At 62.4% G+C, this 48,257-nt stretch carries 41 protein-coding genes and 2 pseudogenes (1 of these 43 running past the window's edge); 18 read left to right on the top strand and 25 right to left on the bottom strand.

Going from position 1 to position 48,257, the window contains the following annotated elements; translation table 11 throughout:
• The 9 genes and pseudogenes from CHU94_RS02510 to CHU94_RS02475 form a co-directional block, all read right to left on the bottom strand.
• Nucleotides 1-1,490, bottom strand: a 1,490-nt coding sequence (locus CHU94_RS02510; RefSeq protein WP_094476421.1) for a methyl-accepting chemotaxis protein, incomplete at its 3' end; no start/stop codon positions are given.
• 52 nt (nt 1,491-1,542) lie between these two features.
• On the bottom strand, nt 1,543-2,817 hold the full coding sequence (locus CHU94_RS02505) for an FIST N-terminal domain-containing protein (protein WP_094476419.1): 1,275 nt from the start codon (nt 2,815-2,817) through the stop codon (nt 1,543-1,545).
• Nucleotides 2,818-2,845: 28 nt separating this feature from the next.
• Nucleotides 2,846-3,520, bottom strand: coding sequence for a PhaM family polyhydroxyalkanoate granule multifunctional regulatory protein (locus tag CHU94_RS02500; RefSeq protein WP_094476443.1), 675 nt, complete (start codon nt 3,518-3,520; stop codon nt 2,846-2,848).
• Nucleotides 3,521-3,596: 76 nt separating this feature from the next.
• Nucleotides 3,597-5,000 carry a PepSY domain-containing protein gene (locus CHU94_RS02495; protein ID WP_094476417.1) on the bottom strand — a complete coding sequence of 468 codons (1,404 nt, stop codon included), beginning with the start codon at nt 4,998-5,000 and terminating at the stop codon, nt 3,597-3,599.
• 113 nt (nt 5,001-5,113) lie between these two features.
• The gene (locus CHU94_RS02490; protein WP_094476415.1) at nt 5,114-5,515 is read right to left on the bottom strand and encodes a DUF2946 domain-containing protein; all 402 of its coding nucleotides are present in this window, start codon (nt 5,513-5,515) and stop codon (nt 5,114-5,116) included.
• Nucleotides 5,516-5,529: 14 nt separating this feature from the next.
• The gene (locus tag CHU94_RS19420; protein WP_255033767.1) at nt 5,530-5,943 is read right to left on the bottom strand and encodes a copper uptake system-associated protein; all 414 of its coding nucleotides are present in this window, start codon (nt 5,941-5,943) and stop codon (nt 5,530-5,532) included.
• Between the two features lie 69 nt (nt 5,944-6,012).
• Nucleotides 6,013-6,438: pseudogene (locus CHU94_RS19415) on the bottom strand (copper chaperone PCu(A)C); the annotation flags it as partial.
• 18 nt (nt 6,439-6,456) lie between these two features.
• Entirely contained in the window at nt 6,457-7,002 is a 546-nt protein-coding gene (locus tag CHU94_RS02480) for a YcnI family protein (RefSeq protein ID WP_217901281.1), read from the bottom strand.
• A 152-nt stretch (nt 7,003-7,154) separates the two neighbouring features.
• Nucleotides 7,155-7,523, bottom strand: coding sequence for a DUF2946 family protein (locus tag CHU94_RS02475; RefSeq protein ID WP_094476409.1), 369 nt, complete (start codon nt 7,521-7,523; stop codon nt 7,155-7,157).
• 128 nt (nt 7,524-7,651) lie between these two features.
• Here CHU94_RS02475 and CHU94_RS02470 point away from each other — a divergent pair, with 128 nt between their 5' ends.
• Both CHU94_RS02470 and CHU94_RS02465 read left to right on the top strand, forming a co-directional pair.
• Nucleotides 7,652-8,011 carry a TraR/DksA C4-type zinc finger protein gene (locus CHU94_RS02470; RefSeq protein WP_094476407.1) on the top strand — a complete coding sequence of 120 codons (360 nt, stop codon included), beginning with the start codon at nt 7,652-7,654 and terminating at the stop codon, nt 8,009-8,011.
• 59 nt (nt 8,012-8,070) lie between these two features.
• Nucleotides 8,071-8,676: a MarC family protein gene (locus tag CHU94_RS02465; RefSeq protein ID WP_094476441.1), complete on the top strand. Its 606-nt coding sequence runs from the start codon at nt 8,071-8,073 to the stop codon at nt 8,674-8,676.
• Here the strand turns inward: CHU94_RS02465 and fghA are convergent.
• The 3 genes from fghA to CHU94_RS02450 all read right to left on the bottom strand — a co-directional run bounded on the left by fghA (nt 8,673) and on the right by CHU94_RS02450 (nt 11,855).
• Nucleotides 8,673-9,539 carry an S-formylglutathione hydrolase gene (gene fghA, locus CHU94_RS02460; RefSeq protein ID WP_094476405.1) on the bottom strand — a complete coding sequence of 289 codons (867 nt, stop codon included), beginning with the start codon at nt 9,537-9,539 and terminating at the stop codon, nt 8,673-8,675. The two genes, CHU94_RS02465 and fghA, sit on opposite strands and share 4 nt — an antisense overlap.
• Nucleotides 9,540-9,600: 61 nt before the next feature.
• The gene (locus CHU94_RS02455; protein ID WP_094476403.1) at nt 9,601-10,719 is read right to left on the bottom strand and encodes an S-(hydroxymethyl)glutathione dehydrogenase/class III alcohol dehydrogenase; all 1,119 of its coding nucleotides are present in this window, start codon (nt 10,717-10,719) and stop codon (nt 9,601-9,603) included.
• The gene (locus tag CHU94_RS02450; RefSeq protein ID WP_094476401.1) at nt 10,716-11,855 is read right to left on the bottom strand and encodes a fumarylacetoacetate hydrolase family protein; all 1,140 of its coding nucleotides are present in this window, start codon (nt 11,853-11,855) and stop codon (nt 10,716-10,718) included. Before CHU94_RS02450 ends, CHU94_RS02455 begins: the two co-directional genes overlap by 4 nt.
• 79 nt (nt 11,856-11,934) lie before the next feature.
• On the opposite strand from CHU94_RS02450, the gene CHU94_RS02445 reads away from it, so the two are divergent.
• From CHU94_RS02445 to purU, 3 genes are all read left to right on the top strand, one after another.
• Nucleotides 11,935-13,131: a DUF3108 domain-containing protein gene (locus CHU94_RS02445; RefSeq protein ID WP_141211363.1), complete on the top strand. Its 1,197-nt coding sequence runs from the start codon at nt 11,935-11,937 to the stop codon at nt 13,129-13,131.
• A 66-nt stretch (nt 13,132-13,197) separates the two neighbouring features.
• Nucleotides 13,198-13,500 carry a DUF3567 domain-containing protein gene (locus tag CHU94_RS02440; RefSeq protein ID WP_094476397.1) on the top strand — a complete coding sequence of 101 codons (303 nt, stop codon included), beginning with the start codon at nt 13,198-13,200 and terminating at the stop codon, nt 13,498-13,500.
• A 101-nt stretch (nt 13,501-13,601) separates the two neighbouring features.
• Nucleotides 13,602-14,450: a formyltetrahydrofolate deformylase gene (gene purU, locus CHU94_RS02435; protein WP_094476395.1), complete on the top strand. Its 849-nt coding sequence runs from the start codon at nt 13,602-13,604 to the stop codon at nt 14,448-14,450.
• A 30-nt stretch (nt 14,451-14,480) separates the two neighbouring features.
• Here the strand turns inward: purU and CHU94_RS02430 are convergent, their stop codons facing one another.
• The 3 genes from CHU94_RS02430 to CHU94_RS02420 form a co-directional block, all read right to left on the bottom strand.
• Entirely contained in the window at nt 14,481-16,178 is a 1,698-nt protein-coding gene (locus tag CHU94_RS02430; RefSeq protein WP_255033758.1) for a methyl-accepting chemotaxis protein, read from the bottom strand.
• 37 nt (nt 16,179-16,215) lie between these two features.
• On the bottom strand, nt 16,216-17,076 hold the full coding sequence (gene asd / locus CHU94_RS02425) for an archaetidylserine decarboxylase (protein WP_094476393.1): 861 nt from the start codon (nt 17,074-17,076) through the stop codon (nt 16,216-16,218).
• Nucleotides 17,077-17,332: 256 nt separating this feature from the next.
• Nucleotides 17,333-17,911 carry a polymer-forming cytoskeletal protein gene (locus tag CHU94_RS02420; RefSeq protein WP_094476437.1) on the bottom strand — a complete coding sequence of 193 codons (579 nt, stop codon included), beginning with the start codon at nt 17,909-17,911 and terminating at the stop codon, nt 17,333-17,335.
• Between the two features lie 150 nt (nt 17,912-18,061).
• Here CHU94_RS02420 and CHU94_RS02415 point away from each other — a divergent pair, with 150 nt between their 5' ends.
• Together CHU94_RS02415 and CHU94_RS02410 are read left to right on the top strand one after the other, a co-directional pair.
• Nucleotides 18,062-18,934, top strand: a complete 873-nt coding sequence (locus CHU94_RS02415; RefSeq protein ID WP_094476391.1) for a LysR substrate-binding domain-containing protein — start codon at nt 18,062-18,064, stop codon at nt 18,932-18,934.
• A gap of 71 nt (nt 18,935-19,005) precedes the next feature.
• A complete protein-coding gene (locus CHU94_RS02410) occupies nt 19,006-20,508 on the top strand; it encodes an FAD-linked oxidase C-terminal domain-containing protein (RefSeq protein ID WP_094476389.1) in 1,503 nt (500 codons plus the stop codon).
• Nucleotides 20,509-20,520: 12 nt separating this feature from the next.
• Here CHU94_RS02410 and CHU94_RS02405 read toward each other — a convergent pair whose 3' ends face one another.
• Complete coding sequence (locus CHU94_RS02405; RefSeq protein ID WP_176451901.1) at nt 20,521-20,928, bottom strand: hypothetical protein; 408 nt, start codon at nt 20,926-20,928, stop codon at nt 20,521-20,523.
• Between the two features lie 210 nt (nt 20,929-21,138).
• On the opposite strand from CHU94_RS02405, the gene CHU94_RS02400 reads away from it, so the two are divergent.
• Nucleotides 21,139-21,435: a Bor family protein gene (locus tag CHU94_RS02400; RefSeq protein WP_303396083.1), complete on the top strand. Its 297-nt coding sequence runs from the start codon at nt 21,139-21,141 to the stop codon at nt 21,433-21,435.
• Between the two features lie 63 nt (nt 21,436-21,498).
• Here CHU94_RS02400 and CHU94_RS02395 read toward each other — a convergent pair.
• From CHU94_RS02395 to CHU94_RS02385, 3 genes and pseudogenes are all read right to left on the bottom strand, one after another.
• Nucleotides 21,499-23,310, bottom strand: a pseudogene (locus CHU94_RS02395) (carboxyl transferase domain-containing protein); the annotation flags it as partial.
• Between the two features lie 86 nt (nt 23,311-23,396).
• Nucleotides 23,397-24,056 (bottom strand): ProQ/FINO family protein, encoded by a 660-nt coding sequence (locus CHU94_RS02390; RefSeq protein ID WP_094476385.1) that lies wholly within the window; start codon nt 24,054-24,056, stop codon nt 23,397-23,399.
• 33 nt (nt 24,057-24,089) lie between these two features.
• Nucleotides 24,090-24,947 carry a phytanoyl-CoA dioxygenase family protein gene (locus CHU94_RS02385; RefSeq protein WP_094476383.1) on the bottom strand — a complete coding sequence of 286 codons (858 nt, stop codon included), beginning with the start codon at nt 24,945-24,947 and terminating at the stop codon, nt 24,090-24,092.
• A gap of 102 nt (nt 24,948-25,049) precedes the next feature.
• On the opposite strand from CHU94_RS02385, the gene CHU94_RS02380 reads away from it, so the two are divergent.
• Nucleotides 25,050-26,057 carry an asparaginase gene (locus CHU94_RS02380; RefSeq protein ID WP_094476381.1) on the top strand — a complete coding sequence of 336 codons (1,008 nt, stop codon included), beginning with the start codon at nt 25,050-25,052 and terminating at the stop codon, nt 26,055-26,057.
• Nucleotides 26,054-26,968 (top strand): arginase, encoded by a 915-nt coding sequence (rocF, locus tag CHU94_RS02375; protein WP_094476379.1) that lies wholly within the window; start codon nt 26,054-26,056, stop codon nt 26,966-26,968. The genes CHU94_RS02380 and rocF overlap by 4 nt, the downstream gene beginning before the upstream one ends.
• Before the next feature lie 12 nt (nt 26,969-26,980).
• Here the strand turns inward: rocF and CHU94_RS19635 are convergent, their stop codons facing one another.
• Complete coding sequence (locus tag CHU94_RS19635) at nt 26,981-29,389, bottom strand: Cache 3/Cache 2 fusion domain-containing protein (protein ID WP_094476377.1); 2,409 nt, start codon at nt 29,387-29,389, stop codon at nt 26,981-26,983.
• 89 nt (nt 29,390-29,478) lie between these two features.
• Complete coding sequence (locus CHU94_RS19630) at nt 29,479-30,894, bottom strand: methyl-accepting chemotaxis protein (protein ID WP_303396082.1); 1,416 nt, start codon at nt 30,892-30,894, stop codon at nt 29,479-29,481.
• A 236-nt stretch (nt 30,895-31,130) separates the two neighbouring features.
• On the opposite strand from CHU94_RS19630, the gene CHU94_RS02360 reads away from it, so the two are divergent.
• Nucleotides 31,131-33,323, top strand: coding sequence for a bifunctional diguanylate cyclase/phosphodiesterase (locus CHU94_RS02360; RefSeq protein ID WP_141211361.1), 2,193 nt, complete (start codon nt 31,131-31,133; stop codon nt 33,321-33,323).
• Between the two features lie 19 nt (nt 33,324-33,342).
• Here CHU94_RS02360 and CHU94_RS02355 read toward each other — a convergent pair whose 3' ends face one another.
• Both CHU94_RS02355 and CHU94_RS02350 read right to left on the bottom strand, forming a co-directional pair.
• Nucleotides 33,343-36,390 carry an L-glutamate gamma-semialdehyde dehydrogenase gene (locus tag CHU94_RS02355; protein WP_094476372.1) on the bottom strand — a complete coding sequence of 1,016 codons (3,048 nt, stop codon included), beginning with the start codon at nt 36,388-36,390 and terminating at the stop codon, nt 33,343-33,345.
• Nucleotides 36,391-36,542: 152 nt separating this feature from the next.
• A complete protein-coding gene (locus CHU94_RS02350) occupies nt 36,543-37,673 on the bottom strand; it encodes an OmpA family protein (RefSeq protein ID WP_094476370.1) in 1,131 nt (376 codons plus the stop codon).
• 219 nt (nt 37,674-37,892) lie between these two features.
• Between CHU94_RS02350 and CHU94_RS02345 the strand changes: the two genes are divergently transcribed.
• The 4 genes from CHU94_RS02345 to CHU94_RS02330 all read left to right on the top strand — a co-directional run bounded on the left by CHU94_RS02345 (nt 37,893) and on the right by CHU94_RS02330 (nt 44,200).
• Nucleotides 37,893-40,457 carry an EAL domain-containing protein gene (locus CHU94_RS02345; RefSeq protein ID WP_094476368.1) on the top strand — a complete coding sequence of 855 codons (2,565 nt, stop codon included), beginning with the start codon at nt 37,893-37,895 and terminating at the stop codon, nt 40,455-40,457.
• Between the two features lie 132 nt (nt 40,458-40,589).
• Nucleotides 40,590-42,551 carry a methyl-accepting chemotaxis protein gene (locus CHU94_RS19175; protein ID WP_094476366.1) on the top strand — a complete coding sequence of 654 codons (1,962 nt, stop codon included), beginning with the start codon at nt 40,590-40,592 and terminating at the stop codon, nt 42,549-42,551.
• Nucleotides 42,552-42,561: 10 nt separating this feature from the next.
• A complete protein-coding gene (locus tag CHU94_RS02335) occupies nt 42,562-43,032 on the top strand; it encodes an Lrp/AsnC ligand binding domain-containing protein (RefSeq protein ID WP_094476364.1) in 471 nt (156 codons plus the stop codon).
• 40 nt (nt 43,033-43,072) lie between these two features.
• Complete coding sequence (locus CHU94_RS02330) at nt 43,073-44,200, top strand: ABC transporter substrate-binding protein (RefSeq protein ID WP_094476362.1); 1,128 nt, start codon at nt 43,073-43,075, stop codon at nt 44,198-44,200.
• Here the strand turns inward: CHU94_RS02330 and CHU94_RS02325 are convergent.
• On the bottom strand, nt 44,197-44,895 hold the full coding sequence (locus CHU94_RS02325; protein ID WP_094476360.1) for a YggS family pyridoxal phosphate-dependent enzyme: 699 nt from the start codon (nt 44,893-44,895) through the stop codon (nt 44,197-44,199). The two genes, CHU94_RS02330 and CHU94_RS02325, sit on opposite strands and share 4 nt — an antisense overlap.
• Nucleotides 44,896-44,949: 54 nt before the next feature.
• Here CHU94_RS02325 and CHU94_RS02320 point away from each other — a divergent pair, with 54 nt between their 5' ends.
• Genes CHU94_RS02320 through CHU94_RS02310 form a run of 3 tightly spaced genes read left to right on the top strand, consistent with a single transcriptional unit; the run spans nt 44,950 to nt 48,138 of the window.
• Nucleotides 44,950-45,993, top strand: a complete 1,044-nt coding sequence (locus CHU94_RS02320; protein ID WP_094476358.1) for a type IV pilus twitching motility protein PilT — start codon at nt 44,950-44,952, stop codon at nt 45,991-45,993.
• Nucleotides 45,994-46,016: 23 nt separating this feature from the next.
• Nucleotides 46,017-47,153, top strand: a complete 1,137-nt coding sequence (locus CHU94_RS02315) for a PilT/PilU family type 4a pilus ATPase (RefSeq protein ID WP_094476356.1) — start codon at nt 46,017-46,019, stop codon at nt 47,151-47,153.
• 58 nt (nt 47,154-47,211) lie between these two features.
• Nucleotides 47,212-48,138 carry an NAD(P)-dependent oxidoreductase gene (locus tag CHU94_RS02310; protein ID WP_094476354.1) on the top strand — a complete coding sequence of 309 codons (927 nt, stop codon included), beginning with the start codon at nt 47,212-47,214 and terminating at the stop codon, nt 48,136-48,138.
• Between the two features lie 28 nt (nt 48,139-48,166).
• Here CHU94_RS02310 and CHU94_RS02305 read toward each other — a convergent pair whose 3' ends face one another.
• Nucleotides 48,167-48,257 carry the final stretch of a BON domain-containing protein gene (locus CHU94_RS02305; protein ID WP_094476352.1) on the bottom strand. 545 nt of this gene lie beyond the right edge of the window, so 91 of the gene's 636 nt are visible here — the last part of the coding sequence; the start codon falls outside the window, past its right edge; it ends in the stop codon at nt 48,167-48,169.

The raw sequence follows: 48,257 nt of genomic DNA, 5'->3' as shown, positions 1-48,257 counted from the left end.
CTCTTGAGGCTGCTGGCCGCCGCTGCCATTTGTTCCACCAAAGCAGCGTTTTGTTGCGTGACCTGGTCCATCTGCGTGATGGCTTCGCCCACCTGGTTCACACCCGCGCTTTGCTCGTTGCTGGCCGCGCTGATCTCGCCCATGATGTCGGTCACCCGGCGGATGCTGCTCACCACTTCGGTCATGGTGGTGCCTGCTCTGTCGACCAGGGCTGTGCCCTGCTCGACCCGCTCCACGCTGGCGTTGATGAGGGTTTTGATTTCCTTGGCGGCTTCGGCTGAGCGGCCTGCCAGGGATCGGACTTCCGAGGCCACCACCGCAAAGCCGCGGCCTTGTTCTCCGGCCCGTGCGGCTTCCACTGCGGCATTCAAGGCCAGGATGTTGGTCTGGAAGGCGATGCCGTCGATGACGCTGATGATGTCGCTGATCTTGCGGGAGGCGTCGTTGATTTCTTTCATCGTCTCCACCACCTGGCCCACGACTTCTCCGCCTTGCACGGCGACGGTGGAGGCGTTCATGGCCAGTTGGTTGGCCTGGGAGGCGTTGTCGGCGTTTTGTTTCACGGCCGAGTTGAGTTCTTCCATGCTGGCGGCGGTTTCTTCCAAGGCGCTGGCCTGGCTTTCTGTGCGCGCACTCAGGTCGTTGTTGCCTTGCGCAATTTCGGCACTCGCGTTGGAGACCGACTCCGAGCCGCGACGCACTTTGGACACGACAGCCACCAGGCTGTCCTGCATGGCCTTCATGGCTTGCAGCAGTTGGCCGATTTCATCGCGGCTGTTGCTCTGCACCTGCACTGTCAGGTTGCCTTGGGCCACATGGCCCGCCACATCCAGTGCTTCGGCCAGGGGCTTGGTGATAGATCGGGTGATGTAGGTGGCCGCAACCACCGCCAATAACACGGCGATCACCACCGCAACAACCATCAGGTTACGCCCAGTCACATACGCCTCTGCGGAGGCTTTTGCCGCTGCCACTGAACCGTCATGATTCAGGAGTACCAGCTTGTTCAAGATTTGGGCAGAGCGCTCGAAGTTTTTCTTGGATTCCCCCTCCAGTATCTGCCGGGCGCCCTCGGCATCAAGGCGGCGCGAAACGTCCAAGACCTCTTTGTGCAGCTTGAGATAGGCTTCGCGCGCAACTACAAATTCTTTGTACAGCGCCCGCTCTTCATCGGAGCTAATCAGCTTTTCGTACTTGTCTCTGCTCTGCTTGATCCGCGCTTGGATAGCCTCCAAATCTTTTTCGATGGTGGCCATGTAAGTCTCATCGGTACTCAACACATGCCGCATCTCAGTCGCCCGAAAGTCCGATATGGCGGTGCTGAGCAGATTGACCTCTTCCACGCTGGGCAGCCAGTTCTGGTCCACATCGGCCGCGCTGGCCCGCATTGCCGCCATTTGCACCAAGGCAGCCGACACCACGACCACCATGAGGGCCACCAACAGTCCAAATCCGGCATACAGCCGGGTCGCGATTTTTAAATTGCCCATTCGATGCTCCTCATCTATTTCCGCGCCCGACGATATCCGAAAACTACGTGGCTTAAGGGCTGGTAAACACAGTCAGTACCCCGGTATATCCGAAGAGCTGGTTGCGCGCAATCTCGCCCCCAGCAAAAAACCCCACCAGCGGCACATCGCCCAAAGCCCGGCGCACGATATGCATTTCGGCACTAGGCCCACCAAAGTGGGGCCCGCCTCGGCCCGAGCAGCTCACATAGACCGCACCGGCAATGCGGCGCGCCGGGTGGGGCGCCGCTTCGGCCTCGCTTTGCTGCAGGGCAAAGGCGGTTTCCGTGGTTAGCTCTTGGGGCTCCAGCTCTTCGCGCACCTCGGCACAGATGCGAACCAGGTCGGCCTGGGCGGCCTCGCGGTTGCGCTGGCAAAAGGCCATGTGCGCACCGGTCTGCACCTGCGCGGCGATGGCAATGCCACGGCGCCCCGGGTCCAGGCCAATGATGTGGCGTACCGTGACGTCGCTGCCCAGATTGCCGGTTTGGCGCACCAGCGCACTGTCACCTGAGTTGCTGGTCGCCGGAGTTTGCACCAGACCCACCAGCGTGGCGCGTACCGTCTCCAGCGCTTCCTGCGGTTGCTCCAGGCTGATGCCCAGATCACGCAGCATCACGTCCAGCGCGGGCTCGCCATCGAGCGTGATGACCACGTTGTGCTCGGCCTGGGTCACCGCACGCGCCTTGGACACCGGCTTGCAACCCTGCGTGACGCGCGACACCAGCCCCACCCCCTCGCCAAAGGCCACGCCGCTCAAGCCCCCACGCAGCACACCGCTGGCGGCACCAAAGCCACTCAGGTTGCCATCGGCCGCTACGGCGAACTGCACGCTTTGCGTGCGGCTGCTGGAGAGGCCACCAAACAGATAGCCGGTGTCGGTACGCGCCGCCATTTCGTCAATCAGCTCGACCAGATCGGGCGTTTCGCCGTCAGCATGCACCAACGCCGTGTGCGCCTCAAACCCCAGACCCAATGGCGCAATGCCCGAGAACACGCGGTACTCGTGGCTGGGCAATTCCAGCAACATCACGGCCAGCGCGGGTTCGTCAAAGTACTCCACATTTTTGGCCGCGATGCCCACGCCCACGGTGCCTGACCAGTCGGTCACCAGCGGCAGCTCGCCACTGAGCATGTCCAAAATATCTTGGGCATGTGGGGCGTAATGGTCAGTGATGTAAATCAGCCCCAAGGTCGGAGCATTGGCGTAACCATGCAGCGCCATCTGCGCGCGCAGCTGCGCCAACACCAGCCCCGTGGCCATGTGCCACTGCGGGTGCGTCGCGTGCGCGTGTGGAAACAGCTTCATGCACCCGGCCCCAGCGGTGTTGCCGCGCTCAGCGGCTCGTCTTCTTGGCGGCAGTCTTGCGTACGGCAGGACGCTTGGTCGCCGCCTTCTTGCCTGCGGCTTTGGCCGACTTGATGGCTTCCTTGGCCAGGCCAGTGGCCATGTTTTTGGTCACATCCACCGCCGTTTTTGCAGTAGCTTCTTTCATGGCCGTGGCTGCAATATTCTGGAACTGCTGGGTCAGCGATCCCCACAGCTGGAGCGGGTCCACCAGCCCCGGTACACCGGCGGCCTTCGCTGCGCCTTTGGCGTCGCCCTTGCTGGCGCTGCTGGCCACATCGGACAACGTTTTGGCCGTGCTGGCGGCTTTTTCGGTCACGCTCTGCACACCGGAGGCAATCGAATCCGCCGCCTTGAGTTTGAGCGCATTGGTCACATCGCCCAGGTTGAAGTTCATGCCCTTGAGTGTGGCCAGGGTCATCTTCTGCACCTCCAGCGCCTGGATGGTGGCACCCAAGGCGCGGGAGTTTTGCTCCAGCCAGAAGTGCACGTTTTTGAGCTCTTCGATGCGCTTGTCCAGCTCTTCCACATTCAGCGTGGGGGCAACCCAGTTGGCCAGATTGGGCATTTGCGGGATGTTCTGGCTGGCGCCTTTGGCCAGGTTTTGCAAAAAATCAAAACCGGGTACGAACTTGCCGAAGCCGGAGGTGTCGTTGTCGCTCATGAGGTGCTCCACCGGCCTGCTGCCGAGGCCGTGGAGCGCAGCTTACCCCAATGCGCGGGGGCTGACGAGACTCCGCTCAGGAGAGTGCGGTTTTGAGCACTGGAATGCGCGACAGCAGCAACCAATCCAGCAGAAGAACTGCGATCAACACGCCGCCGGCCAACGGAAACGCCAGCCCTGTGAGCAACATAACGATCGCCCCGCCCTTCCAGAGCGGTGCTTGGGCGGGCACGCTGGGCGCAGCCAATCGGCCGCTGCCCTGTGGGCGTCGCACCCACCACATGACCATGCCGCTGACACACAGAAGCACGATCGCCAGGCAGAACACCACATTGGCCAGGGCGCTCAGCAGACCCATATCCCCTTGGTGCAAAGCAATACCCACCGCCATGGCCTTGGCCACTAGCGAGTAATCGGCAAACGCTGCTTCCGCCAAAATCCGCCCGGTATAGCGGTCCACATGCACCGTGCGGTCTTGCGTGGGATTACTCAGATCCCCGCTCATGGAATCGGCCGACAGGGTGTAGACGCCCTTGGCATCCTGCGGCACTTGGATGTGGTACTGCCCGCGGTAGCCCAGGCGCTGGGCCAGCGCGTTCAGGCCATCCAGGTTGACCGGTTCACCGACGCGCACACCGGGGGTACCTGCGGCAGAGCCAGACTCCGGCAAGGGGGTTTGCTCCAGGCCCCACGGCACTTCGTGCAGGCCTGCCGTGTTCAAGCTGGCATGGGTTTGGGACGACAGCGGCACCGCATCCCACTTGCTGGCAGGAAAGGTGCTCCAGGGCTGCACAAACTTGGCGCCCCAGAAACCCGTCCACGACATGCCGGTGAGCAGAAACAGCAAGAGCACCACACTCATCCAAAAGCCCAGGCTGCTGTGCAAGGACTTCCACCACTTGCGTCCGCTAGCCCGCCAATCCGGCCAGAGGACTGCTGCCCGACGGTCGGCGCCCCGTGGCCAAAACAGGTACACGCCGGTCACGATCATCACGATTGCCAAGCCTGCAGCCACCTCGATGAAACGTTCTGCGCCCTCACCCAATAGCAGGGTTCCGTGGATTTTTTCGGCCCACGCAAACACCGTGCTGTCCTTGTTGACCTGGTGCAGCACCTCGGCGGTGTAGGGGTTGACCGCCACAGCCTCGGTGCGGCCCTGTTGCCCCAGCAGCACCCAGGCCGCCACATCGGGAGACTTGGGGTGGATGTACTCCTTGATGGTGGCACCCGGCACGCTCGCCAGCGCGGCCTGCGCCTGGGCCGTGACGGGCTGCACCTGCGCCTGCGGCGCAACAGTAACGGTCAAGCCCAAGCGGCTGTGGAAACCCGTGAAAAACACCATGACCAGACCCGTCAGGGCCAGCATGAGGAGAAATGGCACTACATATAGGCCAGCATAGAAGTGCCAGCGCCAGGCGATGGCGTAAATACCGGAGCTGCCCGGCTTGCGCGCAGGTGCTGATGTGGAAGCGGAAGTCATGACGATCCCTTGGAAACAATGGGGGGGCGCGCGCACAGGCTGGCCGGGCGCATAGCGGCAGGCGGACCTGCGATCAGGCGCAGCCGCTTACCGGAGAAAGAGGGGGGGAATGCTCAGGCCCGCAGGGGCGGTGCCCGTGCGCGCAGCGCAAATCGGGATGGGGACGCGAAGAAAAAAGCCTGCCAGACCGGGCGCTCCTGGTTTCCACCCTGAACCAAGAAGAGGTAAGGCTGTTGGGGGGGCGGGGCAGCACCACGGTCTGCGGTTTGCAGGCAAAACGGACAATGGTCCAACGACGGCAGGGGCAAGGAAGTGGATTCCTCGTCTTGCTGCGTCGCGATGGATGGCAGGACCACCCACCGGGCACCGCCATCGGCGGTGCAGATTTCAATGGCGGAACCCACTTGGGCCCACGCAAGCGTACGAGAGACGCCAGGCGCCAACATGGCAAGCACCAGCACGCACAAGACCCACACCTGGGTCCAAGTGCGGGGCTTGCGGAACACGGGCGTCATACAGCGCAAAAGAATCAGTGCTTGTGCGCAGCAGGAGCTTGGTGTTGCCCATGGGCACCATGCCCTTCGGCGCCGATCTTCACCATGCCTTCAAAGCTGGCGAACAGCTTGAGCTTGTCCTTGGAGAGCTTGGACTCGGCGGCAACAACAGCCTTGGCCATGGCGGCAGAGGCGTCCGCCGACATGCCGGTGGTTTGCAGCACTTTGGCGTCCTTCAGGCCGTCTCCAGCGCACACCGAAATGAACCAGGCGCCCTTGTCTTTCTGCAGCAGGGCGCGACCACCCTTGCCACCTTGGGTCCAGCCAGCCACGGCGTAGTTGCCCTGCACCGTCACGGGCTCCACGGTCAGCGGAGCGTCTGGGCGGTCAAACTGCTTTTTCATGATCGCTGTGATTTGCTCTGCATCACTGCCCTTGGGTGCCGCCATCGCAGCACCATGGGCAGCGTGGGCGTCATGGCCACCGTGGGCCATGGCTGTGCCTGCAGGCGCCATCTGCGACACCGGCACCTTGATCTCCGACTTGCTTTCCACGCCCTTGGCGTCTTTGAAGACCAAGGTCAGGGGAATGGTGGTGTCTTTCTGCAGGGGCAGCTTCAGGTCCATCAGCATCACGTGGTAGCCACCCGGCTTGAGTTCCACGGCTTTTCCGGCTGGCAGATCCAATGCAGGCATAGCGCGCATCTTCATCACGTCGCCTTCCATCTTCATCTCATGCACTTCGGTCACACCGGCTACGGGCGACGAGGCAGATACCAGCTTGGCGCCGTCCTTGGACGTCAAGGTCATGAAGGCTCCGCTGGCTTTTTGGCCTTGCACGGTGGCGCGGGCCCAGGCGTTCTTCACTTCCACGGTTTGCGCCCACAGGCTGGTGGACAGGCAGGCCGCAACCAAGGCGGCGGTACGCAGACGAAAACAGTTCATACAAAGCTCCTTGGAAAATCAGTGGGCGTGGCCGCCAGCGGCTTGCACATCCAGTACATCGAGACGGGCAGCGGGCGACTTCAGGCCATGGGCGTCTTGGCCTGAAGCGGGAATTTCCACCCATTCGTTGGCACCCTTGGTGCAACGTTGCACCACCTTGAACCATTGGGTTCCGGGCTTTTTGGGAGTGGTGCCGCGGAACACGAACTCGTCGTAGTGCGCGTCCGGCAAAGCGTCAGCCACGTTGTTGACGGTCCAGGTGATTTCCAGTACGCCGTCTGTGAACTTCTTGCCGTGGGCCTCGTAGGGGGTGGCCAGCTTGCCGACCTTGGTGCTCACGGTCCAGCCGGGTTTGACCATGGGCTGGGCGCCATTGAAGCCATCCGGCATGGTGACCTGGATGGACGTAGTGGCCGCGCCTTCGCAGCCATGCCCCACCCGCAATACGCCGCGGTAACTGGCGCCGGCCGCAGCCGCCTGATCCTGCAAGGTTACATGCCCAAATGCGGCTGTAGACCCCATGAATACTGCGCAAGCAGCTACGATTTGAATAGCACTTTTCATACATAACTCCAAGAAAAAGACGACGGCGCAGCCGAATTCGCCAAGGGGCCAAGCCCCCAAGACCGCAACACCAAGGAACAAAAACAAGACAGGCCCACAAGGGGCCAGGAGACGCCGCGAACCGTCGGCCTGCGGGAGGCCGAGCGTGCGACTTAGACGAGTGCGGGAGGGGCGCGGGCGGAAGCAGGGTCCGCCGTGCGCCAAGTGATATGACGGGGTGGGCCGGTGCGCAGCACATCGGCCAGTGCCACTGCAGGCACCACCACATCGGCGGTGGCAGGTGGAGCTCCTGCAGGAAGACACATCACACAGTCCAGCGTATGGGCCATGGTGGCGGGTGCACCGCCATCCACATCATCGGCCGCCACTAGCTTGACGCTGCCACCGGCACTGCACACCAGCGACAGGGCCTGGGGATTGACCACCGGCGCTGCCACTGCCACCCCGATAGCCAATGCAAAACACGCCAACATCCAACGGATGAGGGCGCGTGATTGACGCAGGGTTTGCAGGCTGAACATGCCCGGATTATGGCCCAAGACACGGCGCACAAGCCGCGGGAGGCTTGATTCGCGTCAAAGACACGCGGCGCGGAGGGGCAGACCATGGAGTCTGAAAACGCCCCGTCGGACGTTACACGAAAGATGCCATGACCACCCTCAACACCCAGTCCCTGCAAGCCGCCCTGACCCACACACGCAGCCGCTTGCTGGCCCAAATCGCCACACTGCGCGACGGCGCCCCCAGCCGGGCCGAGGCCTCAGCAGCCCACTTTGCCCACCGCGAAGACTCGCAAGCCCAAACGGCCACGGAACGGGAGCTGGAATTCGCACTGGACGACCACGAAAGCACCGAGCTGCGCCGCGTGAACGCGGCCCTGCAGCGCCTAGCCAACGGCAGCTACGGCCTGTGCGCAGACTGTGGTGTCGCCATTGCCCCGGCGCGCCTGCAAGCGGCGCCGGAAGCCGAGCGCTGCGTCCCCTGCCAGGAGGCGCTGGAACGCGGCTGAACTGCTATTCTCCGGGGCACCGAGAACCCTGCTGCCCACCAGGCAGCCCTGCCCCCATGATGAATTACACCTTTGTCTCTGCCACCATCCTGCTGATCCTGATCACCGATCCGATTGGCAACATCCCCATCTTTGCCAACGCGCTCAAGCACGTGGCTCCGGAGCGGCGGCCCAAGGTCATCCTGCGCGAAATCCTGATTGCGTTTGCGCTGCTGCTGACCTTCATGTTCGTGGGCGAGAGCTTTTTGCGCGTGATGAACCTCAGCGAGCTGTCGCTGCAGATCGGCGGCGGTGTGATCCTGTTCCTCATCGCGCTGCGCATGGTGTTCCCGCCCGCAGCCACCACTGAGGGCGAAATCACGGCCGAGCCCCTGATCGTGCCGCTGGCTGTGCCCGCAGTGGCCGGTCCCTCGGCGCTGGCCACGGTATTGCTGCTGGTGTCTCAGCAACCTGACAAGCGTATGGAGTGGATAGGCGCCCTGTGTGTGACCATGCTGGTCAGCGCTGTGGTGCTGGTCTCAGCAGAGCGCATCCAACGCATCATCGGTACCCGCCTGGTGGTGGCGGTTGAACGCCTCATGGGCCTGGTGCTGGTGTCAGTGGCGATCGAGATGATGCTGCGCGGCGTCAAGACCTTTGCGATGCAGCTCTCAGCGGCAACTTAAGGCAGCAAGCCCAGCCCCTGCGCATGGTGGCGCAGGTGGTCTTCCATGAAGGTGCTGATGAAGTAGTAGCCGTGGTCGTAGCCCGTGTGGCGGCGCAGTGTGAGCGGCTGGCCCGCCTTGGCGCACGCGGCTTCCAGCAGATGCGGGTGCAGCTGCAACTCCAGAAACTTGTCGGCCAGCCCCTGGTCGACCAGAATGCCCTGCGCAAACAGGGGCGTGCTGCGTTGCGCCATGAGGGTCGAGGCATCGTGTGCAGCCCAGGCCGCACGGTCTTCCCCCAGATAGCCGGCAAACGCCTTGTGCCCCCAAGGGCACTGCGTGGGTGCGCAGATGGGCGCAAATGCGGACAGACTCTGGAAGCGCTGCGGGTGGCGCAGAGCCAGTGTCAGCGCACCGTGCCCACCCATGGAGTGGCCGAACAGGCCCAGGCGACTCAGGTCCACCGGCAAACTTGCCCCTACCAGCGGTAGCAGCTCATCGAGCAGATAGCTTTCCATCCGGTAGTGCGCAGCCCAAGGCGCTTGGGTGGCGTCCAGATAGAAACCCGCGCCCACCCCGAAGTCCCAGGACTCTGCCTCCCCGGGGACGCCAGCGCCACGCGGGCTGGTATCGGGCGCAATCAGCGCCAGCCCCAGCTCGGCAGCCATGCGCTGCGCGCCGCCTTTGACCATGAAAGTCTCTTCGGTGCAGGTCAGGCCCGCCAAGTACATGACCGCCGGCACCGCGCCCTGCTGCGCCTGCGGCGGCAAAAACACCGAGAAGCGCATGGGCAGGCCAATGAGGCTGGACGCATGCTGGTAGTAGCGCTGCACGCCGCCAAAGCAGGCGTGTTCGCTGACAAGTTCAAGGGCAGGAGCTGACATTGGTTGCTATCAAAAGAGAAGCTGCTTGCGCACTATTTACGAGGGCCGAAGGCTAATTTCATCAATAAATGACCACGCCACGAATGGATTCGCCGCGCTTCATCAGGTCAAAGCCCTTGTTGATGTCTTCCAGGGGCATGGTGTGGGTGATCAGGCTGTCGATGTTGATCTTGCCTTCCATGTACCAGTCCACGATCTTGGGCACATCGGTGCGGCCACGTGCGCCGCCGAAGGCCGAACCCTCCCACTTGCGACCGGTGACCAACTGGAACGGGCGGGTGGAGATTTCGGCTCCAGCCTCGGCCACGCCGATGATGATGCTGCGGCCCCAACCCTTGTGCGTGCACTCCAGGGCTTGGCGCATGACCTTGGTGTTGCCGATGCACTCGAAGCTGTAGTCGGCGCCGCCGTCGGTCAGCTGAACAATCGCGTCGACGATGTTGCCACCCGCAGCCTCGATGTCCTTGGGGTTCAGGAATTGGGTCATGCCGAAGTCACGCGCCATCTGTTCACGGGCCGGGTTCAGGTCCACGCCGATGATCTTGTCGGCACCCACCATCTTCAAGCCCTGGATCACGTTCAGGCCAATGCCACCCAGGCCAAACACCACAGCGTTGGCGCCGGCTTCCACCTTGGCCGTGAAGATCACTGCGCCGATGCCGGTGGTGACGCCGCAGCCGATGTAGCAAACCTTATCGAAGGGCGCGTCCTCGCGGATCTTGGCCAGCGAGATTTCGGGCGCCACGGTGTAGTTGCTGAAGGTGGACGTGCCCATGTAGTGAAACATGGGATCGCCATTCAGGCTGAAGCGGCTGGTGGCATCGGGCATCAGGCCCTTGCCCTGCGTGCCGCGGATCAGCTGGCACAGATTGGTCTTGCGCGACAGGCAGAACTTGCAGGTGCGGCACTCGGGCGTATAGAGCGGGATGACATGATCGCCTTTCTTGAGGCTGGTCACGCCGGGACCCACGTCCACCACAATGCCTGCGCCTTCGTGGCCCAGGATGGCCGGGAAGATGCCTTCGGGGTCGGCGCCGCTCAAGGTGTAGTAGTCGGTGTGGCAGATACCGGTGGCCTTGATTTCGACGAGCACTTCGCCGAACTTGGGGCCCTGCAGGTCCACGGTTTCAATGGTCAGGGGCTGGCCTGCTTTCCAGGCGACGGCGGCGCGTGTTTTCATTCGGAGGTCTCGGTAGAAGAATCGGGGGCCCTCTCGGCAGAGGGCGCAGAAATGGGGCCAGCAAAACCCAGTGCGGCAGTATCGCCAGAAACGGATGCCGCAGTGGCGCCGGGGGCTGTTCGGCCGCGGCTTTCGGGTGGCACCACTTCCTGCAGGATGGCGCCAAACACGCTCTGGCCATCACGCCCTTTCACCTCGATGCGGATGGTGTCGCCGTACTGCATGTACTCGGTGCTGGGCTGGCCGTCATTCAGGGTTTCCATGGCTCGCTTCTCGGCAATGCAGCTGTAGCCATTGGGCCAGTCCGTGCGAGTCTTGCGCGCCACGCCCTTGTTGCTGATGGTGCCCGAGCCAATGATGGAGCCCGCGCGCACCCGGCGCGTCTTGGCCAAGTGCGCGATCAGCTGGCCAAAGTGGAATGTCATGTCGTTGCCGGCCTCGCACAGGCCGACCTTGCGGCCGTTCCAGGTGCACTGCACGGGCAGGTGCACGCGGCCGCGCGCCCAGGCCTCGCCCAGCTCATCGGGCGTCACCGCCACCGGGCCAAACGCAGTGGCGGGCTTGCTCTGCACAAAGCCAAAGCCCTTGGCCAGTTCATCGGGCACCAGGTTGCGCAGCGTCACGTCGTTGGCCAGCACCAGCAGGCGGACTGCGTCGAGCGCGCGGTCGCTGGGGCAGCCCTGCGGCACGTCGCCGGTGATGACGGCCAGCTCGGCCTCAAAGTCCACGCCCCAGGCCAAGTTGGCACACACGATGTCGGCCTGCGGGCCGGCCAGGTCGTCGCTACCGCCTTGGTACATCAGTGGGTCAGTGGCAAAACTCTCGGGGACCTCGGCACCGCGCGCCCGGCGCACCAGCTCCACATGGTTGAGGTAGGCCGAACCATCGGCCCACTGGTAGGCACGCGGTAAGGGGGCCAAACACTGGGCCGGGTCAAACGGGAAAGCATGGCGCGCACGCCCCTGGTTCAGCAGAACATACAGGTCTTCGAGCTGGGGCGCGAGGTAATTCCAGTCATCCAGCACCTGCTGCAGGCGGTTGGCGATGTGGGTCGCGTAGTGCGCCTGGCTCAGGTCGCGCGAGACGACCACCAGCTGCCCGTCGCGGGAGCCGTCTTGGTAGGTAGCGAGTTTCATGCGGGCATTTTCGCCGGGAATGGGAGCCAAGCGCCCGTGCATTAAACTGAAACCCAGCCCTCACGCGATTGTCCAGCCCATGCTTCTGACCCTGCCTGCTGCCCCCACCTCTGCGCTCTCCCCCGCCGTGGCAAGGCATGGGCGCACACTGGCAGCAGCGGTGGTGGGCGTTCTACTGGCGCATTGGCTATTGCTGGGCCAAGGCCTCTTGTGGCCCCTGGATTGGACATACTCCAGCGCCAGCCGCGGCGAGAATGCCGATGGCCCCGGCACGCCGATCCTGCAGACCCGCACGATCGCCCCCTCCGTGCCGACCGCCGCAGTGCTTACCCCCCCCGTGGCACCCGCGCTGCCGCTCGCACCCGAGCCGACGCTGCGCCAGGTACCCCGGTTCACGCCACTGCCCGAGCCCCCCGCCAATGCGAGGGAGGAGGACACGGACTCTGAGGACGCCCCCCAAGATTTGGCATCAAATTTAGCTTCAAGCCCCGTGGATACTGCGCAAGCAGCTCCTAAAAACATAGCAAACATGGAGCCGTCACAGCCGCCATCCGGCCCGGACGGGGGCAAGCAGGGCGCCGTGGCTACGTCCATGCTGGCAGCCGGCACCGCCCTGGCCAGCAATGCCCCACTGCGCCTGACCTACCCCGAGCCCGCGCGCCTGAAGTACGAGGTACGGGCCGAGGTCAAAGGCATCTCAATCAGCCTCAACGGGGAACTGCTGTGGCAACACGATGGCAAGACCTATAACAGCCGACTGGAGTTCAGTCACTTTTTGCTGGGTTCGCGCATGCAAACCAGCAAGGGCACCCTGGGTCCGCAGGGCCTGGAGCCGATACGCTTTGGCGACAAAGTGCGCAGCGAGGTGGCGGCCCACTTTGACCGCAGCGCCAATAAAGTCACCTTCAGCGCCAATACGCCAGATGTACCGCTCACCCCGGGCATGCAAGACCAGCTCAGCGCCGTGCTGCAACTCAGCGCCATGATGGGTGGTGAACCGCAGCGCTACCCGGCTGGCACCCAGATTCCGTTTGAAGCCATCGGGCCCCGTTCGGTCGAATCCTGGACCATGGTGGTGGGCAATACCGAAAAGCTGACGCTGCCTGGCGGCGAAGTGAGTGCTATCAAGCTGTCGCGCGGCGCGGTAGGGCCTTATGGCAACCGTGCAGAAATCTGGCTGGCGCCCAGCATGGGCTACCTTCCAGTACGCATACGCCTGACCGAAGCCAACGGGGATGTGGCGGATAAATTGTGGCGAAGCACGCAGGCGCCTTAAACCCTGTTACTCTTGAAACCGCGAAGATGGTGTCCAAATACGGTCTATCTCTTGTTGGTGAACACAATGCACACTTTGTACGACTCTGAATCTTTCTCCGTCACCCACATGCTGGCCAACGGCGAGCCAGACGGCGTACACACCGAAAAAACCGAACGCCACCCCCAGGGCGTTCCCATGCTGGCGCGGCACGGCTTCGAGATTGTGGACAAACGCTCGGGCAAAGAGGTCTACCTCGATGGCTCCTGGGCCGAGCTGTTCCAACAGCATATTCAGGCCTGGCAGGTGAACACCCCCACCCAAGAAGAAGTGGAGGACACGCTGGATCAGTACGCCGTGCTGGCACAAAACCCGGTGGTCGTTCACTAGACCTGCTCCACCACCCGCACCAGAGGGGCTCTTCGGAGCCCCTTGTGCTTTCCAATCCCTATACACCGGCGCCTGCCGAGGAACTGCGACAATCTCGCCCCATGAGCCAGACCTACATCCTTACCTTTTCCTGCCCCGACCGCCTGGGTCTGGTGCATGCCGTCTCGGGCTTTTTGCTGGAGCGCGGTGGCAATATCGAAGAAGCCGCCCAGTACAACGACCACGACACCGGCCTGTTTTTCATGCGCGTGCAGTTCAGCTGCAGCCAGCTCAGCCACGCCGACCTGCGCAACCAGCTAGCCAGCTTTGCCGAGCCGCTGCAATTGCAGTGGAGCCTGCACGCCACGGCCCAGCCCATGCGCACAGTGCTCATGGTCAGCAAAGAAGGCCATTGCCTCAACGACCTGCTGTTCCGCTGGAAAAGCGGGCTGCTGCCACTGGACATCCGTGCCATCGTCAGCAATCACCGCGAGTTCTACCAGCTAGCGGCCAGCTACAACGTGCCCTTCCACCACATCCCGGTCACAGCGGCCACCAAGGCACAGGCCGAGGCGCGCGCGTTTGAAGTGATCGAATCCGAAGGCGCCGAGTTGGTGGTGCTTGCGCGCTACATGCAGATCTTGAGCGACGACCTGTGCCGCAAATTGTCAGGCCGCGCCATCAATATCCACCACAGCTTCTTGCCCAGCTTCAAGGGTGCCAAACCTTACTACCAGGCACATGACCGCGGCGTGAAGCTCATCGGTGCCACCGCCCACTACGTGACGGCCGACTTGGACGAAGGCCCCATCATCGAACAGGATGTGGCCCGCGTGGACCACAGCAAAACAGTGGAAGACCTGACCGCTATGGGCCGTGACACAGAGAGCCAGGTTCTGGCCCGCGCCGTCAAGTGGCACAGCGAACACCGCGTGCTGCTCAACGGCCACAAGACCGTCATCTTCAAATAGCGGCGGCGTGGCGTGCGGGCCGGAATTCGACTACAGGTCGAAACGTCCCACCAGCTGATCCAGTGACTGGGCTTGTTCGTCCAGGGACTGGGCGGCGGCGGCGGCCTCCTCCACCAGTGCCGCGTTCTGCTGGGTGCTGTCGTCCAGCTGGGCGACGGCGCGGTTGATCTCTTCGATGCCCGCACTTTGCTGCAGCGACGCGCCGGAGATTTCCTCCATGACCGTGCTGACCTGCTGCACGCTCTGCGACATTTCGGCAATGGTCTGACCGGCTTGGTGCGCCAACTGCGCGCCATCCTTCACCTGGGCAGTAGAGGCTTCGATCAGCGCATTGATCTCACGCGCAGCCTTCGCACTGCGCTCGGCCAGCGAGCGCACCTCGGCCGCGACCACGGCAAAACCGCGGCCCTGTTCGCCTGCGTGGGCGGCTTCCACCGCGGCGTTCAGGGCCAGGATGTTGGTCTGGAAGGCAATGCCCTCGATCACGCCAATATTGGCGTGGATGGCCTCGGTGCTCTTGCTGATTTTGTCCATCGTGGCCACCACGCTGGCCACGACCTCGCCGCCTTGCTGGGCCGAACGTGTGGCCAAGCCCGAAAGCTGGGCCGCCTGGGTGGCGCTGTCGGCATAACGCTTGGCAATGGCGGCCATTTGTTCCACATTGGTGGTAGTTTTCTCCAGCGAGGCGGACTGTTGCTCGGTGCGCTGCGACAAATCCAGGTTGCCCATGGAGATCTCGCGCGAGGCGTTGGCCACTTGCTTGGAGCTGCTGGCGATCTCTCGGATGGTGTCGGCCAACTTGCCCTGCATGTCGCGCAGCGAGTACAGCAAACTCTCCGTGTCCTTGGGCTCCAGGCGGATTTGCATGGACAGGTCACCCTGGGCGATGCGGCTGGCAATCGACTTGGCGTAGGCAGGTTCACCCCCCAGCTGGCGCAACAAGCGGCGGGTCACCCAGCCACTGATCACCAAGGACAGCACCAACAGCAGCGCCATGATGCCGACCACCCAGGTCTGCGAAGACTGGTAAATTGCGCCCGCGTCCACGATGGTGGCTTCGGCAGACTTGGAGCGCTGCTCTACCAAGGCGTCCACAATTTTTTCCAGTTTGCGGGTGTCATTGAGCAAACGCGCGTCCTCGGTGGGCACATCGGTGCTCATCTGCATCAGGTCCAGCGGCTGCTCCTTGACCAGGGCAATGTAGGCCCGCTGACGCTTGGTCCAGCTGGCCATTGCGTCGATCAGTTGCTGGCTGGTGGTGGTGCTTTCTTCTGTGGTGGCCAAGCCCTTGATGGTTTCGAGGCGCTTGGCAATCTGCGTCAGGCTGGCTTCGATGTCGGAACCCAGGGTGTCACGCTCGGCCGCAGTAGTGGCAGTCAGCAGCTGGGTTTGGGCCCGGCTGGCACGCAGGATCAAGCCCCGCGCCTGCTCCGCTGCTTGGCCGGCCACAAACTCCTGTTCGTAAATGGCTTTGGTCGAGGCGTTGAGCCGCCCCATCTGGAACAACGAGAAGACACCGATGGCGACAGCCCCGGCCAGCACACAGGCAAACGCCAGCCACAAACTGGCCCGAACCGACAAGGACTCCAGCGCAGCAACACGTGGCAAGGTGGCTCGGCGGTAGCCGCTGCCCATATCGTCCGCACTGGGGGTATCACCCTGCGGCTCGGGGACAGGCGGCAGGCCCGTGGCCAGGGTCAACGCAGTCTCAGAGGACGAAGCTTGCATACCAAACACTCCAACAGTTGTGCAGTCTCCCTGCGACTCAGGATACCGGTTTTTCCTGGGCATCGCCCATTTTTTCGCCCAGGCACACCGGCTTGCCGGCAGTCCAAGCACCGTCGAACGCGAGTCGGTCGCGCCCAAACAGCATCACAACGGTAGACCCAAGCAAGAAGCGTCCCATCTCGTCCCCTTGCTTCAAAACCACTGCATTGGCGTCGTAGTGCCACTCGGTAATCTGGGGCAAGCGCGGCGGATTCACGACGCCATGCCACACCGTGGCCATGCTGCCCACCACGGTGGCCCCCACCAAGGTGAGCACAAAGGGGCCATGTGCAGAGTCGAATACGCAGACCACACGTTCGTTGCGTGCAAACAGGCCAGGCACGCCACGCGCAGTGGTGGGGTTCACCGAGAACAGGTCACCCGGCACATAAATCATGCGGCGCAACACGCCGTCGCAAGGCATGTGAATGCGGTGGTAGTCGCGCGGGCTCAGGTAAATGGTGGCGAAGCTGCCGTTGTCAAACTGCGCGGCCAGTTTGGTATCGCCCCCCACCAGCGCCGTGGTGCTGTAGTGGTGGCCTTTGGCCTGGAAAATCTGGTCTTGGTGGATAGCGCCAAATTGGCTGATCGCCCCGTCAACCGGGCAGACAAAGGGCGCGGCAGCGAGTGGACGCGCACCGTCTTTCAAGGCGCGGGTGAAAAACTCGTTGAAGGTGGGGTAGGCCGCAGGGTCTGGATTGGCGGCTTCGGCCATATTGACCTTGTAGCGCCCGATGAACCAACGAATCAGCGCGGTAGTGGCTTTGCCGCCGCGGGCGCCGGCAACCACACCGGCAAAGGCAGTCAGGGCTTTTTTGGGGAGCAGGTACTGCGGGAGTACGGCGAGGGTGTCAGACACAGGGCAACTCCCGAGAGGAAAAAGAGCGCCATTCTACTGACGCCCCCTCGGCCGAAATAGGCTTTGCTCTCGGGGAAAACACGGTGCCTGGGCAGCTTTGCCCTGCTTAGCGCCCAGTTCAGCGGGGACATTAGCTTTGCTGATGGTATGGCGAAGGCGCGATGCCTCTCCAAGCTCTCAGCAGGCAGGAAAGACTGGCAAACACACAATAACGCCTTGCGATGATTGCCATGCACCCACCCGAAACACCCCGGTGTCAGGCCGCGTTGAGCAAGCCCATTTTTGCGGGTGGCAGCGCCTCGGCCCGGTGGGTAGAACCAAACTGGATGTCGCCCATCAACTGACCTCCTTCCTGGATCACCACCTTGCCGTAACGGATTTTGCCGGTAACGCGACCGGTGGCGTAAATCACCAGCTTCTCGCGCACCGTGAGATTCCCGTTGAACTCCCCGTGGATCTCCGCATAGTCAATTTCTGCCGAGCCCTTGAACGCACCGTTCTCGGTAATTTGCATCACGCGGGAGTCCATCGTGGCTTCCACCATGCCCTCAACCACCAGGGTGTCACAGTCGGTGATTTCAACACCCTTGAGCTTGATATTGGGGCCCACCGTGAGTTGGCTGCCACCCTCTTTGAGCGGCGCGCCCAATGGCGGAGGCACGGGCTTGCTGACTGCGGGGGCGATAGGCGTGTCGGGCGCCATAACCGGGGCGGCGGCATGCGCAGCACTCTGTGCGCTGGCGCCCGAGGCCCCTCCTGTCGGGCCTTGGCCTGTGGAACGGTTGGTAAGGGAGTCGGCGGGGCGCTTGCCGAAAAACGGGGCTTGCATGGTCATCAGGATGCTCTCCAAGTTGAAGGAAACCCATCGTAGGCCGCCACCCTCGTAGCAATCTTTGGCCAATTGCAACAACCCTGGCTCAAATGCCCCGAAATGTTGCAAGTGTCACCGCCGCCAGACGACGCCCGCTGGTGGCATCATTGCCCCATGAGCGCCTCCCGCATCCCCCCCATCCAATGCCTGCTGACCTTTGAAGCGCTGGCGCGGCTGCGTTCGGTGACGCTGGCGGCGGAAGAACTGTTTGTGACACCCAGCGCCGTGAGCCACCGGGTGCGCCAGCTGGAGCAGATCATTGGCACCAAGTTGTTTGGCCGGGCCGACTTTTCGCTGACCACCGAGGGCAGCGAGTACCTGGCCCATGTGCGCGAGGGGCTGGCTATCCTGCAGAAATTCCCCAGTGCGTCGGCTGCGCCCGGCAAGCGCAAGTTGCGCTTGGCAGTTACGCCCACGTTCTCGCGCTCCATCCTGATTCCCCGCTTGCGCCAATTTACAGACGCTTACCCGGAGATTGACCTGACCTTGCAGGTCTCCATCCCGCTCTTGGATGTGGTGGCCGAGGACGCGGACCTGATGGTGCGCTTTGGCCCTGGCCGCTATGCCGACATGGAGCACGCGCTCTTGATGAAGGACGAGGTGACGCCGCTGGCCTCGCCCGCCTTTGTGCGCGAGCATGGGCCGTTTGAGACACCGCAGGACCTGGCCAACCTGCCCTTCTTGCGCAGCCCGCTCGAACCCTGGCGCACCTGGTTTGCCGCCAACGGGCTGGACTGGCCCGAGCCGGTGGACGGCTCCCAGTTCAATGACATTGGCCTGATGTGCGACGCCGCTGCCGCCGGCATGGGCGTAGGCCTGGTGCGCCTCAAGCTGGGCGCCCCCTGGCTAGACAACGGCGCGCTGGTGCGCCTGTACGACCACAACGTGCCCAGCCCCCACGCCCACTACCTGTGCTGGCGCACCGGCGCACTGGACCGCTGGGAAGTGGCGGCCTTTGCCGACTGGTTGAAAAAAGCGGTGGGCTAAGCCCCAAGATTCTTCAACCCACAACGGCTGGCTTTCCACTAGAGTGCAACCCACACCGCCAGAGAGTCACCATGAACGCACCCGCTACCGCCAGCACCCAAAATTTGCTATCAAAAGCAGAGCTGCTCGCGCAGATTCTGCGGGGGCTAGCACCCTATTTGGCTCCGCATTCCCTGCTGTACCAGACGGAAGACACCACGCCCTACGAGTGCGACGGCCTGACCGCCTACCGGCAGCGTCCGCTGCTGGTGGCCCTGCCGGAGACCGAGGAACAGGTGGCTGCGGTGCTGCGCGTGTGCCATGGCCTGAACGTGCCGGTGGTGGCGCGCGGTGCGGGCACCGGCCTGTCGGGTGGGGCCATGCCGCATGCGCTGGGCGTGACGCTGTCGCTGGCCAAGTTCAACAAGATTGTGAAGCTGGACAAGCGCAGCCGAACCGCCGTGGTGCAGTGCGGCGTGCGCAACCTGGCCATCAGTGAGGCGGCCGCGCCGCTGGGCCTGTACTACGCGCCCGACCCGAGCAGCCAGATTGCCTGCACGATTGGTGGCAACGTGGCCGAAAACTCGGGCGGCGTGCACTGCCTTAAGTACGGCCTCACGCTGCACAACGTGCTGAAGGTGCGCGGCTTCACCATGGAAGGCGAGCCCATCGAGTTTGGTGGCGATGCGCTGGACGCGCCGGGCTACGACCTGCTGAGCGTGCTGGTGGGCAGCGAGGGCATGCTGGCTGTCATCACCGAAGTGACCGTGAAGCTGGTGCCCAAGCCGCAATTGGCGCGCTGCATCATGGCCAGTTTTGACGACCTGCGCAAAGCGGGCGATGCGGTGGCCGCCGTCATTGCGGCGGGCATCATCCCCGCCGGGCTGGAGATGATGGACAAGCCCATGACGGCCGCGGTGGAAGACTTTGTGCACGCGGGCTATGACCTCTCAGCGGAGGCGATCCTGCTGTGCGAGAGCGATGGCACGCCCGAAGAGGTGGAAGAAGAAATCGGCCGCATGAGCGAAGTGCTGCGCGCGGCGGGCGCGACCGGCATCGCGGTCAGCAACAGCGAGGCCGAGCGCCTGCGCTTCTGGAGCGGGCGCAAAAACGCCTTCCCCGCCAGCGGCCGCATCAGCCCCGACTACATGTGCATGGACAGCACCATCCCGCGCGCGCGCCTGGCCGACATCCTGCTGGCGATTGCGGAGATGGAGAAGAAGTACCAGCTGCGCTGCGCCAATGTGTTCCACGCGGGCGATGGCAATCTGCACCCGCTGATCCTGTTCGACGCGAACGATGCCGACCAACTACGCCGCTGCGAGCTGTTTGGCGCCGAGATTCTGGAGACCAGCGTGGCCATGGGCGGCACGGTGACGGGAGAACACGGCGTAGGTGTGGAAAAACTCAACAGCATGTGTGTGCAGTTCAGTGCCGAGGAGAACGCGCAGATGGTGGCGCTGAAGGAAGCGTTCGACCCCAAGGGCCTGCTCAACCCCGGCAAGGTGATCCCCACGCTGCAGCGCTGCGCCGAATACGGAAAGATGCTGGTGCGCGCCGGGCAGATCAAGCACCCGGACCTGCCACGCTTCTAGGTCACTGGCGCGTCAGAAGCGGGAGCTGATGACGAAGTTGACCGCGCCCGCTTCGCCCACGAAGGCCTGGTACTGGAAGGTCTGGCCGAAGGCCGTGGTCTGCGAGGAGCGCCACTGCGCCATCATGCTTTTGCCATTCGGGTCGTAGGCCAGCGACAAGGGACTGCCTGAGAAATTGGTCAGCGAAAGGCCTACCGTCTTGCGCGGCTGGACGCCGGGCGCAGCCAAACGGCTGTCAAAAGCGACCAGGTAGTCCTTGACGGAGTCCTCCAGCTGCTGGCGCTGCCCATCGGCACGGTGCACCATGGCACGGTCGGAGGCCCCCATGGGGGCCGCAGGCAAGACAGGCTCAGGCGCCAATGCCTGGGCCCACACTCCTGGTGCCAAGCAAGCCATCCACACCGTCCGAAGTAAATACACGACAAGCCTCCACGTCACTTGGGCCCACTATGGCACGGTCAGGCAGCTTAGAAAAGAGGAAAACCCGGGGGGTGCTGTAACAAATTGCAGGAATGCAGCCCCACGCCAACGCTGCGTTTTTCATCTTGACGGCCGTGCCCAAGCCGGTTTCAATGACTCCAGCCCGTATTGCACAGGCTTGTGTGTTCACTCACTTTGGGAGATTCTGGAATGATGAAATCAGCTTTCACCGTTATCGCCGCCGTCGCGCTGCTGAGCGGTTGTGCCAACCAACGCTTCAACGTGGCGGGCGAACTCTCGGCCATGCCAACTGCCAAGGCCGAAGACAGCCAAACCTTCTTCGTCAGCGGCATTGGGCAAATGAAGTCGGTGGATGCCGGCAAGGTGTGCGGCGGTGCTGACAAGGTCACGGGCGTCGCAGTGGAGCAATCTGCCACCGACGTGCTGTTTGGCATGATCACCCTGGGCATCTACACACCACGTACTGCCCGCGTGTACTGCAAGTAAGGCCGCTCCCGCACCCCTGCAAGCCCCTCTCCGAGGGGCTTTTTTAATGGGCCGCTACGGGCTCTACCAAGAGTCAATGGCAGGTCCGCCGAAGGCTTGCACCTTGCCCGCTTCCAACCCGGCAATCAGCCAGTCCCGCGTATCCGCCGGGTCGACCACCGCGTCGATCTCCAGCGTCGCTGCCATGTTGAGACTGCTGCCCGCCGCCACCTGCTGGGCCAGCAGACGCTGGAACAGGGCGTCGCGCTCCGCGCCCTCAGGCAGGGCTTCCAACTCCTTGCGGTAGCCCAGGCGCACCGCGCCCTCCAGCCCCATGGCGCCAAACTCGCCCGTGGGCCAGGCGGCAATCGCCAGCGGTGCCTGAAAGCTGCCCGCCGTCATGGCCATGGCGCCCAGGCCATAGCCCTTGCGCAGCACCACACTCAGATACGGCACGCGCAAATGCGCTGCGGCAATGAACATGCGGCTCACATGGCGCACCTGGGCCGTGGCCTCGGTGTCCGGCCCGACCATGAAGCCCGGCGTATCCACCAGACTGACAATGGGCAAACCGTGTGCGTTGCACAGCTGCAGAAAGCGCGCAGCTTTATCGGCCGCATCGGCATCAATGGCGCCCCCCAGGTGGGCCGGATTGTTGGCCAGCACGCCCACGGGGCGGCCCGCAATGCGCACCAGCGCCGTATGGATGCCAAGGCCAAACCCCGCCCGCAGGTAGAGCACGCTGCCCACGTCGGAAATACCCTCCACCGCGACGCGGGTGTCGTACACGCGCAGACGGTTCTCGGGCACGACCTCACGCAACATCGTCGCATCGGGTGCGGTCCATTCCGTAGTACGGCTCTGGAAAAACGACAGGTAGTGGCGCGCCACCACCACAGCCTGCGCCTCGTCATCCACCAGCACATCGATCACGCCATTGGCATGCTGCACGCCGCTGGGGCCAATCTGCTCGGGCTTGAAAACGCCCAGGTCGCCACCCTCCACCATCGCCGGGCCACCCATGCCGATGTTGCTGGCGCGCGTGGCAATCACTACATCGCTGCAACCCAGCAGCGCCGCGTTGCCTGCAAAACAACGCCCCGCGGCAATGCCAATCACCGGCACCTGGCCGTTCAGGCGCGCAAAGCTGGCAAAGGTGCCTACATGCAGGCCCGCCACGATGGGCATGTCCACATCGCCGGGCCGCCCACCGCCACCCTCGGCAAACAGCACCACGGGCAGCTTATGCTGCAGGGCAATGCCCAGCATGCGGTCCGTCTTCTGGTGGTTGCGCATTCCCTGGGTGCCAGCCAGCACTGTAGCGTCGTAAGCCATCACCACAGTGCGCTGGCCGTTCACCGTGCCAATGCCGGTGACCATGCCATCGGCCGGTGTGTTCTGCACCAGGTCCGCCTCAGTGCGACGGCTGCGCTGCGCCGCCACAGCCAGCGCGCCATATTCCAAGAAGGAGCCAGCGTCGCACAAGTCGGCAATGTTCTCGCGCGCACTGCGCAAGCCTTGCGCGTGGCGCTTGGCCATGGCTTCGGGGCGGCTTGCGTCGGCAGTGAAAACCATGCGATCGCGCAGCGCCTGGAGGTCGGCGCGCACGCCGGTAGCGGCAGTTACCGGGTTAACTTGCGGGGCGAGGCTGGATGCCAAATTCGCATCCAACCCCCGTGGAATATGCGCCAGCAGCTCCCAATTCAGTAGCGCGTCTTTCTCCGGCACCAGCTCCCCCACGCCGTAGCAGAGGTGGGTGACACGGCCCGCAGCCGGCGCACGCACCTCGTGCTCCATCTTCATGGCTTCCAAAATGACGAGCACGTCGCCAGCGGCAACCGTCTGGCCGGGCTGCACCAGCCACTGGACGACACTGGCTTGCAGGGGGGAGATGATGTTGGGCATGGCGGCCATTGTGGGCCGCCTACCGATCATCCACCGTCAATTCGGGGACAAGGCGTAGATCGGAAGTAGGCGTTCAGTCAGGCCACGGTCGCACGCGCCAGCATCCGGCTCACTGCGCGTGGATCCAAACCGTACATGTCGGCAAAAACGTCGAGAGACTTGCCGCTGGCCTTGAATGCTTTCAACAGCGCTTCGGTCTTGGCAGCGCGGGCACTGGCCTCGGCCATGGCTTCGTCCAGCACGGCGTTGGCGGCTTCGTCACGACCACGCACCAGCTCTGCATAGGCCAGGGGCGTCAGGCCCGAGGCCTCGCAGGCCACCACGATGCGCTGCACGAGCTTGGGGCGCAGGTCTTCCTTGCTGCGGGTTTGGCGGCGGCGGAAGACTTCCAGCAGGGCGTGGTGCACATGCTCGGGCGCCATGGCTTCCACGGGCTGGCCTTGCAGGTCGTGCCGGTCTTGGCCAGTCGCCACGACCGTCAGGTAACGGGTGGATCGCGCGTGGTAGGCCAAGGCCGCCTTGAGGCTATCGCGCTCAAACGTACCAGGGTGCGCGTCGAGCAGATCCTGAAAAATGCCGCGCTTCATGGGGAGGAAGGTGGCGCCAAACATGTGGGGGTAAAACGCCGCCATCTTTTCCAGCACCGGGAACACATCAGGTCTGGACGCACGTTGGCGGTTTGCCGCTGGAGCGTCAGCGGTCGGTGTTTCGGTCGGGGTGGGCAACGTGTCGGTCATGTCAGTTCAGGATGGCGGGAGAAAAGCCCTCCATCATGACAGCAGAAAGCCGCGCACGGGATCATCGGCCCCGCGTTGCAGCCAATTGGTCGCTGCATATTCCGTACTCGCGTCCGTGGCATGCAAGGTATAGGCATGCCGCGACACGGCGGACCGGTTGGGTGCGCTGTAGTGCGGCAGCAGGCCGTGGAAGACCACCAGCGCGCCGGCCTTCACCTCCAACGGAATGGCATTCACATTGCTGGCCGGCCAGGGCGTGGCGTCCAATTTATTCATGGTGATTGCGTCACCACGGCGCTCAAAACGCTCGCGCAACACACCGCGCGGGCCACGGTGGCCGCCGGGTTCGGTCCACAAACATCCGTTGTCCAGGGTGGCGTCTTCCAGCGCAAACCAGAAGGTGGTGACGCTGATGGGCGTGGTGTCGAAGAAGGTGGCGTCCTGGTGCCAGCCCACCTCGCCGCCAATGCCGGGCTGCTTGAAGATGTACATGGACTGCCAGACTTGCGGCTGGGTCAGGCCCACATCGGCGGCCACCTCGGCCAGCGCAGCCCCGTGGCTAAAGGCTTCAAACACGGGGTCTTTGTCGTGCAGCGCATGGCCGATCTTGTTGATGGACAGGGCCTTGGCCTGGCGCAGCTCGCCATCGGGGCCGAATGCTTCTTCTTCAAAGAAGCAGCTGACCCGGTCGGCGGAGTTCAGGAAATAGTGGTCCACCTTGCGTACCTGGTCGTTGGTGGTGAAGATGGTCTTGCTCTCATTGGGGTCAAAAGCCTCAACAATGGCCTCGGCCCGGGCGCGCACGGCGGCAATCTCGGCAGCGGACTTGAAGTTGGGCAGGATGATGAATCCGTCTTCGTGGTAGCGGGTTTTCTGTTCAAGGGTGAGCATGGGCTATGCAAAGTTGGGCTGTGGCAATAGCGTTTCAGTATAGACAGCCTGAGCACGCGCGCAGCCAAATCGGATACGCTTGCTCGCAGGAGAACCCGCACTGTGAAACTCGCACCCCTCATCGAACTTACCCGCGGCGGCACGCCCGAATGTCTGCACTTCGGCGCAGTGGCCGTGGTCAACCGGAGCGGACAGCTCAAGGCCTTTGCGGGCGACCCGCACTTGGTCACCTTCACCCGCTCCACGCTCAAGGCCCTGCAGGCCCTGCCCTTTGTGGAAGCCGGTGGCCCTGCGCAGTTTGGCTTTAGCCAAGCCGAAAACGCCTTGCTATGTGCCAGCCACAATGGCGAGCCCATGCATGTGGATGGCGCCAACAGCATGCTGGAAAAAGCGGGTCACACCTATAAGACACTGCGCTGCGGCTGCCATGTGCCGCTGCAATTCACCTACTTTGACAAGAGCGCGCCCGAGGGTGCGACCTATACCGAAGCTCATAACAACTGCAGCGGCAAACACGCGGGCTTTGTGGCCTATTGCGTGCAACACGGCCTGCCGCTGGACGACTACACCGCCCCCGACCACCCGCTGCAGCAGGCGATTGCCCGCGATGTGGCGCGCGCCGTGGGCATGGAGGTGCAGGACATGCCCATAGGCATAGACGGCTGCTCGGCCCCCAACTTCGCGATGCCACTCTCCAATCTGGCGCGCGGCTATGCGCGACTAGCCAGTGGCGCGCAGGACGCCGAGTTTGGCGCCAGCTTCGCCCTGCTGAGCGAGGCCATGACGGATCACCCGGAGATGGTCAGCGGCACCGGTCGCAACGACCTGGACTTCATGCGCGTGGGTCGGGGCGACTGGGTCAGCAAGGTGGGCGCGGACGGCGTGCAGGTGGTGGGCAGCAAGAGCCGGGGCGAGGCCTTTGCGCTCAAGATCATTGATGGCAACAAGCCCGCGCTGTTTGCCGCCAGCGTGGAAGTGCTGGACCAGCTAGGCTGGCTGGACGACGCGCAACGCACAGCGCTGCAGCCCTGGCGTGCGGCCGAGATTCGCAACGCGCGCGGTCTGCTGGTGGGCGAACGCCGGCCCGTTTTCCAATTGGAGACTCCATGAACACCCGCGTCAGCCTGATTGGTGCGCCCACGGACATTGGTGCGGGCAGCCGCGGCGCCAGCATGGGGCCCGAGGCCCTGCGCGTGGCCAACATTGCCAGCGTGCTGCAAAGCCACGGGCTGGAGGTGCTGGACAAAGGTAACCTGAGCGGCCCGGCCAACCCCTGGCTGCCGCCCGTGAACGGCTACCGCCACCTGCCCGAGGTAACGGCCTGGAACCGCAGCCTGCATGACGCGGTCTATACCGAGCTGCAACGCGGGCGCCTGCCCATCGTACTGGGCGGGGACCATTGCCTGGGCATTGGGTCCATCAGCGCCGTGGCGCGCCACTGCCGCGATGCGGGCAAGAAACTGCGTGTGCTGTGGCTGGACGCCCATGCCGACTTCAACACCAACACGCTCACGCCCAGCGGCAACATCCACGGCATGCCCGTGGCCTGCCTGTGCGGCTTTGGCCCCCAAGAGCTGATCGAGATTGGCGGCCATGTGCCCGCCATTTCACCGAAGTGGGTGCGACAGATTGGCATCCGCAGTGTGGACGAGGGCGAGAAACGATTTGTGCATGAGCAAGACCTGGAAGTCTTCGACATGCGCTACATCGACGAGATGGGCATGCGCGCGGCCATGGAGCTGGCGCTCGCCTTGATGGACGTGAACACCCACCTGCATGTGAGCTTTGACGTGGATTTTCTGGACCCCGACATTGCGCCCGGCGTGGGCACCACCGTGCGCGGCGGCCCCACCTACCGCGAGGCGCAGCTCTGCATGGAGATGATTGCCGACACCGGCCGCCTGGGCAGCCTGGATGTGTTTGAACTCAACCCCGCGCTGGACGAGCGCAACCGCACGGCGGAAGTGGCGGTGGACCTGATCGAGTCGCTGTTTGGCAAGAGCACGCTGATGCGCAAATAGCGCCTCACCCGCTCAAGCGGCGCCGCACTCTTTCTTCAGTTGCACGATCAGGCGGGTGACCGTAGAGGACGCGTCCGAGAACGGCGTACCGTTGCCCAGCATGTCTTGCGCGCGTGCGACTTGCCCTTGGTTGATCGTTTGCGCCACCTGGCCAGCAGCGATGTGGAACTTTTGGTGGGCCTGAATCAGCGCGCTGAAACTGGGTGCAGCGCCACATTTGCCACTGGCTCCCGGCCCGTGCAGCCACTTGCCCAATTCACAGCAGTCATCGCGACTCACCGTTTCTGCATCCAGGCTTTCGTGGCGTTGCGCGGCCAGGCGCAATTTGGAGCGCCAGTCGGCGTGGGCCTTGATGGCGTTGTCGAGGCTGATGCCCAAGCCACCGGCCAGCAGACGCGGCGCAGCCGCCGGAGCCGCAGCCAGCGCAGGTGCAGGGCCTCCGGCACCGGCCGTGTTGCCACGGAAGACGGCTACGGTTTGCACCAGCTCCTGCGCTTGGGTGCGCAAACTGCCTGCAGCCGCGGCCATTTCCTCTACCAGCGCGGCATTTTGCTGGGTGGCCTGGTCCATCTGCGCAACCGCATGCCCCACCTGCGCCACGCCTTCGTTTTGAGCGGAGCTGGCGGTACTGATCTCGCCCATGATCTCGGTCACCCGGCGAATGCTGTCTACCACCTCGGTCATGGTGGCGCCCGCCTGATCGACCAAGGCGGTGCCGTGTTCCACCCGCTCCACACTCGCGTTGATGAGTTGTTTGATCTCCTTGGCGGCATCAGCGCTGCGCCCTGCCAAAGACCGCACCTCACTGGCCACCACGGCAAAACCGCGTCCTTGTTCACCAGCTCGCGCAGCCTCCACCGCAGCGTTCAAGGCCAGGATGTTGGTCTGAAAGGCAATGCCATCGATCACACTGATGATGTCGGCAATCTTGGCGGACGATTCGTTGATGCCCTTCATGGTTTCCACCACCTGCCCCACCACAGCACCGCCCCGTTCGGCCACACTCGACGCACTTTGCGCCAGCGAGTTAGCCTGCTGAGCTCCGTCCACGTTTTGCCGCACGGTGTGGGCCAGGGCATCCATGCTGGCCGAGGTTTGTTGCAATGCGCTCGCCTGCTGCTCGGTGCGAGCAGACAAGTCCTGGTTACCGTGGGCAATCTCGGAGCTGGCCGTCGACACGCTTTCTGCCCCCTGGCGCACCGCCTGCACCACCTGTGTCAGGCCGCTGCCAATTTGGTTCATTGCCGCCGTGAGCTGGCCAATTTCGTCGCCGCTACGGGACTCCAGCTGCACCGTCAAATCGCCCTGGGCAATGCGCTGCGCAGCATCGCTGGCCAGGGCCAGGGGGCGGCTCACCATATTGCGCAACACCAGATACACCGCACCTGCGGTGAGCAGCACCATGAGCACACCAATACCCGCAAACAGATTGCGCAGCTGCCGCACTTCAGCGGTGTACTCATCCACATAAGTGCCGCCAGCGATCACCCAGTTCCAGTTCTTCAGATACGAGAAAGCGACCACTTTGTCACGCGCCCGAGTCTCACCCAATTCCTTGTTGATCCAGGGGTAGCGGATAAAACCGTCCTTCTGCTCCAGCATTTCCTTGATGAACTCACGCCCGTCCGGTGTCTTTGTGTCCAGCAGGTTTTGACCTTCCGCTGCCGGGTGGACAATCAGGGTCCCGTAGCTTTTGCCGGGCCGCGCGTCCAGCACATAAAAATAGCCAGTCTTGCCGATCTTGAGGGCTCGCAAAGTAGCCTTGAGGTTGACCAGGTACTCGGTAAAGTCCAGCCCCACAAAGGACAGGCCCACCACAGCACCGCTGGCATCCTTGATGGGGTCGTAGCGGGTCATGTACTGGCGGCCAAACAAGGTCGCCAAGCCCACAAAGCTGCCCCCTTCCAGGGTGGCTTTGTAGCCCGGGTGTGCACGGTCCAGCAAGGTGCCCACGGCACGATCACCCTTTTCATTTTTCAGGGAAGTCGTGATGCGCACAAAGTCATCCCCAGTCTTGGCAAACACGGTTGCCACGGCTCCGGTGCTGGCGGTGAACTTGTCGACCAAATCAAATTGCAGGTTCAGCGGCTGGCCATTCAATGCCAGCGCAGGGGTGGCTTTGCCCGCAATGTCGATGGTGGTGCTTTCCAGCGTAAATGTGCCACTCAGGTTGCTTTGAAAGGCCTTGGCCAAACCATTGGTACGGCTGCGCAAATCCTTGTCCGACTCATCGACAAGATCTACCACCAGCTTGGTTTTTTCGGCCACTTCACTGTTGGCTCGGTCCTCAATGACCTTGCCCAGCGAATACCCGATGACCGTGATGAGCAGTGCAAAAAATGCGCCCACCAACACCAACACACTGGCCGAAACTTTGGCCCCCACACCCCAGGCCCGGCGACCCGATTGCACTGTTTCCATTACGACATCCCAGTTATGGAGAACCCTCCACGCGGGGCACTCCGGTTACTCCTTGGCATTTTGCATGCCAATCGCGCGAAATACCGGGTTTAAGCGTGAAACACCGCCACCGTTTGCACCAGGTCCTGCGCTTGGCTGCGCAGGCTGCCCGCGGCAGCGGCCATTTCCTCCACCAGCGCTGCATTCTGTTGGGTGGCTTGGTCCATTTGGGCCACCGCATCGCGAACCTCGGCCACCCCGCTGGCTTGGGCAGCACTGGCAGCGCTGATCTCCCCCACTATTTCAGTCACTCGGCGGATGCTGCCCACCACCTCGGTCATGGTTTCCCCCGCGTGGTTGACCAGCGCGCTACCCTGCTCTACCCGCTCCACGCTGGCGCTGATGAGCTGTTTGATCTCCTTGGCAGCATCAGCGCTGCGCCCAGCCAAGGACCGCACCTCACTGGCCACCACGGCAAAACCGCGTCCTTGTTCACCAGCTCGCGCAGCCTCCACCGCAGCGTTCAAGGCCAGAATGTTGGTCTGAAAGGCAATGCCATCGATCACGCTGATGATGTCGGCAATCTTGCGGGAACTGTCGTTGATGCCCTGCATGGTCTGCACCACCTGGGCGACCACTTCACCGCCCTTGGAGGCAGTTTCGCTGGCAGCCATGGCCAGAGAGTTGGCTTGGCGGGCATTGTCAGCAGAAAGGCTGACCGCACCGGTCAGTTGGCCCATGCTGCTGGCGGTGCGCTGCAAATTCGCCGCCGTTTGCTCGGTGCGGTTGCTCAGGTCCTGGTTGCCACTGGCGATTTCGGAGCAAGCGACCTCGATGCTGGCGGAGCTGCTGCGCACCGCGGCCACGGCCGCTTCCATGCGGCCCAGCGTGGCCTTGAGCGAATCACCGCCACGGGTGCTGGTCACGGTATTGCGCACGTTGAGTGAAATGCTGTCTTCCCGGTTCACCTGGGCGACCAGAATGCGCAATTCGTCCCCTTCGCGTGCGGCGCGGGCCATATTGACCGCCATCACAGACTCCACCCCCGCCTGGGTCACCACATACAGCGCGTGAATAACGATGCGACCCAAGTCCGGCTCGGTGATGCAATACAAGCCAAAGCCAGCGGCTTGCAGGCGGTCAAATGCCACGTGGTGCACCGCGAACAGGGCCGCGCCAAAGATGATGACGCGCCAGTCGCGATAGACCAGAAAAAGCGCCAGCGCCACAAACACACCAAAGTGCATCTCCGACATGCCACGCGCCAGCTGGATGTGCAAGGCCACAAAAGACACCAGCACAAAGGTCAGCACAAAGCGGCTGGCCACGGTGTAGCGCGCCAATCCGAAGACGGCAAAGGCTAACGCCAGCAGGAGCAGTGTCACAGTGAGGGCCAGGCCCGAGTCGACAAAATTCACGCCCAAGGCGATGCTGAGCACCGCCGCCAGGCAGATGTAGCTGAGTAGGACGCGGTCACCCAGCATGGCCAGGGCCTCTGTGCTGGAGGTTGGTTTTTTGGATGTCATGGAAGCTCCAACGGATGGCGATAAGGGGAAGCGGCAGGGGCAAACGGCGGAACGGATCCAGTCTACGGGGTGGCTCCGCAGACCACCGGGTCAATCAACGGCCTTTGCCACCCTTATTTCAGTGCGCGCCCACGCCCCCGTACAGAGGGCAAGCCACGATGGCGGTGGCACGCAGTTTGCGTTAGAGTCAAAAAATTGATGGGCGACTGCCCGTTGCCACTGTGCAGGCCGGTGCCGTGATTCCAGACTCTGACCCCCAACCCCCGACCGCCGAAACGACGACCTCTGCACTGGAGGCGCTGCACCTGCCCCACCGGTTCCGGGCGTGGAGCGGCTCCCAGTTTGAAGACGAAGACGACAGCGACAACCTTTGGAAACTGGCGCTGGAGGGCTCTGGCGCTGGAGCGTGGGACTGGAACCTGGTCACCGGCGAGCAAATCCATTCCCAGCGCTGGCAACAAATGCTGGGCTATGAGGTCGGCGAAATTGCCCACGCCAACCATGAATTCGTGAGCCGTGTACACCCGGACGACTTGTCCACGGTGAGCACCGCCTTTACCAACTACTTGCAAGGCCGCAGCCCCAGCTACGCGGCGGACTTGCGCCTGCGTTGCAAAGATGGCAGCTGGAAATGGATCCACACCCGGGGCACCGTGGTCAGCCGAGACGCCCAAGGCCAGCCGCTGCGCATGATTGGCACCCACACCGACATCTCGGAGCGCAAAGCAGCGGAGGCTGCCCTGCGCGACAGTGAAGAGCGCTGGAAACTGGCGCTGGAAAGCACGGGCGATGGCGTGTGGGACTGGCACATTGCCACCGGGCGAGAGTACTTCAGCAAACGACTGGTGGAGATGTACGGTTTTACCGAGGACGAACTGGCAAACCGGCCCGATGAGCTGGACCAACGCACCCACCCGGACGATCTGGCCCCCATGCAACAGGACCGCCAGGCCCACTTTGACGGTCTGACGCCAACCTACTCCAACGAACACCGTGTGCAGTGCAAGGACGGCAGCTGGAAGTGGGTACACACGCGGGGCATGGTAATCAGCCGCGATGACCAGGGTCGCCCGCTGCGCATGATCGGTACACACACTGACATCACCGACCGCAAAAGCGCCGAAGCGCTGGTACGCCAGCACGCCTACTTCGACCCCCTGACCGGCCTGCCCAACCGCCGCATGCTGCGTGACCGGCTGGAGCAGGAGATCAAACGCAGCCGGCGCGACGGCCTGCAACTGGCGATTCTTTTCATCGACTTGGACCATTTCAAGGAAGTGAATGACACCCTGGGCCACGACAACGGCGACCTGCTGCTGCTGGAAGCAGCTCAGCGCCTGCGCCAGTGCGTACGTGAGTGCGACACCGTGGCCCGCATGGGCGGTGACGAGTTCACCGTGCTGCTGACCGAGCTGGCACCCGACACCAACCTAGAGCACCTGCTGCACAAACTGCTGCAGACCATGGCCCAAGTGTTTCAACTGGGGCAGGAGCAGGTGTTTGTGTCGGCCAGCGTGGGCGTCACGCTCTATCCGGCCGATGGCACCGAGGTCGAAGCACTGTACAAAAACGCCGACCAAGCCTTGTATGTGGCCAAGGACGCGGGGCGCAACCGCTTCAGCTTTTTCACCCCGGCCCTGCAGGAGGCGGCCCTGACCCGCGCCCGCCTGACCAACGACCTGCGCCACGCCATGGGCCTGCAACAGCTGCAGCTGCTCTACCAGCCGATCGTGGCGCTGGCCAATGGTGCCGTGCACAAAGCCGAAGCCCTGCTGCGCTGGCAGCACCCCGAGCGAGGCTTGATCAGCCCGGCCGCCTTCATCCCGATGGCAGAAACCAGCGGCCTGATCGTGCCCATGGGCGACTGGGTGTTTGAACAAGCGGTGTTGCAGGTGCAAGCCTGGCGTCGCAGCCTGGCGCCCCATTTCCAGATCAGCATCAACACCTCACCGGTGCAGTTCCAACACAGCCACTCGCCCGACACCAACTGGGTGCGGCGTCTGGCAGCGCTGAACCTGCCAGGCGACGCCCTGTCCATCGAAATTACCGAGGGCGTGCTATTGGACAGCAACGACAGCGTGACCGCCAAGCTGCTGGAATGGCGCGATGCCGGATTGCAGGTGGCGCTGGACGACTTTGGCACGGGCTACTCCTCCCTGTCGTACCTGCTGAAGTTCGACATCGACTTCATCAAGATTGACCAGTCTTTTGTACGCGACCTGCAACCAGCGTCCAGCAATTTCACGCTGTGCAAAGCCATGGTGGCCATGGCCCATGCACTGGGCCTGCAAGTGGTGGCCGAAGGTGTGGAGACCGCCCAGCAACGCGACCTGCTGGTGCAGGCCGGTTGCGACTATGCACAAGGCTACTTTTTTGCCAGGCCCATGACGGCCGAGGCGTTGGCCGACTGGGTGGCCACGCGAACCTAGGCTCGTGCAGCCCCAGCGCTCAGTGCATGCTGGCCAATAACGCCGCATTCCCCCCAGCCGCCGTAGTGTTCACCGTCAGGGTTTGCTCCGCACAGAAGCGGTACAGGTAGTGCGGACCGCCCGCCTTGGGGCCGGTGCCACTCAGGCCCTCGCCACCAAAGGGCTGCACGCCCACCACGGCACCAATCATGTTGCGGTTGATGTAGATGTTGCCCACATGGGCCGCAGCGGCCAGCGCCTGGGCGCGGCTGTCGATGCGGGTCTGGATGCCCAGCGTGAGGCCATAGCCCAGCGCGTTGATCTGGGCGATCACTTCGGCCGGATCGCCATCCCAGCGCACCACCTGCAGCACTGGACCGAAGATTTCGGCCTTTACGTCGGCAATACTGGGCACCTCGAAGGCATGGGGGGCAATCAGGTTTGCTATCTTTTCAGGAGCTGTTCGCGCAGATACTGCGGTCTCCAGAAGCACTTTTGATTCATTTTTCAGGCGACTGATGTGTCGCTGGATGTTGTCAAAGGCCTCACAGTCAATCACCGGGCCCAGGTCGGTGGCCAGATCCGCCGGGTCGCCCACCCGCAACTCTTGGGCAGCGCCTTGCAACATCTCGATGACGCCGTCCGCAATCGCGCTGTGCACCACCAGCAAGCGCAGCGCGGAGCAGCGTTGGCCGGCGGAGCGGAAAGCGCTTTGCACCACTGCGTCCACCACCTGCTCGGGCAGCGCGCTGCTATCCACCAGCATGGCGTTGATGCCGCCGGTTTCGGCAATCAGCGGGACGATGGGGCCATCTTTCGCAGCCAGCGCACGCTGGATGATTTTGGCCACCTGGGTGGAGCCGGTGAACACCACACCGGCCACGCCGGGCTGAGCGACGAGTGCGGCACCCACGGTCTCGCCGGCGCCGTGCATCAGTTGCAGCGCATCTGCTGGCACACCGGCGGCGACCATCAGATCCACGGCGGCTTTGGCTACACCGGGCGTTTGCTCGGCGGGCTTGGCCAACACGGTATTGCCAGTCGCCAAGGCAGCGGCGACCTGACCCATGAAGATGGCCAGCGGGAAGTTCCACGGGCTGATACACACCCACACGCCGCGCGCAGTCAGGCGCAAGGTGTTGGTTTCGCCGGTCACGCCGTATTGGTAGCCGGCCTGTGCATTGGCAACGACGGGGCATGAAATGGGCTGCATGATGCGTTGCGCCTCGTCCGCGTAGTAGCGCAAGAAGTCCACCGCCTCGCGCACTTCGCTGACCGCGTCGCCCCAGGTCTTGAAAGCTTCTTTCACCAAGAGCGCACAAAACTGCGGCATGGCGGCTTGCAGCGCATCGGCGGCGCGGCGCAGGGTGGCAGCGCGCTCTTCCACCGGAACTTTGCTCCACTTTTGATAGCTGCTTGCGCAGCTTGCATAAGCACCAGGGATGTTTTTGACATCAAACTCCGGCACCACCGGCACGGGCGCCGTCTGCAGCGCGGACAGCAGCGGGTGGCGCATGGCGGCCACGGTCAGGTCCAGGCCGGCGCTGTTGGCGCGGCTGCCGGGGTGCTTGCCGAACAGGTCGGCCGGCAACGGCAAGCTGGGGTGTGGCTCGAGGCGCAGGGGCGAAATCAGCAGCTCGCCCATCCCCACCGATTCGTCGGCGAGCTGGTGCACAAAGCTGGAGTTGGCGCCGTTTTCCAGCAGACGGCGCACCAGGTAAGCCAGCAAATCTTTGTGCGCGCCCACCGGGGCATACACGCGGCAGGCCACCAGCGGGTTCTTGAGCACTTCACGGAAGATGCCCTCGCCCATGCCGTGCAGACGCTGCAGCTCAAAGGGCGCGCCCGTCTTGGCTCCCATTTGCAGGATGGCGGCAATGGTGCCGGCGTTGTGTCCGGCAAACTGCGGGTAAATCGCATCGGGCACCGCCAGCAGCGCACGGGCACAGGCTAGGTACGACACATCGGTATGGTGCTTGTGGGTGAACACGGGGTAGTGCGGCAGGCCCAGCTCTTGGGCGCGCTTGACCTCGGCATCCCAGTACGCGCCCTTGACCAAGCGGCACATCAGCTTGATTTTGTATTTGCGGGCCAGCGCGGTGACGTGCTCGATCAGCTCCAGCGCACGGGTCTGGTAGGCCTGCATGGCCAGCCCCAGTCCGGCCCACTGCGGGCAGTGCGCGGCCACTTTCACCAGCAGGGCTTCCAACACTTCGAGCGACAGCTCCAGGCGGTCCACCTCCTCGGCATCGATGGTCAGGTTGATGTTGGCGGCAGCCGCGGCTTCGCACAGCGTCCAGACGCGGGGCACCAGCTCGTCCAGCACCGCCTGGCGGTGCGCGTCTTCATAGCGCGGGTACAGGGCGCTGAGCTTGATGGAAATACCATCGATTTCGGCCAGGGCGCCCGTCTTGTTTGCGCGAGCAGCTATGAATTCAATAGCATCCGCATAACTCTTGAGGTAGCGCAGCGCGTCCTTGTCGGTGCGGGCGCCCTCGCCCAACATGTCGTAGCTGAACCGGAGGTTTGCCTTTTTGCGAGACACATCGGCCTCTTTCATCGCCTCCGGCATGGTCTGGCCGAGCACGAACTGGCGGCCCAGCAGCTGCACCGCGCGCAGCGTAGCCGCCACTACGGTGCGGGCGCCAAGCTTGGCCATCAAACCGGGCTCGTTCTGTGCATCCGGCAAAAAGTGTTTGGAGAGCGCAATGGCCGTGCTGGACAGGCGGGAGAGCACCTTGTCGCCGCTGGCCTCAAAGTCGGCGCGGCCGAGCTGGTCGGTGGTGAGCGCAATGGCGGTTTCGGCATCGGGCACGCGCAGCAAGGCTTCGGCCAGGCGCATCAAGGCCAGGCCCTCGGCGCTGGAGATGGGGTATTCCTTGAGCAAGCTCTCCATGGCCCAGAAGGGGGGCGGGTTGTCGCGCACAGCTTGCACCCAAGGCTCGGCGCTGCGAGCGGCGTGGGCCCAATCCATCGCACCGTCCAGCATCTGCAAGCGGTGGGATACGACCTCGTCTTCCGCGCGGTAGGGCGTGGGCAGGCGGGGCGGGATGGGGGTGAACGCAGTAGAACGGGCGGGGTGGGACATAGCGACTCCTGCACAAGGCATGAAATGATTTGTCGCTATTTTTCAGCAGTCCACTCTGACTTTTTCTCTAAATTAACGAGATTTTTCAGTGTAAAACTCGGCAACCAAACAAAACCGTTCACCCGACCGGCTTTGAGCAGAAAACTCAGCGCTCAGAGTCCAAACAAGTTTTTGAGCTTGCCTGCGGCTTCGACCGCCTTGTTGGCGTCCTCCAACAAATTGCGTGGCTTGGGCTGTTCGGTCGCCGGCGTGCCGCTTGGCTGAGCAGCCGCAGTGTTGGGTGTCGGGGGCTGCACCGCAGGAGCGGCACGGCTGGCAGGCGCCGCCTTGGTGGCAGTGTCAGGCAATTGGGCAATGATTTCCACGCGCCGGTTCTGCGCGCGGCCAGCCTCCGTGGTGTTGGCGGCCAAGGGCACCGTCTGGCCCACACCCCGGGTTTTGAGTCGCTGCGCGGCAATGCCGTGCTGGCGGCTGAGTGCGTCCGCCACTGCGGCGGCCCGGGCTTCTGAGAGGCGTTGGTTGGCGTCTGCGCCGCCTACATCGTCGGTATGGCCCACCACTTCCAGACTCAGGCTCGGGTTGTCTTGCAGCACTTTGCCCAATTCCTGCAGGGTGGGCTTGGAGCCATCACGCAGCACAGCTTTGCCCGTGTCGAACTGGAACCCATACAAATCCACCTTGCCGTCTGCTCCCAGCGCTTTGGCAATCGGGCTTTCGCCCGTCACGGCCATGAGGCCATCGTTGAGTTTTTCTTTCTCCACCACAAACAGCCAAGCGCCACCATCATTCACCCACAGGGACACATAGGTGTTGTTGCGCTGGGCAGCCAGGTACTGGTTGTCGGTGCTGTAGTTCAGATACAGCTTGCGGGCCTTCATCAAACCGCTGAATGCGCTCAGGTTCTCCGTGGTGCAAGGCCGTTCGCACGTGAACAACTCGGCAAAACCACTGCGGCGCAATGAGGACTGGTAATTGCGGAACACCTGCAAGGGCGACACCGACTTGGGCATTTCGTAATGGATGTAGGTGACCTTGCCCTCCAGCGGCATCAGCTTTGCCGCGGTATATCCCCCACCAGGCATGCTCTGGGGTTTGGCCAGAATAAGCTGGAATTCTTCGTATTCCTTGTAGTCGTAGTTCTTGATAAGGGCCCCGGGAAACCGGGCGACCTCCGGGTGATCGGCCTCTTGGTTGGCCAGGGAAGGCCCGGCCACTGCAGCAAGACCCAAAGCCATAGCTGTTAGGTTGACGACGACACGTTTGACCCCATTCTTGAACGGCATTTTGCTTCCTCCCTGTGTGTTTTGCCTGCGGCGCACAGTGTAATGAAGCGTGCACTGCCTGCTTCTTCGAATTGGTTTCAAATCGTTGCCCACCCGGACGATGGACTAGGGGCTATGCTGGGGACAATTGATGGGCGGTGCGTGCACAGTTTCGCCTATTGATGCCGGTGAAGTTTCAGCAAAGAATGCATCGCAGAATGCGCCTCAGGAGGTCCATGCATGCCCAAGATCCGTTTGTATGCCGTAGGGCGCCGCCACTGGGTGGTAGCACTGGCCGTGTTGGCGGGGCTGTGTGCCTTGGCTGGTGCCGCGCATGCCGACCACCCACGCGAAGTACGCATGGGCGTGTACCAGAACGAACCCAAGATCTTCCTTAACGACCAGCAACAGCCGTCCGGCATTTTTGGCGAGCTGGCGCTTCAAATGGCCCAGCACCACGACTGGACGCTGGTGCCGGTACCTTGCGAATGGAAAGCCTGCCTGGACGCCCTGCAGGACGGCAGCATCGACCTGATGCCAGATGTGGCGTTCACACCCGAACGGGCCACGCTGTTTGACTTCCACGCCACACCGGCGCTGCTGAGCTGGTCACAAATCTATGCCCGCCCGGACACCCCCATACGCTCGGCACTGGATCTTAAAAATCGGCGTATTGCCGTGTTGCAAGGTTCGGTGCAGCAAGACTATCTGCGCAATCTGATGGCCGGTTTTGGTGTGCAGGCCGAGCTGGTGCCTGCAGAAAGCCTGCAAGCCGCGTTTCAGATGGCCTCTCGCGGCGAAGTAGACGCGGCTGTGGCCAACCGCTTTTACGGCGACTTGCAGGCGCCCCGTTTCAAACTAGTGTCCACACCGGTGCTGTTCCAGCCATCGCAGTTGTTTTTTGCAACGGGCAAAGGCAGGAACCCTGACCTGATCGCCACCATCGAGTCCAACTTGAAGTCTTGGCAATCCGACGATGATTCGCACTACTTTGAAGTACTCAAGCGCTGGATGGAAGCCCCCCCCCAATTTCTGGTTCCCCAGGTCGTTTGGTGGGCACTGGGCAGTTTGGGAGGCTTTCTCGTACTGGTGCTAGGCGCTTGGTGGTTTTTGCGGCGCGAAGTGGCCGAGAAGACGCGCAGTTTGCGCGCCAGCGAAGACCGGCTCAACACCATCCTCAACAGCGTGGACGCGTTCATCTACATCAAGGACGCTTCGCTGCGCTACCAATACGCCAACCGCAAGGTCTGCGAACTGTTTGGCGCCATCCCCGAGGAAGTGGTGGGGCACACAGATGCCGATTACTTCGATGCGGCCACGGTAGCCAAGTTGCGGGTCAACGACCTGCGCGTGGTGCAGCAGGGTGAGCGGGTGGAGGAAGAAGAGACCAACCGCAGCGCGGATGGCGGACCGGAACACACATACCTCTCCATCAAGCTGCCCTTGCACCGACCCGACGGGTCGATTTACGCCCTATGCGGCATTTCGACCGACATCACCAAACAAAAGCAGGCCGAGCGTGCCATCCACCAGCTTGCCTTTTATGACCCGCTGACCCACCTGCCCAACCGGCGCCTGCTGATGGAACGCCTGCACCAGGCAATGGCCGTACTACAGCGTAGCCACACCTGTGGCGCCTTGTTGTTCATTGATGTGGACAACTTCAAGGACTTGAACGATACCTTGGGGCACAGCGTTGGTGACTTGCTGCTGACGGAAATTGCAGCCCGGCTCTCCGCCTGCACCCGGGCCCAGGACACCCTGGCACGCCAGGGGGGCGATGAGTTTGTGGCCATGGTGCAAGACTTGGGTACTTCACTGAGCGACGCGGTGGTACACGCCCAGCACTTGGCAGAAAAAATCCTGCGCAAACTCAGCGAACCCTATCTGCTGGACGGCCACGCCTACCAAACCTCCGTCAGCATTGGTGTGGCCATGTTTGGCGGCCCAGACTCCAACCAAGACGAATTGCTGAAACAGGCCGACTTGGCCATGTACCAAGCCAAGGCAGACGGGCGCAACACTGTGCGTTTCTTCAACCCACAGATGCAGGCGCAAGTGACTGCACGCACGGCCCTGGAAACAGACCTGCACCGGGCACTCGAGGCCCGGCAGTTCTTGCTGTACTACCAACCCCAGGTGGACGAGCAAGGGCAAACCGTGGGCGTAGAAGCCTTGGTGCGCTGGCAACACCCAGTGCGCGGCTTGGTGTCGCCGGCGGAATTTATTCCCGTGGCCGAAAGCTCTGGGTTGATTCTTGCGCTGGGTGAATGGATATTGGAGACCGCCTGCAAGCAACTGGTGCGCTGGGCAGCGCATGAAAGCACCGCAGGGCTGTCCATCGCCGTCAACCTCAGTGCACGCCAGTTCCGCCAGAGTGACTTGGTGGCCCAGGTGCAGGCGATCTTGCAGGCGACCGGCGCCAAACCGGAGCGGCTGGAACTAGAGCTGACCGAAAGCCAGCTGATTGACGACCTGGGAGGAGTGATTCAGAAGATGGACGCACTCAAAGCACTGGGCGTGCGTATCTCATTGGATGACTTTGGTACTGGTTACTCGTCACTCAATGTGCTCAAGCGCCTGCCGCTGGACCAGCTCAAGATCGACCAATCGTTTGTGCACGACCTGCTGCTTGACCACTCGAGCGCCAGCATCGTGCGCGCCATCGTGACCTTGGGCGACAGCCTGCACCTGCAAGTGATTGCAGAGGGTGTAGAAACCACAGAGCAGCGCGACGCTCTGGTAGCGCTGGGTTGCACCCACTTTCAGGGCTATTTGTTTGGCCGCCCGGCACCTGCTCCATGACATGGTGCTGACGGCCCGTGGTACCAGGAAGACGGCTCAACATTTTTGCGCTCAGGTATGCACAAAAATTGCATACAAAACACGCCTTTTGGCTATGATGAACTAAATTAACCTCACTTATTAAAGGTAGGTATGAGCAATGCGTTGGCTGGCGACGCCGGATTTGGCTCCTTCTTCCGCTACCACGGCTGGCTGTCACCCGGCGTGCGCTTGTTCCGTAGACTCAACTTCCCGGTCAAGTCTGCATGGATTGCATTCTTGTTTCTTGTGCCCATCACCCTTCTGTTGGTTGAAAAAGAGTTAACAGCGGGCGCGCAAATCGCAAGCACCCGCCACGAGCTGCAAGGAATTGAGTACACCAAGCCCTTGCACGAGCTGATTGCGCACGCCCAAGACCGCCGGATGAACGTCATTAGCGGCTCCAGCGAACTTGCATCCAGCCAAAGCAAAGTGGCGGACGCCTTTGCCAAGTTGAAGGCGGTAGATAAAACCTTGAGCCCAGACTTGAACACCGCGGAGGCGTTCGGAAAAGTCGAAAAGCTGCACCAGAACCTGATGAGTGCTCCAAATGGCAAAGACGCAATTGCCACCATGCAAGCGCATGGCGAACTGCTGGACGCGCTGTTGGCTTTGGGTCTCCATGTGGGGGATACATCGGAGCTGGCGTTGGATCCGGAGCTGGAGAGCTTCCACCTGATGAACTTCAGTGTACTGTTTGCGTCTGCGCAAACCGAGGCCGTGCACCGGCTTGCTTTACTCGGGTGGAACACGCTCAAATCAGCAGAGAAAAACTCTGCCACTATTGAATTGGTGGGTGAGGGGCTGGGCTTGCTGAAGTTCATCGAAACCGTCTTGGAAAACAGCTACCAACGGGCCACAGGTGGAACACCGGAGGCCGATGCCAAATATGGCATGGTGGCCCACGACGACGCTTACGGCGCATTCATTGCTGCCACCAAAAAGCAACTCTTGGCTGAATCGCCGGAAGGTGATGCCGATGCCTTCTTGCGGCAGGGTTTGGCTGTTGTGCAGGCAGAGCGAGCCATGAACAAAAAGCTAATGGCGCGACTTGAGGAGCGTCTCAACGAACGGATCAAAGAAATCCGTAGCGTCGAGACACGAGAGCTCATAGTGACCCTCGCTTGCGTGTTGTTGGCCTTTTACATGCTCTTGGCGTTTTACAAGGTCATGATGGGCGGCCTGCGCGAAGTCACCGGCCACTTGGAGCAAATCACCCAAGGCAACTTGGTGACGGCGCCCCCCCCTTGGGGCAAGGACGAAGCGGCCCACCTGATGATCACCCTGCGCGACATGGAAGCCAGCTTGCGCGTGATTGTGCGCAACACCTTGGACGGTGCGGGCAATGTGAACACGGCCAGCGAAGAGATTGCCTCCGCGTCGCAAGACCTGTCACGCCGCACCGAGGCCAGCGCTGCGGCCCTGGAGCAAACAGCCGCCACCATGACGCAGATTTCGGAAACCGTGCAGCGCACGTCCGAGACGGTATCGGGTGCTGCCGAAATTGTTCGTGCCAATGCCCGGTCTGCCAAACGTGGCGGTGAGGTGATCGCCCAGGTCGAGAGCACCATGCAGGGCATCAATGCCTCGTCCAGCAAAATTTCCGAAATCATCAGCGTGATCGACGGCATTGCCTTCCAAACCAATATCCTGGCCCTGAATGCGGCGGTAGAAGCGGCACGAGCGGGTGAACAGGGCCGCGGTTTTGCGGTCGTGGCCAGCGAGGTGCGGTCTTTGGCGGGGCGCAGTGCTGAGGCGGCCAAGGAAATCAAAACCCTGATCAACGCCAGTATCGAGCAAGTGGAAAAAGGCACGCAAGTGGTGGGCGAGGCCGGCACCGCCATTGCAGACATCGTGGGCAATGCCGCGCGCATTGACAGCCTAATGACCGAGATTGCCAACGCCACCAAAGAACAGTCGCTGGGCGTGAGCCAGGTGGGCAGCGCGGTGCACGACTTGGACCAAAACACCCAACAAAATGCGGCCCTGGTAGAGGAAACGGCGGCAGCCGCCACCGCACTTTCAGACCAAGCGTCGCGCTTGGCCCAAGAAGTGTCGTTTTTCAAGCTGAAGTAAAAACCCTGTTGTGAGCGACTTGCCTGAACTGGACCGCATTGACCTACGCATCCTTGCGTGTTTGCAGGAAGACGGTCGGCTGTCCAATCTCAAGCTGGCGGAGACTGTGGGGTTGTCGCCCACCGCCGTACTGGCCCGCGTGCAGCGCCTGACCAAAGACGGCTACATCCTGGGCTACGAGGCTCGGCTGAACCCGCTCAAGCTGGGCATGGGGATGATGGTGTTTATTGAGGTGTTGTTGGACAAGACCACGCCCAATGTCTTTGATGCATTCAAGGCTTCCGTGCAGGTACATCCCGAGATCATGGAATGCCACATGGTGGCAGGTGGGTTCGATTACCTGCTCAAAACCCGCATGGCGGATATGACCGCCTATCGGGCGTTTGCCGGCACCGTGCTGTGGCAGCTCCCGGGGGTACGAGAAACACGGACCTACGCAGTCATGGAAGAGGTTAAGAGCTCAACCCATCTCAAATTGTAAGTAAATATTAGGGTTTACCCTTAATCGGCGACAATGGGGGATGATCAATCGTCGCCAATTCTCTTTCGCCGCCGGTGCAGCGGGCCTGGCCGGGTTTCCGGCTGTGCACGCGCAGTCCGACAAAATCATTCTCGGCCAGTCGGCCGCCTTTACCGGGCCTGCGGCCCAGCTGGGCATTCAGTTCCATGCAGGTGCCAAACTCTACTTTGACCAACTCAACGCCCAAGGCGGCGTGGGCGGGCGCAGCGTGGAAATCCGCAAGCTCGACGACGGCTACGAACCCGAGCGCTGCGCAGACAACACCAAAAAGCTGCTTGAAGACGATGTGTATGCATTGTTTGGCTACATCGGCACCCCCACCAGCGTGGCCGCACTGCCCCTGGCTACCAAGGCCAAGGTGCCTTTTGTGGCCCCGTTCACTGGCGCCATGGCGCTGCGCGCGCCCCTGAATCGTTATGCCTTCCACGTGCGGGCCTCTTACAACGACGAGACGGCACTGATCGTCAAACAGCTCCACCACGTAGGCCTGACGAAGGTGGCCGTTTTTTACCAGAACGATGCCTACGGCAAGGCGGGCCTGGACGGCGTCACACTGGCACTGGCTGCCCTGAACCTGAAACCCGTGGCCGTGGCCACAGTAGAGCGCAATTCGGTCGATGTGGCCAAAGCAGTGGAAATCATCCATGCGGCAGCCCCTGAAGCCGTAGTGCAAATCAGCGCATACAAATCGTGCGCGGCCTATGTGCGTGCAGCGCGCAAGGCGGGCTACGGGGGCGGTCTTTACAACGTGTCTTTTGTGGGCACGCAAGCCTTGGCCGACGAACTGGGCCGCGAGGGCGCTGGTGTGGTCGTGTCGCAAGTGGTGCCGTCGCCCTACACGGGCAGCAAGCCCATCTCACGAGAATTTGCAGAGGCGGTGCGCAAAACCAATGGCGCGGTACAGGCCAACTTCTCCAGTATGGAGGGCTACATAGCGGCCCGTGTGATGGCAGAAGGGCTGCGCCGCTCTGGCGCCCGAGGCGGTTCTGAGGGATTCATCAGCGCGATGGAGAGCATCAATGGGCAGCCCTTTGGCGGCTTCAATGTGAACTTTTCACGCACTGAACGTGCTGCATCCAGCTTTGTCGAACTCTCCATGCTCACCGGCGACGGTCGCGTGCGTACCTAAGTGCTGGCAGGGTAGCTGCGGGCACCAAATATCGCGCTACCCACCCGCACCAGGGTGCTGCCGCTGGCCACTGCAGCGTCCACATCGGCACTCATGCCCATAGACAGGGTGTCCAGCACCAGACCTTCGCTAATTAATGCATCAAATAGGCCTCTAGCCTTCGTGAATACTGCGCAAGCAGCTACAAAATCAGGAGCAGGCTCAGGGATGCACATCAGGCCGCGCAGCGTCAACCGTGGAAGGGTGGCCACGGCCCGAGCGAGGGGCAGGACCTCCTCGGGCAACATGCCCGATTTTGTGGATCCACCGTCCACATTCACCTGAATACACACCTGCAAGGGCGGCAGATGCGCGGGGCGCTGTTCGCTCAGGCGCTGGGCGATCTTCAAGCGGTCCACCGTATGTGACCACTGGAAGTGCTCGGCCACCAGCCGGGTCTTGTTGCTCTGGATCGGGCCTATGCAATGCCACTCCAGCGGCAAATGGGCCAAGGTGGCGATTTTTTCTACCGCCTCCTGAATGTAGTTTTCGCCGAACGCACGCTGGCCAGCGTCAAAGGCCTGCTGCACGGCTTCGGGACCAAAGGTCTTGGAAACGGCGAGCAACCGCACCGCATCCACCGGCCGTCCGGCCTGGGTGCACGCCTGGGCAATGCGGGCGTGCACTGCATGGAGATTGTCGGCAATCATCGTCATAATCTGCCAAGCGTACCAAACCCTTCCCAGCCCATCTCAGCGAAAGAGGATTCCGTGGACATTACCCAGCTGCTGGCGTTCAGCGTCAAAAACAAGGCTTCCGACTTGCACCTCTCAGCCGGTCTGCCTCCCATGATCCGCGTGCACGGTGACGTGCGCCGCATCAACGTGGAGCCGCTGGACCACAAGCAGGTGCACGCCATGGTGTACGACATCATGAACGACACCCAGCGCAAGATGTACGAAGAGTTCCTGGAGATTGACTTCTCGTTCGAAATCGATGGCCTGGCACGCTTCCGCGTCAACGCCTTCAACCACAACCGTGGTGCAGGCGCCGTGTTCCGGACGATTCCGAGCAAGATCCTGTCGCTGGAACAGCTCAACGCGCCCAAGATCTTTGCCGATCTGGCGCTCAAACCGCGCGGTTTGGTGCTGGTGACCGGCCCTACGGGTTCGGGCAAGTCCACCACGTTGGCGGCCATGGTCAACTTCCTCAATGAGACCGAGTTCGGCCACATCCTGACGGTGGAAGACCCGATCGAATTCGTGCACGAGTCCAAAAAGTGCCTGGTCAACCAGCGCGAAGTGGGCCCGCACACCTTGAGCTTTGCTGCCGCCTTGAAGTCTGCTCTGCGCGAAGACCCGGACGCCATCCTGGTGGGCGAAATGCGCGACCTGGAAACCATCCGTCTGGCCATGACTGCCGCCGAAACCGGGCACTTGGTGTTCGGCACCCTGCACACCTCCAGCGCCGCCAAAACGATTGACCGGATCATTGACGTGTTCCCATCCGAAGAAAAGGAAATGGTCCGCGCCATGTTGTCCGAGTCGCTGCAGGCGGTGATCTCGCAGACCTTGTGCAAGACCAAGGACGGCCAGGGCCGCGTGGCTGCGCACGAGATCATGCTCGGCACCAGCGCGATCCGTAACCTGATCCGAGAAGCCAAGGTCGCGCAGATGTATTCGGCCATCCAGACCGGCAACAGCGTAGGCATGCAGACGCTGGACCAGAATCTCACGGATCTGGTGAAGCGCAATGTCATCAGCGCCGCAGAAGCGCGCGGCAAGGCGAAGATTCCTGAGAACTTCCCAGGCTGACCCAATCGAAAGGAGGTGTTCTCATGGAACGCGACCAGGCAACCAAATTCATCAATGACCTGCTCAAACTCATGGTCAGCCGCAATGGCAGCGACTTGTTCATCACGGCCGACTTCCCGCCCGCCATCAAGGTGGACGGCAAGGTTACCAAGGTCTCGCCCCAGCCGCTAAACGCCGCCCACACCATGGCGCTGGCGCGTTCCATCATGAACGACAAGCAGGTGGCCGAGTTCGAGCGCACCAAGGAGAGCAACTTCGCGATTGCGCCTGCCGGCATTGGACGTTTCCGCGCCAATGCATTTATTCAGCAAGGCAAGGTGGGGCTGGTGCTGCGGGTGATTCCCCAGGTGCTGCCCACCATCGATGGCTTGGGCGTGCCCCAAGTGCTCAAAGAAGTAGTGATGGCCAAACGCGGCCTTTGCATCATGGTGGGGGCGACCGGCTCTGGCAAATCGACCACACTCGCGGCCATGGTGGACTGGCGCAATGACAAGTCCTTTGGCCACATCATCACCATCGAAGACCCTGTGGAATTTGTACACGCCCACAAGAACTGCGTGGTGACCCAGCGTGAAGTGGGCCTGGACACCGACAGCTGGGAGGCCGCACTGAAGAACACGCTACGCCAGGCGCCGGACGTGATTCTGATGGGCGAAATCCGCGACCGCGAAACCATGGAACATGCCGTGGCCTTTGCCGAAACCGGGCACTTGTGCCTGGCCACGCTGCACGCCAACAGCGCCAACCAGGCGCTGGACCGCATCATCAACTTCTTCCCCGAAGAGCGCCGCAGCCAACTGCTGATGGACCTTTCGCTCAACCTCAAGGCCCTGGTCTCCCAGCGCCTGATCCCCAAGCAGGACGGCAAGGGCCGTGTGGCAGCGGTAGAAATCATGATCAACTCACCACTGATCTCCGACCTGATCTTCAAGGGCGAGGTCTCCGAGGTGAAGGAAATCATGAAAAAGAGCCGCCAGGCCGGCATGCAGACCTTCGACCAGGCCCTGTTCGACCTCTACGAAGGCAATGCCATCACCTACGAAGACGCGCTGCGCAACGCCGACTCGCTCAACGACCTGCGCCTGCAGATCAAACTCAACAGCCAGCGTGGAAAGTCCAACGACCTGTCCGCCGGCACCGAAAATTTCGCGATTATGTGAGACCTTGGGGTCAGACCACTTGCGCAGCGACATGCTTTGACCCCAACTATTTAGCACCATGCCCAATATCAACGACAAAACCTACGACCCCTCCCCCGCGTACTCCGTCGCATTTCTGGGCCTGGGTGTCATGGGCTACCCTATGGCCGGACACCTTGCGCGCGCCGGACACCAGGTCACCGTGTACAACCGCACCGCTAGCAAATCGATAGCTTGGTGCGCCGAGTTCTCAGGAGCTAGCAGCCAATTGGGCGCGCACGCCCATGCCACCACGCCGCGTCAAGCAGCGCAGAGCGCCGACATCATCTTTTGCTGCGTGGGCAATGACGACGATCTGCGCAGCGTGACACTGGGTGCCGATGGAGCCTTTGCTGGCATGAAGCCCGGGGCGATCTTTGTAGACCACACCACGGCGTCGGCCGACATTGCCCGTGAGCTCAGTGTGGCGGCCCGGGCAAAAGGACTGCAGTTCATCGATGCCCCGGTGTCCGGCGGCCAAGCAGGTGCGCAGAACGGCCTCCTGACCGTGATGTGCGGAGGAGATGCCAACGCGTTTGAAACCGTGAAGCCCGTGGCGATGGCGTTCTCACGCGCCTTCACGCTGCTGGGCGAGAGCGGCGCAGGCCAACTGGCCAAGATGGTGAACCAGATTTGTATTGCCGGACTGGTGCAAGGTTTAAGTGAGGCGATTGCCTTTGGTCAGAGGGCCGGGCTGGACATGAACCAGGTCTTGGACGTGATTGGCAAGGGCGCGGCGCAGAGCTGGCAGATGGACAACCGTGGCAAGACTATGGTGGCCGACAAGTTTGACTTCGGCTTTGCGGTGGACTGGATGCGCAAGGACCTGGGCCTGGTGCTGGACGAGGCCAAGCGCAATGGCGCACGGCTACCGGTGACGGCGCTGGTGGACCAGTTTTATGCCGATGTTCAGCAGATGGGCGGCCAGCGCTGGGATACGTCAAGCCTGATCAAGCGACTGAAATAAAAAAGGCCCGGAGGGGCCTTTTTGTGACTTACTTCTTGGGATCGGCCGGAGCGGGCTGGGGTTGCAGACGCGCCAACTCATCTTCGGAAATAATCTCCAAAATACGCACTACGCGCTGC

Source organism: Rhodoferax sp. TH121, from assembly GCF_002251855.1.
Classification (GTDB): Bacteria; Pseudomonadota; Gammaproteobacteria; order Burkholderiales; family Burkholderiaceae_C; genus Allorhodoferax.
The sequence above is the reverse complement of the archived record's forward strand: the minus strand, read 5'-3'. Positions and strand labels throughout refer to the sequence as shown.

Excerpts from the sequence above, each read along its gene's own strand:
- CHU94_RS02505 (WP_094476419.1), bottom strand. The coding sequence starts at position 2,817 with ATGAAGCTGTTTCCACACGCGCACGCGACGCACCCGCAGTGGCACATG.
- CHU94_RS02500 (WP_094476443.1), bottom strand. The coding sequence starts at position 3,520 with ATGAGCGACAACGACACCTCCGGCTTCGGCAAGTTCGTACCCGGTTTT.
- CHU94_RS02495 (WP_094476417.1), bottom strand. The coding sequence starts at position 5,000 with ATGACTTCCGCTTCCACATCAGCACCTGCGCGCAAGCCGGGCAGCTCC.
- CHU94_RS02490 (WP_094476415.1), bottom strand. The coding sequence starts at position 5,515 with ATGACGCCCGTGTTCCGCAAGCCCCGCACTTGGACCCAGGTGTGGGTC.
- CHU94_RS19420 (WP_255033767.1), bottom strand. The coding sequence starts at position 5,943 with ATGGCGGCACCCAAGGGCAGTGATGCAGAGCAAATCACAGCGATCATG.
- CHU94_RS02480 (WP_217901281.1), bottom strand. The coding sequence starts at position 7,002 with ATGAAAAGTGCTATTCAAATCGTAGCTGCTTGCGCAGTATTCATGGGG.
- CHU94_RS02475 (WP_094476409.1), bottom strand. The coding sequence starts at position 7,523 with ATGTTCAGCCTGCAAACCCTGCGTCAATCACGCGCCCTCATCCGTTGG.
- CHU94_RS02470 (WP_094476407.1), top strand. The coding sequence starts at position 7,652 with ATGACCACCCTCAACACCCAGTCCCTGCAAGCCGCCCTGACCCACACA.
- CHU94_RS02465 (WP_094476441.1), top strand. The coding sequence starts at position 8,071 with ATGAATTACACCTTTGTCTCTGCCACCATCCTGCTGATCCTGATCACC.
- fghA (WP_094476405.1), bottom strand. The coding sequence starts at position 9,539 with ATGTCAGCTCCTGCCCTTGAACTTGTCAGCGAACACGCCTGCTTTGGC.
- CHU94_RS02455 (WP_094476403.1), bottom strand. The coding sequence starts at position 10,719 with ATGAAAACACGCGCCGCCGTCGCCTGGAAAGCAGGCCAGCCCCTGACC.
- CHU94_RS02450 (WP_094476401.1), bottom strand. The coding sequence starts at position 11,855 with ATGAAACTCGCTACCTACCAAGACGGCTCCCGCGACGGGCAGCTGGTG.
- CHU94_RS02445 (WP_141211363.1), top strand. The coding sequence starts at position 11,935 with ATGCTTCTGACCCTGCCTGCTGCCCCCACCTCTGCGCTCTCCCCCGCC.
- CHU94_RS02440 (WP_094476397.1), top strand. The coding sequence starts at position 13,198 with ATGCACACTTTGTACGACTCTGAATCTTTCTCCGTCACCCACATGCTG.
- purU (WP_094476395.1), top strand. The coding sequence starts at position 13,602 with ATGAGCCAGACCTACATCCTTACCTTTTCCTGCCCCGACCGCCTGGGT.
- CHU94_RS02430 (WP_255033758.1), bottom strand. The coding sequence starts at position 16,178 with ATGCAAGCTTCGTCCTCTGAGACTGCGTTGACCCTGGCCACGGGCCTG.
- CHU94_RS02420 (WP_094476437.1), bottom strand. The coding sequence starts at position 17,911 with ATGACCATGCAAGCCCCGTTTTTCGGCAAGCGCCCCGCCGACTCCCTT.
- CHU94_RS02415 (WP_094476391.1), top strand. The coding sequence starts at position 18,062 with ATGAGCGCCTCCCGCATCCCCCCCATCCAATGCCTGCTGACCTTTGAA.
- CHU94_RS02410 (WP_094476389.1), top strand. The coding sequence starts at position 19,006 with ATGAACGCACCCGCTACCGCCAGCACCCAAAATTTGCTATCAAAAGCA.
- CHU94_RS02400 (WP_303396083.1), top strand. The coding sequence starts at position 21,139 with ATGATGAAATCAGCTTTCACCGTTATCGCCGCCGTCGCGCTGCTGAGC.
- CHU94_RS02390 (WP_094476385.1), bottom strand. The coding sequence starts at position 24,056 with ATGACCGACACGTTGCCCACCCCGACCGAAACACCGACCGCTGACGCT.
- CHU94_RS02385 (WP_094476383.1), bottom strand. The coding sequence starts at position 24,947 with ATGCTCACCCTTGAACAGAAAACCCGCTACCACGAAGACGGATTCATC.
- rocF (WP_094476379.1), top strand. The coding sequence starts at position 26,054 with ATGAACACCCGCGTCAGCCTGATTGGTGCGCCCACGGACATTGGTGCG.
- CHU94_RS19635 (WP_094476377.1), bottom strand. The coding sequence starts at position 29,389 with ATGGAAACAGTGCAATCGGGTCGCCGGGCCTGGGGTGTGGGGGCCAAA.
- CHU94_RS19630 (WP_303396082.1), bottom strand. The coding sequence starts at position 30,894 with ATGACATCCAAAAAACCAACCTCCAGCACAGAGGCCCTGGCCATGCTG.
- CHU94_RS02355 (WP_094476372.1), bottom strand. The coding sequence starts at position 36,390 with ATGTCCCACCCCGCCCGTTCTACTGCGTTCACCCCCATCCCGCCCCGC.
- CHU94_RS02350 (WP_094476370.1), bottom strand. The coding sequence starts at position 37,673 with ATGCCGTTCAAGAATGGGGTCAAACGTGTCGTCGTCAACCTAACAGCT.
- CHU94_RS02345 (WP_094476368.1), top strand. The coding sequence starts at position 37,893 with ATGCCCAAGATCCGTTTGTATGCCGTAGGGCGCCGCCACTGGGTGGTA.
- CHU94_RS19175 (WP_094476366.1), top strand. The coding sequence starts at position 40,590 with ATGAGCAATGCGTTGGCTGGCGACGCCGGATTTGGCTCCTTCTTCCGC.
- CHU94_RS02330 (WP_094476362.1), top strand. The coding sequence starts at position 43,073 with ATGATCAATCGTCGCCAATTCTCTTTCGCCGCCGGTGCAGCGGGCCTG.
- CHU94_RS02325 (WP_094476360.1), bottom strand. The coding sequence starts at position 44,895 with ATGACGATGATTGCCGACAATCTCCATGCAGTGCACGCCCGCATTGCC.
- CHU94_RS02315 (WP_094476356.1), top strand. The coding sequence starts at position 46,017 with ATGGAACGCGACCAGGCAACCAAATTCATCAATGACCTGCTCAAACTC.
- CHU94_RS02310 (WP_094476354.1), top strand. The coding sequence starts at position 47,212 with ATGCCCAATATCAACGACAAAACCTACGACCCCTCCCCCGCGTACTCC.